38 protein-coding genes and 1 pseudogene are annotated in these 49710 nt (G+C 72.1%); 27 read left to right on the top strand and 12 right to left on the bottom strand.

Annotated features, from left to right (window positions below; genetic code table 11):
- From ABT360_RS04560 to ABT360_RS04480, 17 genes and pseudogenes are all read left to right on the top strand, one after another.
- Nucleotides 1–216: pseudogene (locus ABT360_RS04560) on the top strand (hypothetical protein); the annotation flags it as partial.
- A gap of 4 nt (nt 217–220) precedes the next feature.
- On the top strand, nt 221–1018 hold the full coding sequence (locus ABT360_RS04555; protein ID WP_351810528.1) for a DUF4255 domain-containing protein: 798 nt from the start codon (nt 221–223) through the stop codon (nt 1016–1018).
- Nucleotides 1019–1051: 33 nt separating this feature from the next.
- The gene (locus tag ABT360_RS04550; protein ID WP_351810571.1) at nt 1052–3040 is read left to right on the top strand and encodes an ATP-binding protein; all 1989 of its coding nucleotides are present in this window, start codon (nt 1052–1054) and stop codon (nt 3038–3040) included.
- A complete protein-coding gene (locus tag ABT360_RS04545) occupies nt 3031–3315 on the top strand; it encodes a hypothetical protein (protein WP_351810525.1) in 285 nt (94 codons plus the stop codon). Before ABT360_RS04550 ends, ABT360_RS04545 begins: the two co-directional genes overlap by 10 nt.
- The gene (locus ABT360_RS04540) at nt 3312–9785 is read left to right on the top strand and encodes an eCIS core domain-containing protein (protein WP_351810522.1); all 6474 of its coding nucleotides are present in this window, start codon (nt 3312–3314) and stop codon (nt 9783–9785) included. Before ABT360_RS04545 ends, ABT360_RS04540 begins: the two co-directional genes overlap by 4 nt.
- Before the next feature lie 38 nt (nt 9786–9823).
- On the top strand, nt 9824–10531 hold the full coding sequence (locus ABT360_RS04535) for a hypothetical protein (protein ID WP_351810519.1): 708 nt from the start codon (nt 9824–9826) through the stop codon (nt 10529–10531).
- Nucleotides 10528–11193: a hypothetical protein gene (locus tag ABT360_RS04530; RefSeq protein WP_351810516.1), complete on the top strand. Its 666-nt coding sequence runs from the start codon at nt 10528–10530 to the stop codon at nt 11191–11193. The genes ABT360_RS04535 and ABT360_RS04530 overlap by 4 nt, the downstream gene beginning before the upstream one ends.
- Nucleotides 11194–11196: 3 nt before the next feature.
- A complete protein-coding gene (locus tag ABT360_RS04525; RefSeq protein ID WP_351810513.1) occupies nt 11197–11553 on the top strand; it encodes a hypothetical protein in 357 nt (118 codons plus the stop codon).
- Nucleotides 11546–12688 carry a hypothetical protein gene (locus tag ABT360_RS04520; RefSeq protein ID WP_351810510.1) on the top strand — a complete coding sequence of 381 codons (1143 nt, stop codon included), beginning with the start codon at nt 11546–11548 and terminating at the stop codon, nt 12686–12688. The genes ABT360_RS04525 and ABT360_RS04520 overlap by 8 nt, the downstream gene beginning before the upstream one ends.
- 18 nt (nt 12689–12706) lie before the next feature.
- A complete protein-coding gene (locus ABT360_RS04515) occupies nt 12707–13234 on the top strand; it encodes a phage baseplate assembly protein V (RefSeq protein WP_351810507.1) in 528 nt (175 codons plus the stop codon).
- Nucleotides 13235–13256: 22 nt separating this feature from the next.
- A complete protein-coding gene (locus ABT360_RS04510) occupies nt 13257–13592 on the top strand; it encodes a hypothetical protein (RefSeq protein WP_444852173.1) in 336 nt (111 codons plus the stop codon).
- Complete coding sequence (locus ABT360_RS04505) at nt 13589–13966, top strand: GPW/gp25 family protein (RefSeq protein WP_351810501.1); 378 nt, start codon at nt 13589–13591, stop codon at nt 13964–13966. Before ABT360_RS04510 ends, ABT360_RS04505 begins: the two co-directional genes overlap by 4 nt.
- On the top strand, nt 13963–17151 hold the full coding sequence (locus tag ABT360_RS04500) for a putative baseplate assembly protein (RefSeq protein WP_351810498.1): 3189 nt from the start codon (nt 13963–13965) through the stop codon (nt 17149–17151). The genes ABT360_RS04505 and ABT360_RS04500 overlap by 4 nt, the downstream gene beginning before the upstream one ends.
- A gap of 5 nt (nt 17152–17156) precedes the next feature.
- A complete protein-coding gene (locus tag ABT360_RS04495) occupies nt 17157–20897 on the top strand; it encodes a putative baseplate assembly protein (RefSeq protein ID WP_351810568.1) in 3741 nt (1246 codons plus the stop codon).
- Nucleotides 20894–23083, top strand: coding sequence for a hypothetical protein (locus ABT360_RS04490; RefSeq protein ID WP_351810496.1), 2190 nt, complete (start codon nt 20894–20896; stop codon nt 23081–23083). The genes ABT360_RS04495 and ABT360_RS04490 overlap by 4 nt, the downstream gene beginning before the upstream one ends.
- Before the next feature lie 88 nt (nt 23084–23171).
- Nucleotides 23172–24716, top strand: coding sequence for a DUF6519 domain-containing protein (locus ABT360_RS04485; RefSeq protein ID WP_351810493.1), 1545 nt, complete (start codon nt 23172–23174; stop codon nt 24714–24716).
- Between the two features lie 31 nt (nt 24717–24747).
- A complete protein-coding gene (locus ABT360_RS04480) occupies nt 24748–25635 on the top strand; it encodes a peptidoglycan-binding protein (RefSeq protein WP_351810490.1) in 888 nt (295 codons plus the stop codon).
- A gap of 550 nt (nt 25636–26185) precedes the next feature.
- Here ABT360_RS04480 and ABT360_RS04475 read toward each other — a convergent pair.
- The 6 genes from ABT360_RS04475 to ABT360_RS04450 form a co-directional block, all read right to left on the bottom strand.
- Nucleotides 26186–27787, bottom strand: coding sequence for a polyamine aminopropyltransferase (locus tag ABT360_RS04475; protein ID WP_351810487.1), 1602 nt, complete (start codon nt 27785–27787; stop codon nt 26186–26188).
- Between the two features lie 17 nt (nt 27788–27804).
- Entirely contained in the window at nt 27805–28242 is a 438-nt protein-coding gene (locus tag ABT360_RS04470; RefSeq protein WP_351810484.1) for a DUF350 domain-containing protein, read from the bottom strand.
- 99 nt (nt 28243–28341) lie between these two features.
- A complete protein-coding gene (locus ABT360_RS04465; protein ID WP_351810481.1) occupies nt 28342–28755 on the bottom strand; it encodes a DUF4247 domain-containing protein in 414 nt (137 codons plus the stop codon).
- Nucleotides 28752–29246 carry a DUF2617 family protein gene (locus ABT360_RS04460; RefSeq protein ID WP_351810478.1) on the bottom strand — a complete coding sequence of 165 codons (495 nt, stop codon included), beginning with the start codon at nt 29244–29246 and terminating at the stop codon, nt 28752–28754. The genes ABT360_RS04465 and ABT360_RS04460 overlap by 4 nt, the downstream gene beginning before the upstream one ends.
- Before the next feature lie 124 nt (nt 29247–29370).
- Complete coding sequence (locus ABT360_RS04455) at nt 29371–29853, bottom strand: MSMEG_6728 family protein (protein WP_351810475.1); 483 nt, start codon at nt 29851–29853, stop codon at nt 29371–29373.
- A gap of 238 nt (nt 29854–30091) precedes the next feature.
- Entirely contained in the window at nt 30092–31669 is a 1578-nt protein-coding gene (locus ABT360_RS04450) for a GMC oxidoreductase (RefSeq protein ID WP_351810473.1), read from the bottom strand.
- Between the two features lie 215 nt (nt 31670–31884).
- On the opposite strand from ABT360_RS04450, the gene ABT360_RS04445 reads away from it, so the two are divergent.
- Nucleotides 31885–32064, top strand: a complete 180-nt coding sequence (locus tag ABT360_RS04445) for a hypothetical protein (protein WP_351810470.1) — start codon at nt 31885–31887, stop codon at nt 32062–32064.
- A gap of 138 nt (nt 32065–32202) precedes the next feature.
- Here the strand turns inward: ABT360_RS04445 and ABT360_RS04440 are convergent, their stop codons facing one another.
- On the bottom strand, nt 32203–32916 hold the full coding sequence (locus ABT360_RS04440; RefSeq protein ID WP_351810467.1) for a ribonuclease H family protein: 714 nt from the start codon (nt 32914–32916) through the stop codon (nt 32203–32205).
- 335 nt (nt 32917–33251) lie between these two features.
- Between ABT360_RS04440 and ABT360_RS04435 the strand changes: the two genes are divergently transcribed.
- Entirely contained in the window at nt 33252–36494 is a 3243-nt protein-coding gene (locus tag ABT360_RS04435; protein ID WP_351810566.1) for an amidohydrolase family protein, read from the top strand.
- Nucleotides 36495–36562: 68 nt separating this feature from the next.
- Here the strand turns inward: ABT360_RS04435 and ABT360_RS04430 are convergent, their stop codons facing one another.
- Nucleotides 36563–36949: a VOC family protein gene (locus ABT360_RS04430; protein ID WP_351810464.1), complete on the bottom strand. Its 387-nt coding sequence runs from the start codon at nt 36947–36949 to the stop codon at nt 36563–36565.
- Between the two features lie 86 nt (nt 36950–37035).
- The gene (locus ABT360_RS04425; RefSeq protein ID WP_351810461.1) at nt 37036–37953 is read right to left on the bottom strand and encodes a LysR family transcriptional regulator; all 918 of its coding nucleotides are present in this window, start codon (nt 37951–37953) and stop codon (nt 37036–37038) included.
- Nucleotides 37954–38085: 132 nt separating this feature from the next.
- Here ABT360_RS04425 and ABT360_RS04420 point away from each other — a divergent pair, with 132 nt between their 5' ends.
- Genes ABT360_RS04420 through ABT360_RS04395 form a run of 6 tightly spaced genes read left to right on the top strand, consistent with a single transcriptional unit; the run spans nt 38086 to nt 44134 of the window.
- A complete protein-coding gene (locus ABT360_RS04420; RefSeq protein ID WP_351810458.1) occupies nt 38086–39078 on the top strand; it encodes a fumarylacetoacetate hydrolase family protein in 993 nt (330 codons plus the stop codon).
- Nucleotides 39075–40037 carry a cyclase family protein gene (locus ABT360_RS04415; protein WP_351810455.1) on the top strand — a complete coding sequence of 321 codons (963 nt, stop codon included), beginning with the start codon at nt 39075–39077 and terminating at the stop codon, nt 40035–40037. The genes ABT360_RS04420 and ABT360_RS04415 overlap by 4 nt, the downstream gene beginning before the upstream one ends.
- Before the next feature lie 23 nt (nt 40038–40060).
- The gene (locus tag ABT360_RS04410) at nt 40061–41191 is read left to right on the top strand and encodes an FAD-dependent oxidoreductase (protein ID WP_351810452.1); all 1131 of its coding nucleotides are present in this window, start codon (nt 40061–40063) and stop codon (nt 41189–41191) included.
- Nucleotides 41188–42186: an amidohydrolase family protein gene (locus tag ABT360_RS04405; RefSeq protein WP_351810449.1), complete on the top strand. Its 999-nt coding sequence runs from the start codon at nt 41188–41190 to the stop codon at nt 42184–42186. Before ABT360_RS04410 ends, ABT360_RS04405 begins: the two co-directional genes overlap by 4 nt.
- A gap of 13 nt (nt 42187–42199) precedes the next feature.
- Nucleotides 42200–43138, top strand: a complete 939-nt coding sequence (locus tag ABT360_RS04400) for a VOC family protein (protein WP_351810446.1) — start codon at nt 42200–42202, stop codon at nt 43136–43138.
- A 21-nt stretch (nt 43139–43159) separates the two neighbouring features.
- Complete coding sequence (locus tag ABT360_RS04395) at nt 43160–44134, top strand: fumarylacetoacetate hydrolase family protein (RefSeq protein WP_351810443.1); 975 nt, start codon at nt 43160–43162, stop codon at nt 44132–44134.
- Between the two features lie 44 nt (nt 44135–44178).
- On the opposite strand, the gene ABT360_RS35330 is transcribed toward ABT360_RS04395, so the two are convergent.
- Nucleotides 44179–44238, bottom strand: a complete 60-nt coding sequence (locus ABT360_RS35330) for a hypothetical protein (RefSeq protein ID WP_444852174.1) — start codon at nt 44236–44238, stop codon at nt 44179–44181.
- A gap of 244 nt (nt 44239–44482) precedes the next feature.
- Nucleotides 44483–46651 carry an RNA polymerase recycling motor ATPase HelR gene (gene helR, locus ABT360_RS04390; protein ID WP_351810440.1) on the bottom strand — a complete coding sequence of 723 codons (2169 nt, stop codon included), beginning with the start codon at nt 46649–46651 and terminating at the stop codon, nt 44483–44485.
- A 523-nt stretch (nt 46652–47174) separates the two neighbouring features.
- On the opposite strand from helR, the gene ABT360_RS04385 reads away from it, so the two are divergent.
- Both ABT360_RS04385 and ABT360_RS04380 read left to right on the top strand, forming a co-directional pair.
- Nucleotides 47175–47696, top strand: coding sequence for a VOC family protein (locus ABT360_RS04385; protein ID WP_351810437.1), 522 nt, complete (start codon nt 47175–47177; stop codon nt 47694–47696).
- A gap of 52 nt (nt 47697–47748) precedes the next feature.
- On the top strand, nt 47749–48030 hold the full coding sequence (locus ABT360_RS04380) for a DUF5959 family protein (RefSeq protein ID WP_351810434.1): 282 nt from the start codon (nt 47749–47751) through the stop codon (nt 48028–48030).
- A 21-nt stretch (nt 48031–48051) separates the two neighbouring features.
- Here ABT360_RS04380 and ABT360_RS04375 read toward each other — a convergent pair whose 3' ends face one another.
- The gene (locus tag ABT360_RS04375) at nt 48052–49530 is read right to left on the bottom strand and encodes a glutamate-cysteine ligase family protein (RefSeq protein ID WP_351810431.1); all 1479 of its coding nucleotides are present in this window, start codon (nt 49528–49530) and stop codon (nt 48052–48054) included.
- Nucleotides 49531–49710 lie beyond the last annotated feature (180 nt).

Here is a 49710-nt window from a genome sequence, read left to right as displayed (position 1 = left end):
GACAGTGCCTGCGACAGCCCCGCCACCGCGCCCAGGGCCGCCACGGCCACCCCGCCGAAGCGCGTCGTCCACGTACAGATCGGCCGCCTCGAGGTGAGCGCGGCCCCGCCGCCCGGCACGCCCCGCGCCGGCACCGACCGCTCCGGCCCCACCGGGCGGCGCGCACCCGCGCTGAGCCTGGACGACTACCTGGCGCGCGGCGAGAGGAGGAACTGAGGTCATGAGCAACGCACTTGCCGTCGCGACGGTCACCCAGGCCCTGGCCCTGCTGATCGGGAACAACCTGGGCCCCGAGATGGACATCGCCGTGAAGGTGGAGACCCGCAAACCACCGGCGGAGCCGCCCGTCGACCCGACCATCAACGTCTTCCTCTACCAGGTCACGCCCAACGCCTCGATGCGCCACTACGACCTGCCCACCCGTTCCTCGGACGGCACGCTGATCAAGCGCCCGGCGGCGGCGCTGGACCTGCACTACCTGATCAGTGCGTACGGGGAGGAGGCCGAGCTGGTCGGCCAGCGGCTGATCGGCTGCGTGGTGCGGACGCTTCACGAGATCCCGGTGCTGCCGAAGGAGTTGATCGAGCAGGCGGCGGAGCGTCCGTATCTGACCGGCAGCGATCTGGCGGAGTCGGCGCAGAAGGTGCGGTTCACGCCGACGGTCATGGACGTCGACGAGACGTCCAAGCTGTGGGGGATGCTGCACCAGACGCCCTACACCCTGTCGGTGGCCTACCAGGCGTCGCTCGTCCTGCTGGAGGGCCGCGGGATCCCGGTCCCGGCCAAGCCGGTGGAGCAGCGGACGGTACGGGTCCTGCCGTTCGGCGCGCCGGGTGCGCCGGTGCCGCCGGGTACGCCGGAGGAGCGTGAGGCTCCGGTGGAGGCCCCCGAGGCCGCTGCGGAGGAAACCGCGGCGCCCGCGGCACCAGCGGCCCCCGCGGCCCCCGCGAAGAAGCGGGCCCCCGCCAAGCGGTCCGCTCCCGCCCGTTCACGCAAAGCCCCGAACAAGGAGGGCTGAGGCACAGTGCGCGACACGGGGGCGGGTGCGGACATGGGGACGCCGGACGAGGGAACGGGTGGGGAGGGCCGGGCGCTGGCGGCCGCCATCAGCGCGGTCCTCGCCCGTGTGGACGCCCACGCGGCCGGGGCGGGGCGGGGCGGCCCGGCGGCGACCACGCCCGGTGCGGGCTGCCGCCCCACCGGTCCCGCCACCGCCACGGAGCCCCGGAGCGCGGTGCCCGCCGCGCTGGACGCGTTGGTGACGTGCTTCGGGCTCACGCCGTTCGAGCGGGACGTCGTCCTGCTGACCGCCGCCGCCGAGCTGGATCCCACCGCCGGGAGCCGGTGCGCCGCCGCGAGCGGGGACCCGGAGCGGGCGCATCCGACGTTCGGGCTCGCCCTGGCCGCGCTCGCCGGCCCGCACTGGAGCGCGCTGACACCCGTGGGGCCGCTACGGCGCTGGCGGCTCGTCGAGCTGGACGACGAGACCCGGCTGACCACGTCCCGGCTGCGGCTCGACGAGCGGATCCTGCACTTCCTGGCCGGCGGCCCGTATCTGGACGCGCGGCTGCACGGGCTGCTGCGGCGGACGGCCGTACGTGACGCGCTGCCCTCCTCGTACGACGTGGCGGCGGGCCGGATCGCGGCCGTGTGGGCGGACCCGGGCGCCGGGCAGCACGCGCCGCTGCGGGTCGAGCTGGTGGGCGGCGACCCGGTGTCGCGCGCCGACATCGCCGCCGCGGCCGCCCGGCGTTCGGGGCTCGGGTTGTACGCGATGGCCGCCGACGACATCCCCACCGACCCGGCCGAGCGGGACCGACTGGCCCGGCTCTGGCAGCGGGAGGCGATCCTGCTGCCGGCCGCGCTGCTGGTGGAGGTCGGGGACCTGGACCGCGACCAGGCCGCCGCCACGGACGCGTTCATCGAGAGCGCCGCCGTGCCCCTCGTCGTATCGAGTGCCGATCCGCGGCAGACCTCGCGGCCGCGCGGCGAGCGGGTCACCGTGCCGGCGCTCGACACCGACGAGCAGGTGCGTGTGTGGGCGGACGCCCTCGGCGACGTACCCGAGGTGTCCGAGGAGGACCTGAAGGACCTCGTCGCCCAGTTCTCGCTGCCGCCCCACCTGATCCGCTCGGCCGGCGCGGCCGTCGTACGGGATCTGCCCGGCGGGGACGAGCACGACGCACGCGAACTCGCCTGGCGGGCGGGGCTCGCCGAGGCGCGGATGGGCATGGACGAGCTGGGCCGGCGGATCGAGCCGCAGGCGGGCTGGGGCGACCTGGTGCTGGCGGAGCGTCAGGTGAAGGTCCTGCACGAGATCGTGGCCCATGTGCGGCAGCGCTCCACGGTCCACCAGGACTGGGGTTTCGCGGCCACACTGCGCCGCGGACTCGGGGTCACGGCCCTCTTCGCGGGCGGGTCGGGCACGGGCAAGACGCTGGCCGCCGAGGTGATGGCGAAGGAGCTGGGGCTGGATCTGTTCATCATCGATCTGTCCCAGGTGGTCAGCAAGTACATCGGTGAGACCGAGAAGAACCTGCGCCGGGTCTTCGACGCCGCCGAACGCGGCGGGGCGCTCCTGCTGTTCGACGAGGCGGACGCGCTCTTCGGCAAGCGCAGCGAGGTCAAGGACAGCCATGACCGGTACGCGAACCTCGAGGTCAGCTACCTGCTGATGCGGATGGAGGCGTACCGGGGCCTCGCGATCCTCACCACCAACATGAAGCAGGCGCTCGACACGGCGTTCATGCGCCGTATCCGCTTCGTCGTCGACTTCCCCTTCCCCGGCGAGAACGAGCGTGCCGAGATCTGGCGGCGGGTGCTGCCGGCGCGGGCCCCGATGAAGGACATCGACCCGGTGCTGCTGGCCCGGCTGACCGTGGCGGGCGGCTCCATCCGCAACATCGCGCTGTCGGGCGCGTTCCTCGCGGCCGAGGAGGGCGAGCGTCTCCAGATGCGGCACATGCTGGAGGCGGCGCGTACCGAATACCTCAAGCTGGACCGCTCCTTGACGCCGTCGGAGGTCCACGGATGGGTCTGAACGAGTCACCACGTACCGTACGCATCGACATCGGCGAGCTGGTGCTCGACGGCTTCGACCGGGTCGACCCCGATCGCGTGTCGGCCGCGTTCCAGGCGGAGCTGGCCCGGCTCGTACGGGAGCGGGGGGTGCCGCTGGCGATGGACGGCGGCCGGGCGCTGGACGCCCTGTCCGGGCTGCCGCCGCTGCCCGCGACGACGTCGCCGGGGCGGCTGGGCGAGGCGCTGGCGCGTGCGGTGCACGCGGGGCTGTCGGGGCGGGGTGAGGCGCGATGAGCACGTCCCACGCACAGGACGCTCAAGCGGCACAGAGGGAGCGGCGCCGCAAGCGCAAGGAGCGGGCCGCGTCCCGCGCACCGGAGCCGAAGAACATCGTCAGCGGCGCCGGCCAGCCGCTGGACCTCGGCGTGCGGCGGGAGCTGGAGGAGCGGCTCGGGTACGACTTCGGCCAGGTCCGGCTGCACACGGACCGGGACGCGGACGCGCTGACGGACATGCTGGGCGCCGACGCGGTCGCGGTCGGCCGGGACATCTTCTTCCGGGAGGGCGCCTACCTGCCGGGGACGGCGGACGGGCAGCGGCTGCTCGCGCACGAGCTGCTGCACACGGTGCAGAACCCGCACGGGCTCGGCGCTCTGCGGGCGGGCCGCGACCTGGGCGCGGTGAGCCTCCCGCAGCAGGCGGTGGAGCGCGAGGCGGAGTCGGTGGCGCAGGACCTGGTACGGGAGGGCGACGCGTCCCCCGAGGTCGAGCCGGGCCGGGCGACCCCGGGCTGGCTGCGGTACGCCACCGTCGACGCCGACCGCCGGCGCCTGGAGGAGCTGGACCCGGCGACCCTGGTGGACCGGCTGGCGAACGGCGTACTGCGCTCGCTGCGCGGCGACCCGGAGGACCTGTCGGGGCGGGTGCGGTTACAACTCGCGCGGATGGCACCACGGTTGCAGGAGTCGGTGATCGACCGGCTGGAGGTGCGGCTGCTGTCGAACGAGTACGACCGGCTGCTGGACCTCGTCGAGGAGTCGGACGCCGGGCCGGTCGAGCTCGGCCCGGCGGAGGTGCCCGGCCCCGAGATCGACCTGTTCGAGGAGCTGGGTGTCGAACGCACCCGGTGGCAGCGCAAGGAGGAGGGCGACCGGGCGTCCGGCGACAAACGCACCGACGAAGCCCGCGAGGAGCGGCGGGACGCCCGGGCGCGGGACGAGCAGCAGGGCGGCGAGCGGAGCAGGGCACGCGCCGACGCGGCGGCCGAGGAGCAGGAGGCGGCGCGGCGCGAGGAGCAGGAGGACGAGCGCGCCCGGTCCCGGGCGCGGGCGGAGCAGGAGCAGCGCCAGGAGGAGGACCAACAGGCCCAGGACCGTCAGCGCGTCGACGAGGCCGCCGACGAACGGGCGGAGGAGCGGCAGGAGGGCACCGAGCAGGCCGAGGAGGAGCGCAAGGCCCAGCGGGACCGCGAGGAGCAGGATCCGGAACAGGCCAACGCCCCCGGCGCGGAGAAGCGCAAACGCAGGGACGACGCGAAGAAACCGGCGGCCGGGTCGAAGCAGGAGAACCTCGACCCGAAGGCGAAGCCCCAGCCCGGTCCCGTACGCCCGGACAAGGTCGACGAGCGCGCGGAGCAGCGCGACAGCGAGCTGTCCGAGCACGGCCTGCACGAGAAGGACGAGGACGAGGGCGAGCCGCTGGAGGCCGAGAAGCCGCTCGGGCTCGAGGCGGGCGCGGACCGGGAGATCGGCGGCGGGGACGCCGCGGGTACGGCGGGGGCGGTCGGGGCCGAGGCCGAGCTCGAGCCGGAGGACTATCTGCCGGCCACCGACCTCGACGTGTCGTCCGTACCGACCGCGGAGAACCCCGACGCCCCCCTCCCCACCTTCCCCGCTCCCCCGCCGACGAAGGCCGAACAGGTCCAGGCGCAGCGGGAGAACGACGCGGAGGAGGAAGAGGACGAGGACGCCCCGGAGACGGAGGCGAAACCGCCGGGCGCGGAGACGGGACCGGTCGAGGGCGAGGCACCGCAGCCGGAGGGCGGTCCGGCGGCCGAGGCCGGCGACCGCGCCGAGAAGGATCTCCAGCCGGAGAAGCCGGTGGACCAGGAGGTCGGGCCCGATCCGGCGACGGACGCGCGGCAGCAACCGGAGCCGGAGGCGGAGGAGCGGGACCCGGAGCAGGAGCAGGAAGCGGCGCAGCGCGATGCGGACGACGGGCCGGAGGGCCCGGCCGCGGAAGCACCGGACGCGCGGGAGGCCGCGGATCAGGAACAGGAGCGCAAGGAGCAGGAGGAGCGCCAGGAGCATCGGGGCGCGAAGGGGCTGCCGCAGGGGGCGGCGGCGGAGAAACCGTCCGGTTCGGCGGGCTCGGAGGTGAGTTCGTCACCGGTCGCTCCACCGGCGGGCGCCCACAACGAACGCAGTGCCGTGGAGGACCGGCGGCCCTCCCCCGCCGCGCGCCGGGTCGCGGACTCCGCGCGGGGTGACCACGAGGGATCCGCGCCGCAGAGCCGGATCCCGAAGGAGAGCGGACCGGGTGCCGCGCCCACCGGTGTGGTCGGCGGCAGTCGTACGTCGGCGCCGAGCGCGGCCGCCGGTCCCGGTGGGGCGCCGCCGGTGGCGCAGGCCGCGGTGGGTCCGGCGGCCGAACAGGCGGCCGCGCCGGGGCGGTTGGGCGCTCCCGCGCCGGAGGGTGCCAAGGCGCAGCCGGACGCGTCGCTGGAGAAGGACGGTGGCGGGTGCGCCCCGCCCGAGCCCGCCGCGGAGAAGGAGGAGGGCGGCGGGAGCTGCGGCGGCGGGGGCGGTGCGGCCGCTCCCGAGGAGAAGCAGCAGGAGCCGCCGGACGTCTCGGGCCAGGACCCGAAGGCCGCGATCGGCACGGTCAGCAAGCTGGCACCGGACCAGGCACTGGTCGCCATGCCCGGCGTGGACGCGGCGGCGGACAAGAAGGTCGGCCAGGAGCAGCGGCGTCTGGACGCCAACCCGCCGAAGCGGGAGCGCCCTTCGGGCGCGCCGCGAACCCAGTCGGCTCCACCGGAAGCGGCGCCGCCCGCGCCGCAGGTGACGGGCAAGGTCGAGAGGATCGGGCCCGAGGAGCAGGGCGAGAAGCAACGGGCCAAGGGCAGCGAGAAGGCGCAGGGCCAGAAGCCGACCGACAACACTCCCCCGCCTGCGATGCCGGTGGCGGAGAAGCTCAGTGCGGAGGAGGCGAAGAACGTCGAGGCCGCGGCCGACGCGGTACCGACGGTCGACCCGGAGTTGCGCAACAAGACGGTCGGTCCGGCGCCCAAGATCAGGCTGGAGGGGGCGAGTGATCCGAAGCGTACGGACGACCAGGCGAAGGCGCTGAAGGAGAAGCAGTCCGAGATCCAGGACACGGGGCGTCAGGACGCCGCGAAGCCGATGGGTGAGGACCAGATCTTTCCCGACGCGCCCAAGGAGCAGTTGGTCGGCTCGGCCTCGGGTGGCCGCCGCACGCGCGGTGGCCTGGCGAGGGCGGCGGCGCCCAAGCCCGGTGTCGGGGCCGTCGCCAAGCAGGAGCGCGGCGGCGAGATCCAGGGTGCGGCGGGCCAGGCGCAGGGCGATCTGGTCGCCAAGGAGAAGGAACACCAGCAGGGCGAGCAGCAGGCCAAGCGGGAGAAGCAGACCGAGATCGACCGCGAGGTGGCCCAGAACGCGGCGAAGCAGACTGCGGAGCGAGGCCGGGCCGCCGAGGAGGCGCAGCGCGAGCGGGAGACCTGGCGCGCCGAGCAGGACAAGAAGATCGAAGAGGCGGACACGAACTCCGGGAAGGAGCACACCGCCAGGAACAAGGAGATCGTCAAGGCCCGCGACGACAAGGACAAGGAGGTCGAGGACCGGAAGAACAAGGACAACGAGCGGATCGACTCCGAGCGCGAGAAGGCGGAGAAGGAGGCCGAGAAGAAGAAGGAGGAGAGCAAGCCTTCGGGAGGCTTCCTCGGCTGGGTCGCCGACCGGGTGAAGAGCGTGTTCAACGCGATCCTGGACGCGGTCACCGCGGTGTTCGATGCCGCGCGCAAGGTCGTCAACTCGATCATCGACACGTTCAAGGAGTGGGCCAACAAGGCCATCGACTTCGTACGGGACCTCGCGATCAAGGCGATCAACGTGCTGGCGGACGCGCTGATCGCGATCGGCGATGTGCTGCTGGCGGCCTTCCCGGAGCTGCGGGACAAGTTCCGCAAGGCGATCGAGGGGCTCCGCGACAAGGCGATCGCCGCGGTCAACAAGCTGGCGGACGGCCTGAAGAAGGCCGTGAACGCGCTGCTCGACGCGCTGGCGGCGGGCCTGAACAAGCTGCTCGATGTCCTGGAAGCAGGCCTGAAGGCCGTCATCAAGGCGTATCAGGCGGTGATCCTGGGCGCGATCAAGTTCGCGCAGGCGGCGATCGAGGCGCTGGGCAAGTTCGCGGCGCTGGTGGCGGACATCGCGCCGGACCCGGGCGGGTGGCTGGGCAAGGCGGGCAGTTCGGCGAAGGCGGGTATCCAGGACCACCTGTGGGGCGCGATCAAGACGGGCGTCAAGCGGTGGTTCGACACGAAGGTCGAGGGGATCCTCGGGCTCGGCAAGGCCGTGATCGACGTCCTGGTGAAGGGCTGCGTCTCGATCAAGCAGATCGGGAAGATGGCTTGGGACGCGATCATCGCGTCGCTGCCCATGATGATCGCGTCGATCGTGATCGAGAAGGTCGTCTCGATGCTCGTGCCGGCTGCCGGCGCGATCCTGACGATCGTTCAGGGCCTGATGGCGGCGTGGCAGAGCCTCAGCTCGATCCTCACCGCGTTCGGCAAGTTCTGGGCGTACCTGAGGGCGGTCAAGGCGGGCCCGGCGGCCTGTCTGTTCGCGGAGGCGGTCGCGGCGGGGATCGTGGCCCTGCTGGACTTCATCACCAACTTCCTGATGCTGCGCCTCACGGCCGCGACGAAGGGCGTGGGCAAGCGCCTCAAGGCGATGGCCGAGAAGATTCTGAGGGGGCTGAAGAAGACGGGCAAGGGCGCGAAGGAGGCGGCGGGCGACGCGGTCAACAAGGCGCGTGGTGCGGTACGCAGCGCGCAGGAGGCCTTGCGACGGTCGGCGCTCCCGGCGAAACCGAAGGGCCCCCGGGTCCCGAAGAACCGCTCCACCTCCACGGACCGCGGCCCGACCGCCAACCGGCCGTCGAAGGACACCACCACCGACCGCCCGACGAGCCGCACCCCGGACCGGGAGCGCGACCGCCGCCGCGAGGAGTCGGAGGCCCAGCACGACCGTCAGCGCCCCGAGTCCCGCCCGGACCGCGCCCCTGACCGGGCCCCGTCCCCTTCCTCGGACCAGCGCCCCGGCACCAGGAGGGACAAGTCTCCCGACTCTGCGCCGAAGAAGCGGAAAGAGGTCGAAGCCCCGAAACGCCAGAAGCCCCGCAAGCCCAAGTCCTCGTTGGGCAAGGCCCTTGACAAGATCAAGGGCAAGGTCAAGTCGGCTCTGAAGAAGATCCGCAACACCGGCAAGACGCTCGGGAAGAAGCTGCGCAAGAGCAAGGTCGGGCAGGCGCTGAAGAACAGCGGCAGGAAGATCCGCGATGTGTTCAAGAAGAAGCGCGATCGTATGCGCGACGACAGGAAGAACCGGCTGAACAACAGGAAGCAGCGGCGTGATGAGCGCCGGAAGAAGGAGACGTCGCAAAAGGCCAAGCATGACCGCCTTGACCGGATCGTTCCACGCCTGTACAGGATCCTCAAGGACCGGCTGGAACCGGGCATCCCGCAGCCGGCGCATCGCCTTCTCCTTTCCGCCCTGCGCACGTGGTACCGGCTGACCACCCTGGAAAAAGAAGGGAAACCGGACTTCAAAATCCGCGCGACCCTCAACCCCGGGCGCACCGTCATCACCGGGATCTCGGAAAACCTTCGGGATTACTTGAAGAGGCAGCAACTGCCGCGGCCCGTCGTGCTTCCCTTGCCGCGGAACGGTACGCCGCCGGGGGTCCGCCCGGGATCGGAGACAAACGCCAAGTACATCAACCCGGTGTACGCGACGGAGCACGGACGCGAGCCCAGTGGCCAGACCACCGAAGGATTCGATTACATCGACCTGCACAAGTTCAACAAGAATCCCGGTGGCCCTCAGTGGGACCGCATGCATCTCATACCACGTGAAGTGGGCGGAGCGGCCAAGACGACCAACTTCGTCCCTGCCAGGAACGAGGACAACCGATCCTTCTACAACACCATCGAAAAGTTCGCCGGCCAGTCGTTCGGCCAGAAGTCGACGACCGATCCACCGATTCCTGGATGGTACAGGCTGTCCCTCGACAGGTATTCGGGTACGGCCCGGGCATACCCGACCGGCAAGTACCCGGAAGGTTTCCCCGAACGCATGGAAGCCCAGTGGGGCCTGTACGACAGGAAGGGACGCGGGTCGGGCCTCAACCATACGGACTGGAAACAGTTGCCGGCCAGCATGACGGCCGTTATCCGCTTCGATCCGCCGCCGATCCCGGGCACCGCTCCGGCCACAGTGAACATCAACAAGAGCACCAGGGAGGAAATCAAGGCCGTCCTTCGGCAGAGGAGCCTCTTCATGGACGCCGTCATGGCGGAACGAGGGAGGGTCGGACCCGGCGGTACCGCCTTCAAGGACATCGCGGACATGCGCAGGAAGCTGGCCCGCTTCAGGTCCGGCGCAGGGAAGAGCCTCTACAACCTCGACAAGAGCATGGACGAGGTGGAAGCACGGTACGCCTCCGGTCTTTTCACCTTCTAGCCGCCTCACCGGCCCCCACACCGACAGAAAGTGCACACATGCAGAACCTGACACCGAACGAGCGACGATGCGCGGCGGCCCTGACAGAAATCGGAGAGAGCCCGTTCCTCGAATCGGAGTGCGGAAGCACCGAGCATCTGGCAGAGCCCGTGGAAGAGCTACTGCCATTGTACGAGCACAATTCGGATTGGGAGGAGGTGGAGTTCGACAGCCGCCTACTGAATTGTGCCTTGCGATTCTCGGATTTCGGGGCCCGGTGGTCGACACGGGAGAGCCTGCCGGAGATCCACGGCGAATTCCATGTGCTGCATTTCTACGACGTCTTCGACCAGACCGAAGGCCCCTCGGCCGGGCACGAGACGTCTGACTTTCAACGAGATTTCCTGGCGCAGCTTCGATATTTCGACCATACACCGCGTTCCGGTGCCGGGATGATGACCTACATCCGCATGCAGCCGCAGGTCACACCGCTGGAGATCTGGTACCAGGACATCGCCGACATCGGGCGGCATCCCTACCCCAGAAACTACATCAGAATGGACATCACCTACTGCGAGTACCTTGAGGCCCTGACACTGACCAAAGGCACCTACGGCTGGCAGTACCTCTATGCAGACATCTCCCTGCGGGAAAGCGGATTCGAGAGCAAGGTGCATTATCTGACCAGCATGCTGGAAGTGTTTCCCGACCTTTTTCCCGCGTACGACTACACCCCGCTCGCCGAGCGACTGGAGGCCCGGCTGTGACCCGCTACGCCGACATACCCAAACCCATCCGCTCCGGCATCGTCGTCGTCGACCCCGAGCGCGGGACGCCGCAGCGGATCATCGTGCTGCAGTTCAACCCCGACACCCTGGAGCGCTCCCTCGCGCCGCAGGCCGCCGGAGGAAGCGGCGATGCCGGTGGCGGAGGGAGTGGAGGGGACAAGAACGAGGCCCTCCGGCTCAAAGGGCCCGCCGAGGAGACGTGGAAGTTCACCGCCGAGATCGATGCGACCGATCAGTTCGAGGTCGCCGCGCCGGAGGGGATCCATCCGCAGTTGGCCACGCTGGAGATGCTGGTGCACCCCACCACCGCCCAGTTGCGGGAGGCTTCCCGGCTGACCAAGAAGGGAGCCATCGAGATCAGTCCGATCGAGGTGCCGCTGACGCTGTTCACCTGGGGGAGCAAGCGCGTCATGCCCGTGCGGCTCACCGAGCTGTCGATCAATGAGTCGGCGTTCGACGTGCGGCTCAATCCGATCAGGGCTTCGCTGAGCATCGGGATGAAGGTGCTCAGCGTCAGCGACCTGCCGGCCGGGCACCGCGGGGCCGATCTGTATCTCGCGCATCTGGCGCAGAAGGAGCGGCTGGCCGCGTCCGCACGGGGCGGGCGGCCGGCCGAACTGGGGCTTGGACGGGGGCTGTAAGCAATGAACGAGCCCTACGAGAGTGCGTTGGACGCGATTCCGGGGTCGCACCCGTATCCGCGGACCAGCCGGTACCACGACGCGGAGACCGGGGTGCACCGCATGCCCGACGGAACCGAGGTGCGGTACACCAAGCGGCGGTTACTGCCCCCGCTGCCGTCCGGCGAGGAAGGCGAGGACACCGCGCCGCACACCGTCAGCAGCGGTGAGCGCCCGGACCACCTCGGGCAGCGGTACTTCGGCGACCCGGGGCAGTGGTGGCGGATCGCCGACGCCAATCCGGTCCTGGATCCGCGGGAGCTGACCGGGGAGCCGGGGCGGGAGATCCGGATACCGCAGGCGGGCGGGTTCCATGGCTGACGAAACGCCCGTCGGGGGCGGGCCCGTTCATCTCACCCTGCACATGGGGCCCAAGCTCACCCGTCCCGTCCCCGCCGAGGTCGCGGCGGCGTTGCTGTCCGCGCAGATCACCATGACCGCCGGGGAGCGGAGCGGGTTCCAGCTCGCGTTCGACCTCACCAAACGAGGGCTGATCACGGACCGGCTGCTGCCCGAGGGGTTCTTCGACCCCAGGACCCGGGTCATCGTCACGACCTCGGTCAAGGGGACGTCGACCGTGGTCCTCGACGGTCTCGTCGTACGGCAGGAGGTGGGGGTGAGCAATGTTCCCGGCCAGTCGACCCTCACCGTCACCGGCGAGGACCTGACGCTCCTGATGGATCTCGAGGAGCGGACCGATCGCTACCCCAACCTGCCCCCTTCCGAACGGGTGAAGAGGATCCTCGCGCGATACGCCGACTACGGCATCCGTCCGCGGGTCGTCCCGGAGCACGTGCACCAGCCGCCGCGCGAGCAACTGCGCGTCGAGTACCAGACCGGGACCGATCTGAGTTACGTGACGGAGCTCGCCCGGGCCAACGGCTACACCTTCTACCTGGAGCCCGGGCCCGGGCACCAGCAGTCCTTCGCCTACTGGGGGCCCGAGCGGCGGCTGGGCCGACGGCAGCACGCGCTCAACGTCAACATGGACGTCAACTCCACTGTCGACCAGCTGACGTTCGCCTACGACGGGACGGCACGCGAGGAACCACAGGCACGCTGGCAGGACCCCAGGACGCGGAACTCGCTACTGCTGCCGCAGCCCGACATCAACCCCCTGCGCCCGCCGCTCGGCAAGCGGCCCACGCCCGCCCTCAAGCGCAGGACACTGTCCGGCACCGCGAAGAGGGCTCCGGAACAGGCCCAGGCCGAGCTCCTGGCCAGAGCGGCGACGTCCGCCGACGCGGTGTCCGGCTCCGGGTCGCTGGACGTCAACCGGCACGGATACGTGCTCCAGCCGCGTGAGCTCGTCGGGGTCCGCGGCGCCGGTCGGGCGTACGACGGCGACTACTACGTCAAGTCCGTCACCCACAACATCAGGCCCGGCTCGTACCAGCAGAACTTCACGCTCTCACGTGAGGGACTGATCGCCCGCAGCGGCACCGTGCGACCGTGAGGACCAGGAGAACTTTGCATGGCTGCAGGATCGAACAACCGGTTTCTCGGCAAGTTCCGGGGCCAGGTGGTGAGCAACCGGGATCCGCTGAGGATCGGCCGCGTCACCGTCAAAGTGCCGGACGTGCTGGGTGATGAGCCGTCCACCTGGGCTCTGCCCTGCCTGCCTTTCACCGGGCGCCAGTCGGGGCAGTACGCGGTTCCGGCGGAAGGGGCCGGCGTGTGGGTGGAGTTCGAGCAGGGGGACCCGAGCTACCCCATCTGGACGGGGTGCTGGTACGGGCACGAGTCCGAGCTGCCGCCGGACGCGCTGACGGGTTCACCGGTGCACCCAAACGTGGTGATCCAGACCTCCGACCAGCACAAACTGGTGATGGGGGATGTGCCGGGCGGCAACGGGATCCGCCTCCAGGCCACCACGGGAGCGTATGTGCAGATCGACGAGAAGGGCGTGACCATCGCCAATGGCCAGGGCGCGTCGATCGTGCTGACCGGCAGTGAAGTCAACATCAACGAGGGCCGGTTGATCGTGCCCAAGAAGCCATAGTCAGGAAACGGGGAGAATCGTGTTGTCCGGGAATCTCGTGAACGGCGGTACCTCGATCAGCTGCCCGCACGGCGGCCGGGTCGTGCCCGCGTCCGCCCCGTCGTCCGGAGTCCGGGTCGACGGGCATCCCGTGCCGACCGCGGCCGATGTCTTCACGGTCATCGGCTGCCGGCACACGGTCGACGGTGTGCCGCACCCCTGCGCCACGGTGCGCTGGACGCCTGCCCGCGGCGGGGTGCTGGTCGACGGCTCGCCGGTGCTGCTCGACACGACGTCCGCGCTCTGCTTCAGCGCCGCGCTCGTCCCGCAGGGCCCGCCCTTGGTGACGGTGACCTCTCGGGGGGTGTCCTCGCGATGAAGACGGTACGTACCGACATCGCCTTCCCGTTCCGGGTCGATGCCCGGGGCCGGACCGCGCACGCGGACTACGACGAGCATGTGCGCGACCTCGTCGAGCAGTTGCTGTTCACCAGCCCCGGGGAGCGGGTGATGCGGCCCGACTTCGGCTGCGGGCTGCTCGATCTGGTCTTCACACCCAACAGCCCCGAGCTGGCCTCCGCCCTGGAGTTGTCGGTGCAGGCCTCGTTGCAGCGCTGGCTGGGCGACCTGATCGAGGTGGAGGCGCTGGACGTGGTGAGCGAGGAGAACGTGGTCCGGGTGTATCTGCGCTATGTGGTCCGCTCCACCGGGAGCCGGCGCGACGAGATGTTCGAGGGGAGGGGGGCCGCATGAGCGGTACGGTCACGGACGGCAGGCGCGCGCGGGTACGCGCCGCACAGCTGGGCGGTGTGGACGCCGTCGAGGTCGGCGACGACGGGCTGACCCTGACGGTCACGTTCCTCGGCAAGGCCCCCGAGGGGCTCTGCCCGGAGAACATACGCATTGACGGCGGCCGCCGGATCACCGGCATCGAGGCCGTCGAGGTGTCCGTCGAGCGCGAGGAGGACCCGGAGCTCGACGACCGGCTGTACGTCACTCTCGACCGCGCCGGCGACATGTCCCGCTACCGCCTCTCGGTCGTGGACACCGACCCGTACGGACGGCCGGGCACCGAGCCGTTCCCGGGGTTCGACCAGCGGTACTTCTCCGCGGAATTCGCGTTCCGTCCCGACTGCCCCACCCCCTTCGACTGCAAGGACGAGCAGCCCGGCCGCCCGGCCGCCTTCCCCTCCGCGCCCGTCATCGACTACACGGCGCGCGACTACGACACGATCCGCAGCCTCATCCTGGACCGGCTGGCGCTGACCGCCCCGGACTGGGTCGAGCTCCCCCAAGCTCTCGACTTCGCTCGAGCAGGGGGGACCCCCAGCGCCGCCGACCTCGGTACGACGCTGGTCGAACTGCTCGCCCACACCGCCGACCGGATCGGCCACCAGCAGGACGCGGTGGCGACGGAGGCGTACCTGGACACCGCCCGCCGCCGGGTGTCGTTACGCCGGCACGTACGGCTCATCGACTACCCGATGCACGACGGCGTCAACGCCCGGGCGTTCGTCACCGTCGAGACGGTACGGGAGGTGACGCTGGCGCCCGGCACGTTCCGCTTCGCCGCCGTGGACGTACGGAGACTGGGGCCGCGTGACCGGCCGGAGGTCGGCACCGTGATCGACGACCGGGACCTCGCCGTGCTGGAGGAGCGCGGGTCGGTGGAGGTGTTCGAGCCGGTCGTGCCGCACGAGCCGCTGGTGCTGCGCCCGGCGCACAACACGATCCGCTTCTGGACCTGGGGCGGCGAGGTGTGCGCGCTGCCCGAGGGGGCGACGGCCGCGACGCTGCGGGACGCGTGGGCGGACGAGAAGTGCCAGACCCGGGCCCTGGCGCTGGAGCCGGGTGACGTGCTGCTGATCGAGGAGGTGCGGGGGGTACGGTCCGGGACGCCCGGGGACGCCGATCCGGCGCACCGGCAGGCCGTGCGCCTCACCTCCGTCACCCCGGCGGTGGACCGGCTGTGCGACCAGCCGGTGCTGGAGGTGACCTGGGCGGCCGAGGACGCGCTCGCCTTCCCCGTCTGCCTCACCACGCGGGGCGGCCCGGACTGCGAGCAGGTCCAGGACGTGAGCGTGGCGCGGGGCAATGTCGTCCTGGTGGACCACGGCCGGTCGCTCGCCTTCTGCGGCGGCAGTCCGGAGACGGTCACCGTGCCGCCCGCGCCGGCCGTCCTCGGGTCGTGCGACCCGTCGGGCTTCGGCTGCTGGGACGGCAACAGGGGCAACGCCCCGGCCGGTCTGATCACCACCCGGCTGCGGCAGACCCGCGGCGGCCGGTCACTGACCGCCGAGCAGGTGCGGGAGTTGTTCACCGTCGTCGGTGAGGACGCGACCGGCCGGGCCGGCATCGGTCTGGAGCTGGCGGGCCGGCGACGCGCCAAGGTCGTCCCCGGCACGGCGTACGCCCAGGCCGAGGCGCTTCAGACGCTGCTGGCGCAGGTGGTGTACCCGGGCATCGCGCCCCGCTTCCGGCCGTTGCTGCCCCGCTCCCCCGTCGTGCAGGCGGTGCCGTTCCCGGAGCCCGGGCGGGTGTCGGCCGGGCAGGCGGAACGGCTGGCCGCGATCCCGGGCCGGGTGCGGGCGCGGCTGGTGGAGCTGTGGCGCTCCGCCCGTGACTGCGACGGCCTGGCGGAGCCGGAGATCGCCGAGCTGACCGTGCTCTTCGGGCTGCGGGTGCTGGAGCGCGTCGAGCTGCGCCGGCACCCGGTGCGGGCGCTGCGCGAGCTGCTGCACCGCGCCGAACGGCTGCTCGCCGCCAAGTCCCGGCGGCTGGGGGTGCTGACCGCCCGGGCGCGAGCCGGGGCGGTGCTCGACGGGTCCATCGCCTGGGAGATCGCCCACACGTGGGGCCCGGTGTACGCGGCCGGGCTGCATCCGGACGAGCCGGTGCTGCGGGGGCCCGCCGCCGCGCTCGTACAGGATCCGCGTGCCGCGTTGCCGGCCGTCACGGTGGTGGAGGGCGACGAGGTCTGGGTGCCGAGGCGGGACCTCCTGGACAGCGGCCCGCGCGACCGGCACTTCGTCGGGGAGCTGGAGGACGACGGGCGGATCGCCCTGCGCTTCGGCGACGGGCGGCACGGTGCCCGCCCGCGGCCCGGGGCGCGGCTGGAGCTGCGGTACCGGCTCGGTGGGGGCAGGGCCGGCAACGTCGGCGCGGAGGCCATCAACCACCTCGTCCTGTGCCGTGACCCGGAGGATTCCGACACCGGGACGCCGATGCCGGTGGCGGGCGTGCGCAATCCGCTGCCCGCCGTCGGCGGGACCGAGCCCGAACCGGTGGATCAGGTCCGGCAGTTGGCGCCGCTCGCCCTGAAGCGCTCGCGCCTGCGTGCCGTCACGGCCGAGGACTACGCGGCGCTGGCCGCGGAAGTACCCGGCGTGCAGCGGGCGGCCGCGGAGATCCGCTGGACCGGCAGTGTGCAGGAGGCGCACATCGCCGTCGACGCGCTCGGGAGCGGCGACCCGTCCCCCGAGCTGCTCGACTCCGTGGCGTACGCCCTGGAGCGGTACCGCCGGATCGGTCACGACCTGGTGGTCGGCCCGGCCCGGCACGTACCGCTGGACGTCGCGCTCACGGTGTGCGCCGCGCCCGGCCACCAGCACGGGCAGATTCTGGCCGAGCTGTACCGGGTCCTCGGCAGCCGCGGGCTGCCCGGCGGTCGGCTCGGGTTCTTCCACCCCGACGCCCTGACCTTCGGCGAACCGGTGCGGCTGAGCCGCCTGGTGGCCGTGGCCGCGGCGGTCCAGGGCGTGGAGGGCGTACGGGTGACGCGGCTGGCCCGGCTCTTCCACGAGGACCCCCTCGACGACACGGCACTGGAGGCAGGCGTGCTGCGGCTCGGCCCGCTGGAGATCGCGCGTTGCGACAACGACCCCGACCGGCCCGAGCTGGGCCGGCTCTCGATCGAACTCGGCGGAGGTGCCCGATGAGCGGCATGAGCGGCTCCCGGCACTGCGCGTGCGGCTGCGGGGGGCACGGGCACGACGAGCGCCACGCGCCGAAGGCCCTCTACAACCCGCCGGGGCGTACGGCGCTGGACTACCGGGTCGGGGAGTACGGCTCGTTCCTGGCGGCCATGCTGGACCGGCTGGCCTCCCCCGCATATCCGGCGCTGCGCGGGCTGACCGTCCGTACGCCCGACGACCCGGCGATCGCGCTGCTGGACGCCTGGGCGGTCGTGGGCGACCTGCTCACGTTCCACTCCGAGCGGATCGCCGACGAGGGGTACCTGCGCACCGCGAACGAGCACCGGTCGCTGGTGCTGCTGGGACGGCTGGTGGGGCACCGGCCACGGCCCGGCGTCGCGGCCGGCACGCACCTGGCGTACACCCTGGACCGCGATCCACGGGACCGGGACACGGAGGTGCTGATCCCGCGCGGGGCGCGCAGCAACAGCGTGCCGGCGTCGGTCACCGAGGAGTCGCAGACCTTCGAGACCAGCGAGGACCTGACGGCCCGCTGGGCGTGGAACGAGCTGGCGGTACGGCGGCGCCGGCCGGGCCTGCTCACGGCGGACGACCTGCGGAAGCGGTCCGAGATCCACGTCTCCGGCACCGGCACGCCGCTCCGGACCGGTGAGCGGCTGCTGTTCGTCTTCGCGGACGCCCAGCGCTTGTTGCTGCCCGTGGCACGCGTCCGCATCGACCGGGACGACGACGTGACGGTGATCGGGCTGCCGCGGTCGGCGCCGCCGTCGCTGAGCGCCCTGGTGGCCGAGCTGCGCCGGTGGATCACGGAGGATCCCTTCGACACGGAGGACGGGGAGCCGACCCCGGACAACCCCAATCCGCGTCCCGTCAGCATGCTCATCGAGACGTTCGACGAGCAGGTGCTGGCGCCGCTGCGCGCCGATCTGGACGGGATCACGAGCCCGGCCCGGTTCGCCCGGCGCCTCGCGGACCCGCACGAGCGGCTGGCCGAGGCGCAGGCGATCGCCGCTCCGTACGAGGAGGTCGCCGCCTGGTTCGAGCAGTTGGAGGCGGTGGTCGGCGACCTGCGTGAGCGGGCGGCGGACCTGGAGCCGTCACAGCCGGTGCCCGCGGCGGAAGGTGCACCCGGTTCCGCCGCCATGAGGGCCCTCGGAGCCGTGCTGCCCGCGCTGCGCGGCCGCGAGGTGAAGCCGCCCCCGCATGCCCTGACGCCCACGGTGGAGAGGCTGTTCGCGCCCGGCTCCGATGTGGGGGCGCGGTTGCTGTCCGCGCTGGATCCCCGGGTGGCGGACGGGATGTACGCGGCGTGGCGCCGTGCCGCTCCCGTCACCTCCCCGCTGCTGCGTGAGCTCCAGGTGTTGCGGGAGACGGCCGCGCCGTTCGGTGCGACGGCTCCGCTGAAGCCGGTGCAGGACGAGCGCGGCACGGTGATCCGGCAGACGGACTGGCCGCTAGGCGGTTCGGCCCTGACCACGATGCGGGTGGTGTACGACACGGCGGGCCGGGTTCCGGTGCGTGCCGAGTTCCAGCACGTCGAGACGGGGGCCTCCGTACAGGTGTCGGAGAATCTGCCCGCCGAGAAGACGTTCGTGCTGGGCCCCGGCGAGGTGTCGTTGCAGACCCGGGCGGGGCAGGACCACGACCTGGGCTGGTTGACGCGGCGCCCCGCCGACTCGCAGGAGCCGGGGGTGACCGCGCAGTTCAGGCCCGGGTTGCCGGACCGGAAGCTGTTCATCTCCCGCCCCGCCGAGGACGGGCGCGTCCATGTGGTCGTGGACAACGGTCAACCGCTCAACTGGCTGCTGCGCCCCGGTGAGCACCGCCAGGTCAGGCACGGCGGGCTGGAGGTGACCGTGCGGTACACGGTCGGCAGTGAGCCGGCGAACGTCGAGATCGGCCTGGCCACCGTGCCGGAGCGGGCCGACCGCCACGTCCTGCGGCTGGACTCGGTGCACGACGGGATCACGGTCGGCAGCTGGGTCGCGATCGAACGTCCCCGCAAGGGGGCCGCGAACGGCGTGCCGGGCGACCCGGCGCTCGCGTTCGTGACGACCCGGGTGACGGCCGTGCGCACCGCCGCGTACACCGACTTCGGCATCACCGGGCGCGGTACCGAACTGACGCTCGCCGACCCGTGGCTGGACGAGCACGACGTGCTGCTGTCCACGATCCGTGACGCCACCGTGCACGCGGGCGGGGAGGTGCTGCGCCCGGCCGACGAGCCGCTGGGTGAGGACGTGCACGGCAACCGGATCGAGCTCGCCGAGCTGTACGACGGGTTGCGGCCCGGCCGCCGTCTGATCGTGTCGGGCGAGCGGACCGACATCCCCGGCACGGCGGGCGTGCGCGGCACCGAACTCGCGGTGATCGCCGCCGTGGAGCAGCGTTACGACCCGCACCTGCCCGGCGACCACGTCCACACCGAGCTGACGCTCACGGCGGACCTCGCGTACCGGTACCGGCGTGACACCGTGCGCGTCCAGGGCAATGTCGTCCCCGCGACGCACGGCGAGAGCCGTGACGAACCGGTGGGCAGCGGTGACGCGAACCGCGCCCATCAGACGTTCACGCTCTGGCAGTCGCCGCTGACCTGGCTGCCCGCCGAGAATCCCCTGGGCGCGACGCCCACCCTGGAGGTACGGGTCGACGGGCTGCTGTGGCGCGAGGTGGACAGCCTGGCCGGGCGCGGGCCGACCGAGAGGGTGTACGTCACCGGGACGGCCGCGGACGGCCGGACGACGGTGACCTTCGGCGACGGGGTGCACGGCGCCCGGCTGCCCACCGGCCACGAGAACGTCCGCGCCCGGTACCGCTTCGGCACGGGGCGGGCCGCCAACGTCGCGGCGGACCGGATCACCCAGGCGGTGTCCCGGCCGCTGGGCGTCACCGCCGTCACCAACCCGCAGCCCGCGACGGGCGGCGCGGACGCCGACGGCCCCGGCCTGACACGGCGCACCGTCCCGCTCGCCGTCTCGGCGCTCGACCGGCTGGTGTCCGTCGAGGACTACGAGGACTTCGCGCGTTCACGGGCGGGCATCGGCCGGGCGGCGGCGCGCGAGGTGTTCGACGGGCGGCGCCGGGTGCTGCACATGACGGTCGCCGGTGTGGACGACATCGCGATCGGCCCCGACTCGGAGGTGCTGCGCGCGCTGCGCTCCTCGCTCGCCCGGTACGGCGACGCGCGCCTGCCGGTACGGGTGGACGTGCGGGAGCTGGTGCTGTTGCTGCTGTCGGCGCGGGTGAAGGTGGCCCCGGACCACACCTGGTCCGTCGTGGAGCCCCGGCTGCGGCAGGCGCTGCTGCGCCACTTCGGGGCGGGGCAACGGGAGTTGGGGGTGCCGGCCCGGCTCTCCGAGGTGCTGGCGGTCGCGCACCGCGTGCCGGGGGTGGACTACGTGGACGTGGACGTGTTCACCGGGGTGCCCGCGTCCGCCACGCCCGACGAGGTGGCCGGCCTCGCCGGGTCGCTCGCCGAGCCGCGCACCACGGTCCCGGCGAGGCTCGCGCGGTACGACGAGGACGTGCACCGCGTCACGGCCGAGGGCGGGGAGACGCTCACGGCCGTCGCCGCCCGGTACGGCCTCCCGCTGGCCGAACTGCTGCGGCTGAACCCGGACATCACCGATACCCGGCGGCTGGGGAAGGGCCGGCCGGTGTGCGTGTTCCGCGGCATCCGGCCGGCCCAGCTCGCGCTGCTGTCCCCGCACATCGCGGACACGCTGATCCTGACGGAGGTCACCGCATGAGCCCGATCGACAGGGAACCGGACGGGCTCATGGAGCTCCTCCCGCAGTGGCACCGGCTGCGTGACGCCGAGGCCGGGGAGCCGTTGCGCGCGCTGCTCGCGGTGATCGCCGAGCAGGTCGACCTGGTGCGGAGCGGGGTCGAGCAGAACTACGAGGACTGGTTCGTGGAGACGGCCGCGCCGTGGGTGCTGCCGTATCTGGGCGACCTGGTGGGCTACACCCCGTTGCCGGGCTACGAGCGGGTCCAGGCGCGGGGGCTGGAGGGCGCGGACGGCGACTCGCGCGCCCGGCTCGCCGAGGCCCTGGCACCGCGCCGGGACGTGGCCGCCACGGTCGCCAACCGGCGGCGCAAGGGCAGCCTCGCGCTGCTGGAGGAGCTGGCCGGCTCGGTCGCCGGCTGGCCGTCGCGGGCCGTGGAGTTCTCCCGGCTGGTCGCGGGCCATCAGCCGGTCAAGCTGTACGGGCCGGGAACGGCGGCCGGGAACGCGCGGCGCCTGGAGCGCGGCCGGCTCGCCGACGTACGCGAGGGCGCGGCGCTGGACCTGGCGGGCGGCCCGTTCGGGGCGGTCGCGCGGTCGGTGGACGTGCGGCGGGCCGGTTCGGCTCGCCGGCAGGGCGGCCACTCCCCCGCCGGGGTGGGGCTGTTCGTGTGGCGGCTGAAGCCGTACCGGGTGACCCGCGCGCCCGCGTACTGCGTCGACCGGGCCCGCAACCTCTACACGTTCTCGATCCTGGGCAACGACGGCCCGCTGGTGACGAAGCCGGTGCCCGAGCCGTCGGCCACGCTCCCCCTGCCTCCGGTGGGGGGACCCCCAGCCACGATCGACAACGTACCGGCGTACATCCGCCGCCGGCAGCTCGCCGACCGGCTCGCCGACTACTACGGGCCGGGCAAGTCGTTCACGATCTGGCGCGACGGGCAGGACGAGCCGGTGCCGATGGCGGACCTGGTGGTGGCGGACCTCTCGGGCTGGCGCTACCGCCCCAGGCGCGGGCAGGTCGCGGTCGATCCGGTGCTCGGCCGGATCGCCTTCGGGTCGCGTTCGGCGCCCCGGCAGGGGGTGTGGGTCACGTACCACTACGCCTTCTCGGACGACATGGGCGGCGGGGAGTACCCGCGCGAGCGGGAGACGCCGGCGGGCGCCAAGGTGTACCGGGTCGGGCCCGGTCAGGCGTACCAGCGGATCATGGACGCGTACGGGGACTGGCGCGGCGACCGGCGGGCGGGGCAGTGCGGGCCGGACGGCGTCATCGAGATCACCCACAGCGGCGCCTACCAGGAGCAGCTGGACTTCGACCTGGACCCGGGCGACCGGCTGGAAGTGCGGGCGGCGGAGGGCACCCGGCCGGTGATCCGGCTGCTCGACTGGTACAGCAACCGGCCGGACGCGCTCAACATCCGGGCGCAGGAGGAGTGTGCGGGCGACGCGCCCCGGATCGTGCTGGACGGTCTGCTGATCGCGGGGCGCGGGCTGAACGTCACCGGTCCCGTGGGCGCGGTGATGCTGCGGCACTGCACGCTGGTGCCCGGCTGGTCGCTGGAGCCGGAGTGCGACCCGCACTCGCCGGAGGAGCCCAGCCTGGTGCTCGACCGGACCACGGCGTGCGTCGCCGTCGAGCGCAGCATCCTCGGCACGATCGAGGTGATCGGTGACGAGGTGGGCCGCGACCCGCTGGACATCCACATCCGCGACAGTGTCCTGGACGCCACCGGCCACGACCGGGCGGCGCTGTCCGCCCCGGACTGCCGCCACGCGCACGCCGTCCTGCACGCCCACCGCACCACGGTGATCGGCGAGGTCCACACCCACGCGGTGGAGATCGCCGAGAACAGCGTCTTCACGGGGCGGCTGCGCGTCGCCCGCAGGGGCATCGGCTGTGTGCGGTTCTCCTATGTGCCGCCCGGCTCGCGCACCCCGCGCCGGTACCGCTGCCGGCCGGACCCGGCGGCCGGCCGGCACGAGCCGCCGGTGCGCCCGCTGTTCACCAGCGAGCGGTACGGCACACCGGCGTACGCGCAACTGGCGGGCGGCTGCCCCGACGAGATCGTGCGGGGCGCCGAGGACGGCTCGGAGATGGGCGCCTTCCACGACCTGTACCAGCCGCAGCGCATGGACAGCCTGCGGGCGCGGCTCGCCGAGTACACCCCGGCGGGTACGGACGCGGGGGTCATCACGGTGACGTGACGATCCCGCACACCCGTACACCCCTACGACCTGTTGAGCGACTTCCGATGACTTGTGAACGACGGACTTCCTAGGGGGAACCCTTCCCATGCACGCAGACCTCTCCCGCGTCACCTTCCGGCCGGACCGGCACTACTCGGCGGTGATCGCCCAGCAGGGCCGCGTCCAGCTCGACGCGGACGCCAATGAGCAGGCCGCCATCCAGCTGCACCAGGCCCGTACCATCGCCGCCGACCTCATCGGGCGGTACGGCGGTCCGCGGGGCGCGACCGGTTTCGCGATCGACTTCAAGGGCCGTGGCCAGGAGCTCGACGAGCTGACCATCGGGCCGGGCCGCTACTACGTGGACGGCATCGCGCTGGACGCGACGCGGCAACAGGCCGGTACGCCGGTCGGCGACGACGGGCAGGTGGCCGAGACCGGGACCGCGGCCTCCACCACGCCGCCGGCCCCGGCGCCGCCCGCCACGTGGACGTACTGGGACCAGCCCGACGGGTACCGGGATCCGGAGCGGCCCGGTGACCGGCTGCCCTCGCAGTTCCCGTACCTGGCCTATCTGAAGGTGTGGGAGCGTTCCGTCACGGCGGCCGAGGACCCGCTGCTGCGCGAGGTGGCGCTGGGTTCGGCGATGCCGGACACGGCGGCCCGCATGAAGGTCGTCTGGCAGGTGCTGCCGCTGCCGGGTGCGCGGCTGGAGGTGGCCGACCAGAGGGACAAGGACCAGGTCCGCGCCGCCTTCGCCGCCTGGGCGGCCGCGCAGGCGCCGACCTCGCGGATGGCGGCCCGCAGCCGGCGCCCCGACCACGCGGACGAGGACCCGTGCCTGGTGGGGCCGGACGCCCGGTACCGGGGCGCGGAGAACCAGCTGTACCGGGTGGAGGTCCACGAGGGCGGGACGGCGGAGAACGCGACGTTCAAGTGGTCGCGGGAGAACGGCTCGGTGACCTTCGCCGTCGACGGGCTCGACGGCACATGGGTGGAGCTGGCCTCGCCGGGCAATGACGACAAGCTGGACCTGAACGTGGGCGACTGGGTCGAGTTCGCCGACACGGCCTACGTCAGCCGTGGTGAGCCGCTGCCGCTGCTGCGGGTCGAGGAGGTCGACCTGCCGGGGCGGCGGGTGCGGCTGTCGGGGGAGCCCGAGCCGTCGGTGGGCCGCCGCCCGGAACTCCACCCGTTCCTGCGGCGCTGGGACCACCGGGCCGGTGGCGGGCGGGCGCACAAGGGTGTGCCGAAGGCCCGGGGCGGCGCGCTGCGGATCGAGGAGGGGCGCTGGCTGCCGCTGGAGGACGGCGTCGAGGTCTGCTTCGAGCCGGGCCGGACGTACCGCTCGGGCGACTTCTGGACGGTCGCCGCGCGGACGGCGACGGGTGACGTGGAGTGGCCCACGGACGCGGCCCGCCGGCCGCTGCTGCTGGCCCCGAGCGGGATCGAGGTCCATTACGCCCCGCTGGCCTGGGTGTTCGGTGAGGGTTCGGTCTCCGATCTGCGCCTGGCGTTCGGGCCGCTGTCCGGTCCGGTCCCGGCCGCGGCGGAGGAGGAGCTGGCGGCGGAAGCGGAGGCCGAGGCGGAGGCCCGGTCCGCCGAGGCGGCCGGTGCCGGGTCCGATTCCTCCGCGCAGGACGAGAACTGACGGACCGGCCGAACCGGAAAGGAGCACCACGATGGCAACTCCGCTGTCCGCCTCCCAGTTGCTCAAGGCCCTTCGTGACGAAGGCCTCCAGGTCGTCGAGCACCGGAACTGGCGTACGCACAACCGCAATCACAAGGGCCCGTGGGGCCCGGTGCACGGGGTGATGATCCATCACACCGTGACCTCGGGCACCCGGAACTCCGTGGACATCTGCTACGACGGCCATTCGAGCCTGCCGGGGCCGCTGTGCCACGGAGTGATCGCCAAGGACGGCTCGGTCCACCTCGTCGGCCACGGGCGGGCCAATCACGCGGGGCTCGGCGACGACGAGGTCCTCCGGGCGGTGATCGACGAACGCGCCTCGCTGCCCGCCGACAACGAGGCCAACACCGACGGCAATCGGTACTTCTACGGGTTCGAATGCATCAACCTCGGCAACGGCACCGACCCGTGGCCGGCGGCCCAGCTGGAGGCGATCGAGAAGGCGGCGGCCGCGCTGTGCCGGGCGCACGGCTGGTCGCACCGCTCGGTGATCGGGCACAAGGAGTGGCAGCCGGGGAAGATCGACCCGCGCGGGTTCACGATGGACTCGATGCGGAAACGGATCGGACAACGGCTCGGCGGAAAGCCGGGCGGTCCGGCGAAACCCCCGGCGCCCAAGCCGCCGTCGTCGTACGAGCCGTTCCCCGGCTCCGCGTTCTTCGCGCCGGGCCGGCGCAGCCCGGTCGTCACGGCCATGGGCAAGCGGCTGGTGGCGGAGGGGTGCGGGCGGTACGAGGTCGGCCCGGGCCCCGAGTGGAGCGAGGCCGACCGGAAGTCGTACGCCGCCTGGCAGCGCAAGCTCGGCTATACGGGCAGCGATGCCGACGGCATCCCGGGGAAGGCCAGCTGGGACAGGCTGAAGGTGCCGAACGTCTGACCCGTGCCCCCCGGGGCCCACGTCCTCAGCCACGGCGGTGGTGGGCGCCGGGGGTGTGGCCGCAGCCGCCCGCGCGGGGGACGTGGGGGATGCCTGCGGGCAGGATGACCCGGCGTCCTGCCTCCGGCTGTCCGGCGCCTACGGGGCGTACGGGGCGTACGGGGCCTACGGGGCCTACGGGGCCTACGGAAAGCCATTGCATAAGCATGCAAACTATGACAATCTTACTCGTACCGCGTTGTACGAGGAGTTTCCCCGCATGGCCCACGAAGCCGACCCGACTACTCCCACCCCAGCATTCCGCATAAACATCGCCCTGGCCCGCGACTGCCACGACTGTGGCGAGTGGGGCACCGTGATCGATTCCCATGGCCACGACCGACCATGCCCCACCTGCCAGCGACCCGACCGCGCATGACCCACGGGCGTGCTTGCAGCGCACCTGGGGCCGCAACGTATGAACTGCCCCCTGCCGGCCGCGTTGGGTGATCCCTGCTGCTACGAGGATCATCCGCGCTCGGTCCGGGACGTGCCGGTTCCACGCGACGGGTCAGTAGTTCCGCCATTCGTGGCGGGTGTACTCCAGCACCGCCGGGTCCATCAGTGTGCTCGCCCGTACGTCCTGGGGGCGCCGGTCCACCGGGAAGACGGTGGCGGCAGCGAGGACGTCGTCGTCCAGGAAGCGCAGGGGCGGCGCGTCGGCCGGCAGGCGCAGCGCCGGGGGCGGCCCGTCGGCGCCGGGGGTGGCGAGGACGAATCCCCAGTTGCCGAAGCTGGGGACGTCGACCTGGTACGGGGTGGTCGCGTAACCGGCCTCACGGATCGTGGCGGCGATGGACCAGTACGACTTGGGTGCGAAGAACGGCGAACCGCCCTGCACCATCACACGGCTGTCGGGGGTCAGGACGCGGCCCAGCAGGTGGTAGAACTCCACGCTGTACAGCTTGGCCAGGGCGGCGGTGTCGGGGTCCGGGAAGTCGATGAGGACCGTGTCGTAGCGCCGGGTGGCGTCCCGCAGCCAGTTGAAGGCGTCGGCGTGGACGACGGTCACCCGCGGGTCGGACAGCGCCCGGCGGTTGAGGTCGACCAGCGGGGCGAAGGTGCGGGCCAGTCGCGTCATCGCCGGGTCGAGGTCGACCAGGGTCACCCTGTCGACGTCGTCGTAGCGCAGCACCTCCCGGAGGGCCAGCGCGTCCCCGCCGCCCAGGACCAGCACGGAGGAGCGCTTTCCCGACAGCGCGGGGTGGACGAGCGCCTCGTGGTAGCGGTACTCGTCCACCGAGGAGAACTGCAGGTCGCCGTTGAGGAACAACCGGGTGTCCGGCTCCCCGGTGAAGGCGGTGGAGCGGGTGACGACGATGTCCTGGTACGGCGTGGTCTCGGCGTGGACGATCGGGTCGCGGTAGAGCTGCTGACGCGCCGTGACCTCGATGTCGTCGGCAAGGACGTACACCGTGGCCAGGACGGCGAGGACACCGGCCGCGCCGGCCAGCAGCGCGTTCCGCACCACCGGGCGGGTCTCGCGGCGGAAGATCCACAGGACGACGACGACCCCGGCCACCGCGTTGACCGCGCCCACCACCAGCGCGCCCTTGAGCTGGCCGAAGGCGGGCAGGAGGAGCAGCGGGAAGCACAGGCCGCCGACCAGCGCGCCGACGTAGTCGGCGGCGAACATGTCGGCCACGGCACTGCCGGCCTCCTGCCGCCGGATGCGCTGGAGCAGCGTCATCAGCAGCGGGATCTCGGCGCCGACGAGGAGGCCGACGACGAACGAGACCACCACCATGGCCGGCATGTAGAGGCGCAGCCAGGCGAACGCCACGTACAGGATGAGCACCGACAGGCCGCCGACGAGCGCGAGCAGGATCTCGACGAGGGCGAAGGCCCCGACCGCGCGCCGTTGCAGCGGCTTGGCGGCCAGGGAACCGATGCCCATGGCGAACACCATGACGGAGATGACCACGGAGGTCTGCATCACGGAGTTGCCGATGAGGTAACTGCCCAGCGCGGTCAGCGCCAGTTCGTAGACCAGACCGCAGGCCGCGCAGACGAACACCGCGAGCAGCAGCAGGAACCGTGTTCCCCGTGCGTACGCCCCCGGCGGCCGGGGGGCGGCGGCCTCAGCGGTGCGGTCCAGGACGGTGGTGCTCATGGTGGGGTCGCTGTCGTTCAGGAAACGGCGGCGCCGACCATGAAGGCCGTGCCGAGGTACATGGCCGCCTGCACCCAGGCGGCGGGGTGGGGGCTGGTGCCGTTGTCGTCGAGAACGGCGTGACCCAGCCGACCGGGGGTCAGCAGCCCGACGATGACGGAGATCAGCGTCATCACGGCGACCCCCGCGAGGCCGTAGAGCAGGGTGCTGAACAGCCCTTCGGCGAGGCCCTGCTCGGATTCGCTGGCGCGGATGGACTGCTCGATGACCAGGCCGATGGCGATCGTCTGGCCGGCGAGGAGTACGGCGGCGCCGCGGTTGCGCTCGGTCCACACCACATGGACGAGCTTTCCGGGGGTGACGAGGTCGAGTGCGATGAAGCCGACCGCCATCACGACGAAGCCGACCAGGCCGTAGAGCAGGGCGGTGCCTGCCGACTCGAAGATCTCTGCCACGGTGTGCCTTTCGGGGTCGTCGTCGAGGAGTACGTAAGGGAGAGGAAATCAGGGTGTACGCGGGTACGCGCCCGGCGACCCGTGGCCGTGGGCCGGGGGTCACTTCCCGGAGCCGGGGCCCCCGCCGCGGAACGCGGCGCTGTCGGGGTCGGGCCACACGGAACCGATGTGGGTCCGCCAGCGGTGGTAGCCGGTCCGGTAGTCCGCGATCTCGATCAGGCTGCCCCTGCCGCTGGTGTGCGGACTGATCGCGACGATGTCGTTGCGGTAGCGGAGGAACTGCTTGTCGCCGTCGCTGAGACGGTCGACGGCGGAGGTGTTGCCGTCGATCTCGCCGGCGACCTTGGACACCGAGTCCGCCTTGTCGACGTAGTCCACGCCTCTGGAGGAGTACTGACTGCGGATCCAGGCGGACGGTACGTCGTTGCCGTCGTCGTCGTCCGGATCGCTGGAGCAGGCGGCGAGGGCCAGCGTGGCGAGGAGCATCGCACTGATGCGTCGAGCGTTCTTCATCGGGCCTCCAGCCGGGTGTGCGTCGCCACGATCCGGCGGCTCTGCGGATAGGTGTGCCAAGTGCGCCAGCTCAGCCCGGCGCTCTCCCGCTCGACGGTCAGTGCGGTGACTGCTTCGGGAGAGCCGGGGAAGACTCCGTACAGCGCCCGGGGGTGGTCCTCCGAGCGGCCCCGGATCCGGGCCACCCGTGCGCTGAACTCCTGGGGTCCGAAGCGCTGGACGTGGGCGCTGAAGGCGTAGTGCCAGTCGTCGAAGTCCTGCGCCGCCGTGTCCGGCAGGCCGCCCTCGACGCCCGGCAGGCAGGCGACGGTCTCCTGGACGGGGCCCGCGAAGACCTGGTGGGAGGCGCCCAGCAGCCTGAGCTGTACGTCGAGACCGCCGACGGTCAGGTCGCGTACGGCGAGTGCCTCGCGTGCGGGACGCCCGAGCACGAAGGACAGCTGGTCGGCGTCGGTGTCCAGGTACGGGGCCGTCAGCGCTATGCCGCTCATCCGGCGCCGCCCGGGCCTCTGACCGGTTCCCTGCCGCGGACGGCAAGCTCGAATCTCAACGATGTTCCCCCGACTGCGAAGTGCTTGGAGCGCGGCTGAGTATGGCACAGGCCATAGGCGTGCCTCAGGCAGGGTGTCCGCCCACGTCCCGGTCGGAGCCGGGCCACACATAGGGGAGGTCGGGCGGGACGTCGGCGAAGTGGGCCGCGTAGAAGACGGGGTCCTTGCGCAGGAGGGCCGACCGGTGGCTGCGGTGGAAGTCGGGGTCGCCGAGCCAGGGCGGCAGCTCACCGGCCTCGGCGAGTTCGTCCTGCGGGCGGACCGGTGCGCCGGGGCGGACGGTGTGGAAACCCGCGAGCAGGGACGCGGCGCAGGTGTCGCCGTGTCCCCTGGCGGTCCACGCCCCGCACACCTCCAGGCCGTAACGGACCAGGGCCTCCTCGTAGCCGGTCCACATCCGCACCGCCGGATGCCGCCGCCAGCCGTAACCCGGCACGGTCAGCCCGCGCAGCACCTGGAGCGCTTCGACCCGCTGCTTGCCCAGGCGGCGCGGGTCGAGCACCTCGGCGCACGCCGAGAACCGCGGGAACGGCAGAAAGGTCTGCACATCCCGTGTCTACCGCCCCCGGTCCGCCCCCGCACTCCGGACGGGCCGTGCGTGGCGGGCCTTCGCGGCGCGGTTCCGCGGGGCCGGCGGGCCCGGACCCGCTTCCCGCCCCGGCGCCCGTGCTCAACGAGCGACCGCCTTTTTCGGGCCCCCCAGCGGCTCCAGGTCGGCCACCGTGCCCGGCCCCCGCCCGGCCTGCACTGCGCGCACCTGATCCGCCGCCACCCCCGGGACGGTCTCACCCCGCCTGGGCGATGATCCTCCTCATGGCGCGTTCGGCGAGGGCGGCGATGGTGAGGGAGGGGTTCGCGCCGCCCACGTTGCCGGGGATCAGCGACCCGTCGAGGACGTAGAGGCCCTTCACACCATGGACCCGGCCTTCGAGGTCCGTGGTGCGGCCGATGACGCACCCCCCGAGCGGATGGCCGGTGAAGGGGTACGTCTTGACCGAGACGGGGAGCATGCCGGGGTTGGCCGCGATGACCCGGGAGCTGAGATCCGTCGCGGACCTGGCCGCTGCCGCGGACTTCTCGGTCGACCAGTCGGCGAGCGTCACCCGGCGGCCGCGCGGGTCGTAGCGGAACGTCCCCCGGTTGTCGGTGTCGACCGTGACGCTGAAGGTGATGGTCGCCGGTAGGGCGTGATAGGCGGGGAGGACCCAGTTCTCGGCGAGCAGCGGCAGGTCGAATTCGTCGGGGAAGAACGCACCGGAGGCACAGGGGGCGCCCTGTGAGCCGCCGTGGAAGCGCAGGGTCTGTGAGCGGAGGGTGGCCTGGTCGCCGTTGTCACCGAAACCGGTGCCGAGGGACGCGGGCAGGTCGGCGAGGTCCCCGCGGTCGCGTGCCGCCACCAGGAGCCGGTTGGTGTTCAGCGTGCCGGCGGCGACGAACAGCATGTCGCACGTGAACTCGACGGTGCCGAGCACGGCTCCGCCGGTGGTGAGCCGGCGGACCTCCACCGAGAAACGTCCGTCGCGCCGCCGGCCGATGGACCGCACCTCGTGCAGAGGGCGCACTTGTACGTGCCCGGTGGACAGGGCCGCGGGGAGGTAGTTCCGGGTCAGTGACTTCTTGGCACCGTTGCCACAGCCGAAGTCGGACTCGCCCACGGTCGCCGACAGAGGTGCGGCGTGGGCGAGTTCCCGTCGGACGACGTCCCAGTCGAACGTCGAGTCCAGGGGGAAGGTCCGGAAGCCCGCCCTGGCGAGGTGCTCGTCCCACAGCCGGGAGTGGGTGAACGGCATCGAGCGGTAGACGTCCCGCGGCATCGGGGAGGCGCCCAGCATGCGCCGGACCTTGGGGAACCAGATCCGGGTGAACTCCTCGTAGGGCAGGCCCGAGGGGTAGAGCCGTTCGAAGTACCGCCTGGGCGGGGCCACCGTGACGCCGGTGTAGACGATGGACCCACCGCCGACCGCCGCCCCGCAGGCGATGTCGAGGCCTCGCTCCTCGGACACCTCCATCACCCCCGGACCGGGTCTGACCGGGGTGGGCGGCAGCGCCGGCCAGCGCGTCGTGCGCCGGAACCAGAACATCGTGTCGGTGACACCGTTCATCGACCCGAAGACGTGCCTCCGGGGAGCGACGGGCCACTCCCGGCCGCGCTCCACCACCAGGGTGTCCACCCCCGCCCGCCCGAGCCGCAGCGCCGCCACCGCGCCACCGAACCCCGACCCGATCACCAGAGCTCTGAAGTGCGTCCGCGACGCGGCGACGGCGAACGCCCGGCTCCCGGCACCGCCCAGCACGGCCGCGCCCAGCCCGGCCAGCGTTCCCCGGCCGGCGAGCCCCAGCACTTCTCGACGACGAATCGGCATGGACCACTCCTACGTGGGGACGCGACGGGCACTCGGCTGCGGAACGATCACCTCCCCTCGCAGGACACGCCGCCTGCACCGGACCGGGCGACGCCGGGGCATGACCTGAGGGCGTCACCGCATGCCGGTGGCGGCAGCGGCCGATGGCCACGTGCGACATACGTTCGAAGGGCCTGCCGACGTGACGCCGGCCGGGAGGGGCAGTTGAACCGGGCATGAAGAAGCGCGGCATGCTCGCCGTCGCGTCCCTCGTCGCCGGAGCGGCGATCGCCGCCCTCAGCCCCGCGCCGCCCGCCGCCGCGGCCACCCCTGACGGTCCGTCGAACAGCGCGGACGATCTCGGTTCCGCCGAGAGCCGGGAGGACGGGGACGAGGAGCCCGCCGCGCACGCGTAGGCGCGTACGCGGACGGGACGCGAGAGTGACGGAGCGTGCGGGTACGCCGTGCGGGGCACCCCCCGTGCGGACCTCCCCCGGGGCGGACTACGGCTCAGCCGCCGGGGAGTGGGGCGGCCGTCCCGGTCGACGAGGTGGTCAGACCGGGGCGCCGTCGACGCCCACGGCTCCGCAGCCGGGGTGACCCCAGCGTGACCCGAGCTTGGCGATCGGGTCACCGGCGGCGTACGGCCGGCCGCAAGGACAGGTGCCGCGGAACTTCGCCTTGATGGTGCGCGACGCGGTGCCCGACGTGGCTCGGGCCGGCCGCTTCCTGGCGGTGGCGCCGGATTTCGTACGGGCCGGGGCGCTGCGGTCCGGCGCGGGTACCGGCAACCGGGTGTCACCGAGCGCGGTGCCGGCGGCCTGCTGGGTGGCCGCGGCGTCGCTCGCGGCCTGGTCGGCGATCGCGTTCAGGGGGTCGCCCCCCACGCGGTGGGCGGGCACGTACCGGAACTCGACGTCCCGGGCCGCCAGCAGGGCGTCGATGCCCTGTACGAGCTCCTGGTTGGCGACGGGCTTGCCGGCCGCCGTCTTCCAGCCGTTGCGCTTCCAGTTCGGCAGCCACTGCGTCACGGCCTTCATGGCGTACTGGGAGTCCATGCGCACCTCCAAGGAGGTCCCGGGGGCGACCGCCTCCAACAGCCGGAGCAGGGCGGTGAGTTCGCCCACGTTGTTGGTGGCACGGCCCAGAGGTCCGGACTCCCAGCGCTCTGGGCGGCCTTCCGCGTCGGCGATGACCCACGCCCAGCCGGCCGGGCCGGGATTTCCCTTGGCCGCCCCGTCACAGGCGGCGATGATGCGATCGGACATCCCCCGATCATGCCTTACGCCTGCGTGAGGACCGGGACGTGGTGTCTGCGCCTCCCGACCCCTCCGGTGCGGAATCATGCCCCGTGTCGGCTTCGGTACTCCGGGCAGCCACGACCGGGCGGAACCGACTTCCTTGAGCGGGAGGACTGTTGAACTCCAGAGGGATGGGCCGGGCGGAGACCGGGACGACCACGGACGGGTCAGACGTGCCCGCCGCGCCGGAATTACCGGATGCACCAGATGTTCTGGATACCCGGGACAACCCGAATGCCCTGGATGCTCCGGATGCTCCGGCGGTGACGGCAGGGACGGATGTACCGGACACCCGAGGGGCGTTGGCGTCCGCCGACCCGCCGGCCCCCACGCCGGTGCCCCCACCGGCGCTCTCACGCCGCCGGTTCCTCGCCGGCGCCGGGTCCGCCGCGGGAGCCGTGCTGGTCTCCCCGGCCACGGCCGCGGCCGTGGCGGCACGGGACCAGGTCGTCTCCCTGCGCTACACCGCGGCCACGAACGGGGCGGCGGACATCGCCCCTTCGGGCGACCGGCTGATCGCCGAAGTCCAGCACGTCATCTGGTCGTTGCCGCGCACGGGCGGCACCGCTGTCGCGCTGACCCCGGCCGAACTGGAACCCAGCCGCCCGGTCCACTCGCCGGACGGGTCCCTGGTCGCCTTCTGCGCGTACCAGGGCGGAGGGTTCCATGTGTGGACCATGCGGCCCGACGGCTCGGACGTCCGCCGGCGCACCGATGGGCCCTGGGACGACCGGGGCCCCGCCTGGTCGCCGGACGGCAGGCGGATCGCGTTCGCCTCCGAACGCGGCGGCGACCCCGTCGCCGGTGCCCCGTACCGCATCCAGGTGCTCGATCTGCGCACCGGCGCGCTCACGGCGGTCAGTGGGCTGCCGGGACAGGCGGGGCCCTTGCAGGACGGCCACTGGGAGGACTTCGACCCCACGTGGTCGCCGGACGGTGAGCGGATCCTGTTCGTACGGGCGGCCCTGACGACCGCCCCCTCGGGTGCGGCTCTCGAAGCGCGGACCGTCGTCTCCGTACCGGCGGACGGCAATGGGCCGGTGCGCGTCGTGCACACCGAATCCACCGCCGCCCAGGTGATGACCCCCGCCCTGTCCCCGGACGGGAAGCGGCTCGCGTACCTGCGGGTCACGACTGCGCCCCACGGCGGGTGCACGCTCGTCGTGGACGGCGAGCCGGTGGCCGTGACCGGGGACGTCGCCGCCGTGCCACCGCGCTGGACCGCCGGTGGCGAGCTGCTGCTCACCGTCGACGGCCGGTTCACCTTCGTACGCCCGGAGGCGCCCCACGCCCTGGAGCCCATCCCCTTCGAGGCGACCGTGCCGGTGCGCCGCCCGCGCTACCGGACCAAGCGGCACGACTTCGACGGCGGTCGCACCCGTCCGGTGCGGGGCGTCCACCTGCCGGCACTGGCACCCGACGGGCGCCGACTGGCCTTCGCCGCGCTGAACTCGCTGTGGCTGGCCGACACGTCGAGCGGCCGTCCGCCGCGCCGGCTGGTGCGCGCGGGCACGACGCGCTACCTCCTGGGGCCGGTGTGGGCGCCCGACGGGGAGTCGCTGGTGTACGCCGATGACAGCGACGGCCTGCTCGGGGTGTACCGCCACACCCTCGCCACGGGTACGCGCACGGCGCTGGCGACCGGCGGGCGGGTCCATCCGGCCCTCTCCCCCGACGGCGGCCGGCTCGCGTGTCTGGACCTGACCGGCCGCCTCGTCGTCAAGGACCTGTCCACGGACACCGAGCGGGTGCTCGCGGCCCCGCTGGGCGGCGGCGGCCTGCCGGGACGGCCCAGCTGGTCACCGGACGGGCGGTACCTCGCTTTGTGCGACCGGAACCGGCTCAACCAGCGGTTCCGCGAGGGCTACAACCTCATCCGGGTCGTGGACGCCGCGACCGGCGCGGCCCGGCTGCACGCCGTCGCCCCGCACACCTCGATCTCCGACCGCTACGGTTCCGGGCCCGTGTGGTCGCCCGACGGCCGCTGGATGGCGGTGATCGTGGAATCGGCCCTGTGCCTGCTGCCGGTGACGGCGGACGGCAGGCCGGCGGGCCCCCTGCGCACGCTCTCCACCGAACCGGCCGACCACCCTTCCTGGTCCGGCGACTCCCGCACGCTGCTGTACCTGTCGGGTGCCCGGCTGCGGCTGACCGGTGTCGACGGAGGCGGTCCACGCACCGTGCGCGTACCGCTGGACTACCGGCGGCCCGAACCCGCCGACACCGTCGTACACGCCGGCCGTTTCTGGGACGGGACCGGCGACGACGCGTCGGTCCGGGAGGACGTCGACGTCGTCGTACGCGGCGGGCGCGTCGCGGCGGTGGAGCCGCACCGGCCGGACCGCGCCCGGCCCGCGACGCGGCGGGTCGACGCCTCGGGCCGGACGGTGCTTCCCGGGCTGTGGGACGCGCACACCCACCCCTGGCAATACACCTACGGCGGCCGGCAGACGGCCTGCCAACTGGCGTACGGCATCACGACCGCCGTCTCGCTCGGTGGGTTCGCCCACGAGCAGGCCCGCATCCGGGAGGCGGTCGACGCCGGGCAGCTGGCGGGCCCGCGGCTGCTCAGCTGCGGCGAGCTCCTGGACGGCTCCCGGGTCGCCTACAGCATGGGCAGGGCCCACCTCACGTGCGAGGGGCTGCGCAGGTCGCTGGAGCGGGGGGCGGCGCTCGACTGGGACGTGGTCAAGACGTACGTCAGGGCGCCGGGCTGGGTGATGGAGGAGGCCGCGCGGTTCGCGCACGAGCGGCTCGGGGTCCGCGTGGGCAGTCACTTCTGCTCGCCGGGCCTGCAGACGGGGCAGGACATGACGAGCCATCTGCAGGCGACCCAGCGGGGCGAGTCCGGGCACGCGGTGACCGCCGCCGGCCGGGCGTACCAGGACGTGCGGGAGCTCTACACGGCTCCCGGTGCGGGATTCACCCTGATCGCCACACCGTTCACGGCGATGTGGCTGGTCGGGGCCGATCCTGGTCTCGTCCAGGACGAGCGGGTCGAGTCGGTCATGGCGCCATGGGATTCGGCGCTCGTACGGCAGATGGCCGCGCAGCCGCCGAGCGACGCGCACCTGGACACGCTGCTCACGGAGGTCGGGGTGTACCGGCGCGTGCTGGCGTCCGGGGGGCTGGTGGCGCTGGGCACGGACGCGCCGATCGTCCCGGTCGGCCTGTCACTGCACCTGAACCTGCGGGCGCTGCACCTGGGCGGTCTGTCGCCCGCCGAGGCGCTGAGAACGGCGACCCTGCTCCCCGCGCGGGCCTTCGCCCTGGACCGGCAGCTGGGCACGCTGGAGGTGGGCAAGGTCGCGGACGTCACGGTGGTGGACGGGGACCCGTTCAGGGACTTCGACTCGCTGGTACGCACGGTCTCGGTGCTCAAGGGCGGGGTGCCGCATGAGAGGTCGGCCCTCGTCGCGGCGTTCCGCCCGCCGGGCGGCCGCCGGATCGTGGACCGGCCGATGCCGGGCGCGGAGGGCTGGCTGGACGTCGGCCGCGTGATGCGGCAGGACGGCTGCTGTTCGGCCGGCCCGGCACACGGCTGACCGGCTGCCGCGTCACCACCCGTGCCGCCCGCCACGGTTCCCGTCGTGGGCGGCACGGGTGGTGACGCTCAGCTCTCGGCGTCCTGCGGGTACCAGCGCAGCTCGACCGTGTTGCCGTCGGGGTCCTTCACATAGACCGACTGGGCGCTGCCGCGCGCGCCGAAGCGGCTGACCGGCCCCTCCAGCACGTCGAACGTGCCCGAGTCGATCACCTCCTGCCAGTCCAGGGGGTCCACGACCAGGCAGATGTGGTCCACATTGGATTCGCCGCGCGGACGGCTGAGCAAGTCGATGATCATCGTCGGACTGACCCGCACGGACGGGAACGGCACCTTGCCGGCCCGCCACTCCTCGACCCGCACCGGTTCGAGACCGAGCGGCCCGCAGTAGAACTCCAGCGACCGCTCGACGTCCTCGACATTGAGCACCACGTGATCGAAATCCTTGACCCGCACCGGGCCACCCCCTCCACTTGACCAACGCCACGGTACCGGGCCGTCGGTGGTGCGCCCGTCAAGGGGCATGGCACGAAGCCGCCCGGTCAGGCTGCCGGTACGCCGCCGAGTCGCTCCCCGACCCGTACGGCGGTCTCCCTGAGCCAGATGTGGGCGGCGTCGTGGGTGTGGACGGGGTGCCACCACAGGGCCTCCCTCAAGGGCACCGCCTCGTACGGGGGCCGCAGGACACGGACCGCGACGAGGGGGGCGAGCCGCCGGGCCAGGCGTTCCTGGACGAGGGCCACGCGTCGGGTACCGGCGACCATCAGCGGCAGCAGCTGGAAGCTGTCGACGGAGACCTCGACGCGCGGCTCGATGCCGAGCATGCCGAGCTGGCGTACGGCGGGTGCGTCGTAGGTGCGTTGATAGGTGACCCACGGCAGCCGGGCCAGGTCCTCGCGGGTGAGGTGCTCATGGACCTCGGGGTGGTCGTCCGCGACGAGGAGGACCCAGCGGTCGTCGTAGAGGTCGGTGGCGGGGAAGCCGCTGATGACCCCGTGCGGCATGAGCAGGCCGTCCGTGGCGCTCAGGAGCGTGGCCGTGTCGTCGGCCACGGTGGGCGGGGTCTGGGTGAAGCGCAGGCGGATGCCGGGCGCCTCCCGGTGCACGACGCGGGCCAGTTCGGTGCCGAACACCGCGACGGCGTAGTCGGACGCCAGGAGCGTGAACTCGCGGCTCTCGGTGGCGGGGTCGAAGTCGGCCTGGCTGCTGAAGAGGCGTTCCAGCAGGTCGCACGTCGTGGCGGTGCGGTCCAGGAGGACCTGTCCGAGGGCGGTCAGTTCGTAGTGGCCGCCTACGCGGGCGAGCAGGTCGTCGTCGAAGTGACGGCGCAGGCGGGCCAGCGCGGCGCTCATGGCCGGCTGGCTGAGGCCCACGCGCTGCCCGGCGCGGGTGACGTTGCGCTCTTCCAGCAGGGCGCGCAGGGCGACGACGAGGTTGAGGTCGAGGCGGGCCAGGTTCACGGATTTTTCCCTACGGCGGGCGACTGAACAGGAAGTATAAACAGCATGGATTTCCACGATCCACAGAATCGATTTCCCTGATCAGGGGCGGCGGGTCCAGATTGGTCGCACCGCAACCAGGAGGACGTCTCTGTGAAACCCCCACCCGCATCCGTGCCGTTCGCGGGGCCTTTCGCCCTCGCCACCCTCTCCGCCCCGGACGGGCCCGCGTTCCCCGCCCTGGTCACGTCGGACGAGCGGGTGATCGACCTCCGCGTCGCGCTGGAGGCGCCCGGATCGACCGTGCGCGATCTGCTCGACCGGTGGGGGGACGTACTGCCCCGGCTGCGCGCCGTGGCCGCCGGCAGGGACGGCGAGCGGCGGCCGCCGACCGGATTCCGGGTGCACGCGCCGGTCGAGCCGCGCCAGGTCCTCCAGTCGGGAGCCAACTACCGACGGCACGTGATCGACCTGCACATGGCCCACCGCGACCCCTCCGACGACCGCCCGGACGACGTGCGCCGCGCAGAGGCCGCGGAGATCATGGACCGGCGGGCGGCCGAGGACCTGCCGTACGTGTTCATCGGCCTGCCGAGCGCGATCACCGGCCCGTACGACGACGTCGTCCTCCCCGCGTGGGCCGAACAACCGGACTGGGAGCTGGAGTTGGCCGCCGTGATCGGCAGGCCCGCCCACCGGGTGTCCGTGGAGGACGCCTTGTCGTACGTCGCCGGGTACACCATCGCCAACGACCTGACCGACCGTGCCGCCGTCTTCCGCCGCGACATGCCGCAGATCGGCACCGACTGGCTGCGCAGCAAGAACGCGCCGGGTTTCACCCCGCTCGGCCCGTGGATCGTGCCGGCGGAGTCGGTCGCCGACCCCGACGACCTGCGGGTCACCCTGAAGCTCAACGGCGAGGTGATGCAGGACGAGTCCACCAAGGACATGATCTTCGGCGTCGCCCGCGTGGTGTCGTACGCCTCCCAGGTCGCCCGGCTGCTCCCCGGCGACCTGGTGCTGACGGGCAGCCCGGCAGGCAACGGCATGCACTGGGGGCGGCTGCTGCGGGGCGGCGACGTGATGGACGGCTCGATCACCGGCCTGGGCGCCCAGCGCACCCGGTGCGTGACGGAGGCGCCGTGATGCCGGACCGCCGCGACCCGGAAGGCGCCATAGCCCGGGCCGCCAGGGCGTACTCCAACTGGGGCCGCTGGGGCGAGGAGGACGTGCTCGGCACCCTCAACCTCCTCGACGAGGCCAAGCGGCGTGAGGGCGCCGGTCTCGTCCGCCGGGGCGTCAGCTTCTCCCTCTCGCAGCGCTTCGACATGGACGGGCCGCAGAAGGGGTGGCGGCGCCGCACCAATCCGGTGCACACGATGCTGGACACGGGCACCGACGCCGCTCTGGGCACCCAGGGGTTCCCGCACGGGATCGGCGGCGCCGACGATGTGATCGCGATGCCGTTGCAGTGCTCGACCCAGTGGGACGGGCTGGGGCACATCTTCGACCACGGCAAGGCGTGGAACGGCCGGGACGCCGCCACGACCGTCACCTCCGAGGGTGACCTCGTCACCGGCATCGAGCACATGGCACCGTACGTCGCCGGGCGCGGCGTGCTGCTGGACGTCGGCCGCGTGGTGGGACGGGACGGTGAACTGCCCGACGGGTTCGCCATCACCGAGGAGCACCTGGCCGCGACCGCCCGGGCGCACGGGGTGTCCGTCGGCCGCGGCGACATCGTCGTCGTACGCACCGGCCGACTGGCCCGGGCGCGCCGCGAAGGGTGGGGCGACTACGCGGGCGGGCCCGCGCCCGGGCTGTCCTTCACCACCGCCGGATGGCTGCACGGCAGCGAGATCGCCGCGATCTCCACCGACACCTGGGGGTTCGAGGTGCGGCCCAACGAGTTCGAGCACGCCTTCCAGCCGCTGCACCAGGTTGCCATCCCGCACATCGGCCTGCTCATCGGCGAGATGTGGGATCCGGAGGCCCTGGCCGGGGACTGCGCGGCCGACGGTGTGTACGACTTCTGGCTCACCGCCGCCCCGCTCCCCATCACCGGGGCGGTCGGCTCGCCCGTCAATCCCGTCGCCGTCAAGTGACACGTGGGGCAAGGGAGTTCCTGATGAGCACATCCCGTACCGTCCTCGTCATCGGCGGTGGTGCGGCCGGCAGCACCGTGACGGTCCTGCTGCGGCGGGCCGGTCTCGCGGTGGAGCTGATCGAGGCCAAGGACGACTGGAACGCCACCGCCGGATCCGGCATCACCCTCCAGGGCAACGCGCTGCGCGTGCTGCGCGAACTCGGCGTGTGGCCACGGGTGAAGGAGTCCGGCTTCGGCTTCGGGTCCGTCGGGATCACCGCGCCCGACGGCACCGTCCTGCACGTCGCCCGCGACCTGCGCACCGGTGGCGACGACCTGCCCGCCACCCTCGGGATGCAGCGGCCCCGGCTCCAGCGGATCCTCGTCGACGCCGTGCGGGCGAGCGGCGCGACCGTACGGCTGGGCACCCGGGCGGAGGCCTTCGAGCAGGACGCCGACGGCGTGTCCGTGCGGTTCGACGACGGTACCGAGAGCCGCTACGACCTGGTCGTCGCGGCCGACGGGCTCGGCTCCGCCACCCGGGGCGCCATCGGTATCGCCGACCGGCCCGAGCCGACCGGCATGGCCATCTGGCGCGTCGCCGCACCGCGTCCGGCCGGCGTGGTCCGCACCGACCTGGCATACGGCGGCGCCGCCTACATCGCCGGCTACTGCCCCACCGGCGACACCACGCTGTACGCGTACGTCGTCGAGGCCAACCGCGACCGCGCCTCCATCCCACCGGAGTCGTACGCCGACGAGATGCGCCGGCTGACCGCCGCCTACGGCGGGTTCTGGCCGGAGATCACCGAGCACATCACCGATCCGGCGAAGGTCAACTACACCTGGTTCGACCGGCTGCTGGTCGAGGGTTCCTGGCACCGCGGTCGGGTGGTGCTCGCCGGCGACGCCGCCCACTGCTGCCCGCCCACGATCGCCCAGGGCGCGGCGATGTCGCTGGAGGACTCCCTCGTCCTCGCCGAGCTCCTCACCGGCGGGCGGCCCTGGGGCGACGACCTGTTCCAGGCGTACTACGAGCGGCGCGTCCCGCGGGTGCGGGCGGTCGTCGAGGCGTCCGTACAGATCGGCCGGTGGCAGCTCGACGGTGCGCGCGACGCCGACGTGCCCGGACTGATGGGGCGCACCATGACGATGCTCAGGGAGCTGCCGTGACGTTTCCCACCGTGGACGTGCACGCGCACGTCCTTCTGCCCGAGGTCGAGGCGCTGGTCGCCGCACTGCCCGGGCTCGCGGAGGCGAAGGCGCTGGACGCCCGCCGCAACGGTCCCGAGGCCCTCGCCGTCAGCGGCCGCATGGTCGCCGAGCGCGCCCCGGAACTCACCGACGTCTCCGTCCGGCTGGCGGTGATGGACGCCCAGGGCGTGGACGTGCAGTTGGTCAGCCCTTCGCCCTCGCACTACCACTACTGGGCGGACGAGGAGACGGCGGAGAAGGTGTACCGGCTCGCCAACGAGGCCACCGCGGCCCACTGCGCCGCCGCGCCCGACCGGCTGCGCGGCCTCGGCCTCGTACCGCTGCAACACCCCGGACAGGCGGTCGGCGCGCTCGAACACGCGCTGGAGCAAGGGCTGTCGGGCGTGGAGATCTCCAGCCACGGCCCGGGACGCGAACTGTCCGACCCCGCCTACGGGCGGCTGTGGGCGCGGGCCGAGGAGACCGGCGCGATCCTCTTCTTGCACCCCTTCGGCTGCACCCTGGACGAACGCCTGGACCAGTGGTACCTCTCCAACACCGTGGGCCAGCCCACCGAGAACGCCGTCGCGCTCTCGCACCTGATCTTCTCCGGCGTCCTGGACCGGCACCCCGGCCTGAAGATCGTCGCGGCCCATGGCGGTGGCTACCTGCCCACCCACATCGGCCGCTCGGACCACGCCTGGTCGGCCCGTTCCGACGCGGGCGCCGGCTGCGCCCACCGGCCCAGCAGTTATCTGGGGCGGCTGTACTTCGACTCGCTGGTGCACGACCCGCGTGTGCTGCGGTCACTGATCGGCGCCGCCGGGGCGGACCGGGTGCTGCTCGGCTCCGACTTCCCGTTCGACATGGGCGCCGACGACCCCCTCGGCGCTCTGCGCGCCGCTCGGCTCTCCGACGCCGACTTCGACGCCGTACGCGGTGGCAACGCCGCGGCCCTGCTCGACCTCTCCTGAGGAGGAACCCGTCATGAGCACTCGTCCGCTCACCCACCTGCGGCACGTCGACCTCGCCGTGCCCGACTACGACAAGCAACTCGACTTCTACGCCGGTGTCTGGGGCCTGACCAAGGTCGCCGAGGACTCCGGTATCTCCTTCCTCGCCGCCGAGGGGTCACCCGAGCAGTACGTGGTCCGGCTCCGCAAGGCCGACGAGAAGCGGCTCGACCTGGTCTCCTACGGTGCCGCGAGCGCCGCCGACGTGGACACGCTCGCCGAGCGGCTCCTCACCGGAGGTGTCCGGTTGGTCTCCGAGCCGGGGAAGGTCGGCACGCCCGGCGGCGGCTACGGCTTCCGGTTCTTCGACGTCGACGGACGCACCATCGAGGTCTCGGCCGATGTCGCCGTGCGCGAGCACCGCAGGATCGAGGAGAAGGAGTCGATCCCGGTCAACCTGTCGCACGTCGTGCTCAACTCCCCCGACCTGAACCGGACCCGTGAGTGGTACGAACGCCACCTCGGCTTCCGCCTGTCGGACACGCTCAGCTCCCCCCACATGGGGGAGGTCATGCACTTCATGCGGATCAGCAGCCGGCACCACTCCATGGCCATCGCCCAGGGCCCGCACACCGCCCTGCACCACATCTCCTTCGAGATGCGCGGCATCGACGAGTACATGCGGGGGACCGGGCGCGTGACGCGGGCCGGATTCCGGAAGATCTGGGGCCCGGGCCGGCACATGGCGGGTGACAACACCTTCAGCTACTTCCTCGACCCGCACGGCAACACCGTCGAGTACACCACCGAGCTGGAGCTGCTCGACGAGGACACCTGGCACCCGCACGTCTACGACTTCTCCCAGCCCGAAGTCACCGACCAGTGGGGCACCGCCAACCCGATGAACGAACTCGTCGCCAAGGAGTCGTTCAACGACCCCGACCGCGGTGTGTTCGTCGCCCCGCCGGTCTGAGTCCGCTGAGGAGAGTTCCGCATGCGCTTCGCGGCGTACGAACACCAGCACCGTCACCACGTCGCCGTCGTCGAGGAGGACGGCACCCTCCACCCGGTCCCCGGAGCCCGGTCGCTCACCGAGCTGCTGAGCTCCGGCGGCGGTCCGCGCGAGCTGCTCGACCGGGGCACCGCTTCGCTCGACGCATCACCCCCCGGCCCGCATGTTTCCCAAGTCAGGCTGCTGCCTCCGCTCCGGCCCGCGTCGGTACGGGACTTCGTCACCTTCGAGGAGCACGTCGAAGGCGTACGCCGTTCCGTCGAGGGCACCGCGGGCGTGCCGGAGCAGTGGTACGCGGCCCCCACGTTCTACTTCGGCAACCCCCACGCGATGCTCGGCCCGTACGACGACGTCCCCGTGCCGCCCGGATCCGCCGTCCTGGACTTCGAACTCGAAGTGGCGGCGGTGATCGGGCGCGAGGGCCACGACCTCACCCCCGAGCAGGCCCGTGACCACATCATCGGTTACACCGTGTTCAACGACTGGTCCGCCCGCGACCTGCAGTCCGCGGAGATGAAGGTCGGGCTCGGTCCCTGCAAGGGCAAGGACACCGCCACCACTCTCGGCCCGTACCTGGTCACCGCCGACGAGCTGGAGCCCTGCCGCGACACGGACGGTTTCCTGCGCCTGGCCCTCACCGCCGAGGTCAACGGCCGGGTGGTGGGTGAGGACCTGCTCTCCCACATGAGCTGGACCTTCGAGGAAATGGTCGCCTACGCCTCGCGCGGCACATACGTCATGCCCGGCGACGTCCTCGGTTCCGGCACCTGCGGCAACGGCGGCTGCCTCGCCGAACTGTGGGGCCTGCACGGCGCCCAGGACCCGCCGCCGCTGAAGCCCGGTGACACCGTCACCCTCACCGTGGAAGGCATCGGCACCGTCTCCAACACCGTCGTCCCCGGTCGCGAACCCGTCCCTCTGCCCACCGGCCGGCGACGGCGCCGGGAGCGGCCGTGAGGCCCCTTTCCGAACACGCCCGCTGGTTCGACGCTCCGAAACGGCTACTTCCAGGTGCGCGAGCACAGCACGAGGCGGTAGCCGTCCGGGGCGGCGACCGTCACTCCGTACTCGTCCCAGTAGGGTTGTGCGCGGCGACGCGCGTCCCTCCGGCGGCGGCCAGGCGGTCCACCAGCGCCTGGTCCACGGGGGTCCCCAGGTGGACCACGCACAGATCGTCCACGGTCGGGGTCGGCTCCAGCGGGTGCTCGGGATCGCGGGTCAGCGGAACCGCCGCACCCCCGCCCGGCCACCCCCGTCGTCGGCGGCAGGCCGCGGTCCGGCCCGCCACTGACGACACCGCCGGGGTCAGGAGCCGGTGAGGATGACGAGTTGCCGGGTCGCCCTGGTCATCCCGACATAGCGGTCGACCGCTCCTTCGACACCCTCGCCGAACGCCTCCGGGTCGATGAGGACGACCAGGTCGAACTCGAGACCCTTCGACAGCTCCGGGGTCAACGACCGCACGCGGGACGTCTCCCGGAACGTGGGGTCACCGATGACGCAAGCGATCCCGTCGGCATGCGCGGAGAGCCATCCGTCGAGAATGGGGTCCAGATCCGCAACGGGTCCGTGTACGACGGGGACGCCGCTGCTGCGGACGGAGGTCGGCACATTGGCGTCCGGGAGTACGGCCCGGATGACCGGCTCGGCCTCCGCCATGACCTCTTCCGGCGTGCGGTAGTTGACGCTCAGGGAAGCCACGTCGATCCGGTCGAGTCCGACCCGCTCGAGCCGTTCCTGCCACGACTCCGTGAACCCGTGCCTGGCCTGGGCGCGGTCCCCGACGATGGTGAAGCTCCGGGACGGACAGCGCAGCAGCAGCATCTGCCACTCCGCGTCGGTCAGTTCCTGAGCCTCGTCCACGACGACGTGTGCGAACGGGCCGGCGAGCAGGTCCGGGTCGGCGGTGGGCAGTTCGGACTCGTCGACCAGGCTGACCCGGGCGTCCTGGCCGCGCAACATCGTCACCAGGCCTTCGCCGTCGTCACCGTCGGCGCCGGAGTCGGCCGCGGCCGCGATCAGGTTGTCGACCACCTGCGTCATACGCTCGCGCTGGGCGGCGAGGGCGGTCTTGTGCCGGCTCAGCCGACGTGCCGCCTCCGGGTCGCCGAGCCGCTGCCGCGCCGCGTCGAGAAGCGGCAGGTCGGACACCGTCCAGGCCCGGGCGTCCTCGCGCTGCAGGTTCTTCACCTCATCAGGGCTGAGCCAGGGGGCGCACATCCGCAGGTAGGCGGGTACCGACCACAGGTCTCCGACGAGGTCGGCCGCTTCGAGCAGCGGCCACGCCGCGTTGAGGGTGTCCACCAGTTCCCTGTCGGTCCGCAGGGACCTGCGGAACAGGTCGGGCGAGACGTCCCCGTCGTACTTGTCCATCAGGATCGTGACGAGCGCCTCCCAGATGAGCTCACGCGCCTCGTTGTGCGGCGTCCCCGGATCCGGTGCTGCGAACGCCTCGGCCCAGTCGTCGGCGGTCAGCCGGATGTCGGTCCAGTCGACCGTGACCGTCATCCCCCGAGCAGGCGGCTCCTCGTAGAACCTGACGGCCGTCTCGATCGCCTTCACCATGTTCGCGGACGACTTCAGGAGTGCCACGTCCGGGTCGGTCTCGACCGATGCTCCGGCTCCCTCGGCGACAAGGTCCCGCAGGGTGCAGGTCTGCACGCCCTCCTCGCCGAGGCTGGGGAGGACATCGGCGACGTACGCCAGGTAGGGCTGGTGCGGACCGACGAACAGCACGCCGCCCCGGCGGTGACCGAGGCGGGGGTCGGAGTAGAGGAGGTACGCGGAGCGGTGCAGGGCGACGACGGTCTTCCCCGTACCCGGACCGCCGTCGACGACGAGAGTGCCGCGGGATCCCGCCCGGATGATGGCGTCCTGGTCGGCCTGGATGGTGGCGAGCACGTCTCGCATCCGGGCCGACCGGTTGCTGCCCAGGTCGGCGATGAAGGCGGACTGGTCGTCCAGCGCGGCGTGCCGCTCGAGCCGGTCAGCGGTGAACACTTCGTCCCAGTAGTCGCTGATCCGGCCGCGCGTCCAGCGATACCGGCGGCGGCTCGCCAGACCCATCGGGTTGGCGTGGGTCGCCGCGAAGAACGGCTCAGCCGCGGGAGAGCGCCAGTCGAACAGCAGTCGGCGGCCCGTGCTGTCGGTGAGGCCGAGTCGTCCGATGTAGAGGGGCTCGGGGTCGTCCGCGCCGACGATGTGTCCGAGGCACAGATCCAGTCCGAAGCGGCGCAGTGCGCGGACGCGGCCGGTCAGCCGGTGGATCTCCGCGTCCCGCTCCATTGCCTCCCGGCCGATGCCGCCGGGTGCCTTGCGCTCGGCATCGAGCCGGTCGGACAGTTCGGCGATCGCCTCCTCGAGGCTCTTCTCGATGGCCGCGAAGTGCCGCTCGTCGCCGGCGATCAGCATCGGGTCGGCCTTGTGTGAGAGCTGGTCGGGAAGGCCGAACGCACGGGCGGTCAGGGGGTTCATGTCCGTCAGCTCCGATCCGAAGTCGCGTCGGCGGTGTGCGGCGGTACGCCCACCCTTGTGTCGGCGCCGCGTATCACCACCGACTCGACGTCACCGCACAACCCATAAAGGGACAACAGCGAACGCATTTCGTGAATCACTCATTTCCACAGGTTCCTGGCCTCGGCCAGCGATTCTGCGGCACGACCAGGGCCTTGCCGCAAGCCCCCCGGTGCGCTATACGTTGAGAGTGGCAAGGAGTGGGAACTCCTCTTCGCCTTCGCCCGCTGTCGACGGGCACGCTCTCCACTCAGCGGCGACGCACTCCCTCGTTCACACCGAGCGCCTGCACGGCGGCCTGGGCACGGAGTCGCTCGGCGGTCGCCCTTCGATCGTGTCGCGCGGGATCAGGTTCGGGCAGGACGTCCCACGCCACCGCTGTCCCCCTGCTGAGCGTCGTCTCCATCGGTGGCTTCTAGGTCAAAACCTGTCCTACAAGTCGCCTAGTGTCGGAACGAGCAGCACGCACTCAGGAGGGCAGCGGATGACCGTAAAACCGATCCCGGACGGCTACCACACCGTCACGCCGTGGATCATCTCGCGCGACACAGCTGGGCTCATCGACTACCTGAAGGAGGCGTTCGACGCAGAGGAGATCGCCCGGGTCGTCGGGGACGATGGGCGGATCGGGCACGCAGAGGTACGGATCGGCGACTCCATTGTCATGCCGTTCGACGCGGCGCCGGGCTGGCCGCCGACGCCCGCCTTTCTGCGCCTCTACGTCGAGGACGCCGATGCCGCGCACCGCAGGGCTGTCGCGGCCGGCGGTACGTCCGTGACCGAGGTGACACACCTCTTCTTCGGCGACCGGGTCGGACGGGTACGCGATCCGCTGGGCAATCTATGGTGGCTCCAGACGCGGGTGGAGGACGTCAGCCCGGAGGAGATGGAACGCCGTCTCGGCGACCCGAAGTGGGCCGAGGCGATGGCGTACGTCCAGGGTGCCGACTTCTTCCCGGGGGCCTCGGTGGTGGTGGAAGGGCTCAACCGACAGGATGGGCCGTAACCGTTGACGGGTGAGAAGTGGGGAATCGCGGTGGATCTGATCCATCTCTCGGATGGACAACAGCTTCCGAGTACGAGTGCTGGGCCGCCGCATGCCGGGAGTGCTGCCGCTGCACGACCTGCTCGACGCTGAGGTACTCATCGAGAGTGGCTTCCTGGGCGGACGACTGGGCCTGTCCAGTGGTTTCACGCCGAGGTCCCGGACCGGGCGGCGGTACTTGTCGTGGTCGTGGCCGCGGTCGGCCAGGTTCCCGTCCGGGCGGCACCTGTGTTCCCAGGCGATCCCGGTATGGAGAACGCACAGGATGCCCTGGATCACCAGCCGGTCCGGATGACGCCCGCGCCCGGGACGGGAGTCAGTCGACAGGCCAGGTGTGCGCCGGAGCGTTCATGTGCATGTAGTCGATGTACTGCTGGGTCATCCGCCGCAGTGCCTGGTGCCGGTCCGCGTGGGCGATGTCGTGGATGTGGTGGAACATCTCCGACTGCCACACCGCGCCGTTGCGGCCGCTGACGCATCGCTGCTCGATGATCCCCAGCAACGGCTCCCGCCAGGCCCGGTCCATGCCCGACCGCTCCAATCCGCGGTGCGCCAGCGGCAGCAGGCGCCGCAGTACCAGCTCGGTCGCCGGGACCTCGCCCACCCCCGGCCAGTACAACTGCGCCTCGATCCCGTGCCGAGCCGCGGCGTGCAGATTGTCCTCCGCGGCCGAGAAGGACATCCGTGACCAGACGGGACGGTCCTCGTCGACCAGGGCACGGGTCAGCCCGTAGTAGAAGGCACCGTTCGACAGCACGTCGGCCACCGTGGGGCCTGCGGGCAGCACCCGGTTCTCCACCCGAAGATGCGGTACGCCGTCGACGACGGCATAGACGGGGCGGTTCCAGCGGTAGATCGTCCCGTTGTGGAGGGTGAGTTCGGCCAGTTGGGGGGTCCCGTCGCCGTCGAGTGTCTCCTGCGGGTCCTCGTCGTCGCACAGCGGCAGCAGCGCCGGAAAGTACCGTGCGTTCTCCTCGAAGAGATCGAAGACGCTGGTGATCCACCGCTCACCGAACCACACCCGGGGCCGTACTCCCTGCACCTTGATCTCGTCGGACCGGGTGTCGGTGGCCTGCTCGAACAGCGGAATGCGCGTCTCGTGCCACAGCTCCTTGCCGAACAGGAACGGTGAGTTCGCCGCCAGGGCCACCTGCACGCCCGCGATGGCCTGCGCAGCGTTCCAGTAGGACGCGAACTCGTCCGGCGAGACCTGGAGGTGGAACTGGGTGCTGGTGCACGCCGCCTCCGGCGTGATGGTGTCGGCGTAGGTCCGTAGCCGTTCCACCCCGTCCACCGAGATCAGCAGGTCCTCGCCGCGCGCGGAGAAGATCTGCTCGTTCAGCAGGTGATACCGCGGATTCTCGGACAGCGACGCCAGGCCCACGTCCTTCAGCTCCAGCGTCGGCAGAATTCCGATCATGACCAGATGCACACCGATCGCCGCGGCTTTCTCCTCGGCGTGGTTGAGCGCGTCCCGGATCTCCCTCTCCCAGGAGTCGGGGCCGCCCGCGGTGAGCTGCCGCGGCGCGATGTTGATCTCCAGATTGAACCGGCCGAGCTCGCTCGACCACGAGGGATCCGCGATCGTCGCCAGGACGTCCGTGCTGCGCATGGCGGGCTCGCCGGCGGCGTCCACGAGGTTCAGTTCGATCTCCAGACCGACCTGCGGCCGCTCGAAGTCGAACCGCGACTCCCGCAGCATCCGCGCGAACACGTCGAGGCAGGTGTGCATCTTGTTCCGGAACTGGCGACGGTCATCACGGGTGAACACCAGTGCCGGGACGTCGCGTCCCATCCGGCCCTCCCGAGTCTCCTCGGCACGGACCCCACCTTCAGCGTGCCACTCCCCGGGCGGCCGGACCACTGAGGGCGTTCGGTGGACGGGGCCTGGATTCGGCCTGTCGCCGCGCCGACGCCGAACGTGACCGAGCACCACGCGGCTGGGCCGTGCTCGGTGGCCGGGTCCGTCGGGTGA

It is taken from the genome of Streptomyces sp. NPDC000229 (genome assembly GCF_040300825.1).
Classification (GTDB): domain Bacteria; phylum Actinomycetota; class Actinomycetes; order Streptomycetales; family Streptomycetaceae; genus Streptomyces.
Note: the sequence above shows the minus strand (reverse complement) of the source record. Positions and strands in the feature narration are given on the sequence as shown.

What these genes read in the sequence shown, in the direction of transcription:
- ABT360_RS04520 (WP_351810510.1), top strand. Translation starts at nt 11,546, where the DNA reads ATGGCTGACGAAACGCCCGTCGGGGGCGGGCCCGTTCATCTCACCCTG.
- ABT360_RS04380 (WP_351810434.1), top strand. Translation starts at nt 47,749, where the DNA reads ATGGACAACAGCTTCCGAGTACGAGTGCTGGGCCGCCGCATGCCGGGA.
- ABT360_RS04480 (WP_351810490.1), top strand. Translation starts at nt 24,748, where the DNA reads ATGGCAACTCCGCTGTCCGCCTCCCAGTTGCTCAAGGCCCTTCGTGAC.
- ABT360_RS04440 (WP_351810467.1), bottom strand. Translation starts at nt 32,916, where the DNA reads ATGTCCGATCGCATCATCGCCGCCTGTGACGGGGCGGCCAAGGGAAAT.
- ABT360_RS04555 (WP_351810528.1), top strand. Translation starts at nt 221, where the DNA reads ATGAGCAACGCACTTGCCGTCGCGACGGTCACCCAGGCCCTGGCCCTG.
- ABT360_RS04445 (WP_351810470.1), top strand. Translation starts at nt 31,885, where the DNA reads ATGAAGAAGCGCGGCATGCTCGCCGTCGCGTCCCTCGTCGCCGGAGCG.
- ABT360_RS04385 (WP_351810437.1), top strand. Translation starts at nt 47,175, where the DNA reads ATGACCGTAAAACCGATCCCGGACGGCTACCACACCGTCACGCCGTGG.
- ABT360_RS04500 (WP_351810498.1), top strand. Translation starts at nt 13,963, where the DNA reads ATGAGCGGTACGGTCACGGACGGCAGGCGCGCGCGGGTACGCGCCGCA.
- ABT360_RS04540 (WP_351810522.1), top strand. Translation starts at nt 3,312, where the DNA reads ATGAGCACGTCCCACGCACAGGACGCTCAAGCGGCACAGAGGGAGCGG.
- ABT360_RS04485 (WP_351810493.1), top strand. Translation starts at nt 23,172, where the DNA reads ATGCACGCAGACCTCTCCCGCGTCACCTTCCGGCCGGACCGGCACTAC.
- ABT360_RS04395 (WP_351810443.1), top strand. Translation starts at nt 43,160, where the DNA reads ATGCGCTTCGCGGCGTACGAACACCAGCACCGTCACCACGTCGCCGTC.
- ABT360_RS04460 (WP_351810478.1), bottom strand. Translation starts at nt 29,246, where the DNA reads ATGAGCGGCATAGCGCTGACGGCCCCGTACCTGGACACCGACGCCGAC.
- ABT360_RS04400 (WP_351810446.1), top strand. Translation starts at nt 42,200, where the DNA reads ATGAGCACTCGTCCGCTCACCCACCTGCGGCACGTCGACCTCGCCGTG.
- ABT360_RS04525 (WP_351810513.1), top strand. Translation starts at nt 11,197, where the DNA reads ATGAACGAGCCCTACGAGAGTGCGTTGGACGCGATTCCGGGGTCGCAC.
- ABT360_RS04450 (WP_351810473.1), bottom strand. Translation starts at nt 31,669, where the DNA reads ATGCCGATTCGTCGTCGAGAAGTGCTGGGGCTCGCCGGCCGGGGAACG.
- ABT360_RS04535 (WP_351810519.1), top strand. Translation starts at nt 9,824, where the DNA reads ATGCAGAACCTGACACCGAACGAGCGACGATGCGCGGCGGCCCTGACA.
- ABT360_RS04410 (WP_351810452.1), top strand. Translation starts at nt 40,061, where the DNA reads ATGAGCACATCCCGTACCGTCCTCGTCATCGGCGGTGGTGCGGCCGGC.
- helR (WP_351810440.1), bottom strand. Translation starts at nt 46,651, where the DNA reads ATGAACCCCCTGACCGCCCGTGCGTTCGGCCTTCCCGACCAGCTCTCA.
- ABT360_RS04505 (WP_351810501.1), top strand. Translation starts at nt 13,589, where the DNA reads ATGAAGACGGTACGTACCGACATCGCCTTCCCGTTCCGGGTCGATGCC.
- ABT360_RS04515 (WP_351810507.1), top strand. Translation starts at nt 12,707, where the DNA reads ATGGCTGCAGGATCGAACAACCGGTTTCTCGGCAAGTTCCGGGGCCAG.
- ABT360_RS04550 (WP_351810571.1), top strand. Translation starts at nt 1,052, where the DNA reads ATGGGGACGCCGGACGAGGGAACGGGTGGGGAGGGCCGGGCGCTGGCG.
- ABT360_RS04465 (WP_351810481.1), bottom strand. Translation starts at nt 28,755, where the DNA reads ATGAAGAACGCTCGACGCATCAGTGCGATGCTCCTCGCCACGCTGGCC.
- ABT360_RS04495 (WP_351810568.1), top strand. Translation starts at nt 17,157, where the DNA reads ATGAGCGGCTCCCGGCACTGCGCGTGCGGCTGCGGGGGGCACGGGCAC.
- ABT360_RS04375 (WP_351810431.1), bottom strand. Translation starts at nt 49,530, where the DNA reads ATGGGACGCGACGTCCCGGCACTGGTGTTCACCCGTGATGACCGTCGC.
- ABT360_RS04545 (WP_351810525.1), top strand. Translation starts at nt 3,031, where the DNA reads ATGGGTCTGAACGAGTCACCACGTACCGTACGCATCGACATCGGCGAG.
- ABT360_RS04490 (WP_351810496.1), top strand. Translation starts at nt 20,894, where the DNA reads ATGAGCCCGATCGACAGGGAACCGGACGGGCTCATGGAGCTCCTCCCG.
- ABT360_RS04475 (WP_351810487.1), bottom strand. Translation starts at nt 27,787, where the DNA reads ATGAGCACCACCGTCCTGGACCGCACCGCTGAGGCCGCCGCCCCCCGG.